The following is a 57,671-nucleotide window of genomic DNA, read 5'->3' on the forward strand; positions in this document are numbered from 1 at the left end:
TGTGAGAGTAAGTCATCGCCAGCTCATTATTCTAAAAAAGCCCCCCTGATCAATGATCAGGGGGGCTTTTTTTATGCTTACATAATATTTAAAAGGCTTAATCTACATGGCCCGTTTAACCTTACATTTTTTACTCACTATACTATTTTTTGCTTACAGCAACTTAAGTATAGCTGATGTACGACTGTTAGATTTTTCTGAACGGAGCAAGGTTGAGCTGAGTGGCACATGGCACTATTATCCTAAGCAATTGACTTTAGATGCATTCAAAGCTGCTGCTATTTCGGTTGAGTTACCCAACTCTTTTGAAACTATGCTTGGAGAAGTGAATCATCATGGTATTTTTCGCCAGAAGTTTCAAGTTCCAAATGCTGCTGTTGGTCAGCCCTTAGCTTTATTTATACCCTATCAATATGGGGCTTATCGTTTATATATTAACGATAAAATGATGCTTAAAGTTGGGCAGGTCGGTACGCAAGATCAGCATCGTACACAAATGGCACCTCGATTATTGATTTTTACTTTAGACAAATCTGAATTTGATATCCGATTAGATTTTTCAAGTTATCAGCATATTCGCGGTGGTCCTCAAAATGCTTTAGTGATGGGTTATGAAGAACCTATTCGACGTCACTTCTATCATCATATTATTCCTGCCACTTGGGTGAGTGGTATGTTGGTAATGATTTCACTCTTTATGGCACTCTTTGCGATTTATCGTTTAAAGTTACAACAACCTATTTTACCTTTATTGTTTTTGTCTCTGTTTATTTTATGTTTTAGTCTGCGTAGTTTCTTTGCTGTACCATTTGCTTATACCTTATTTACCTCCATTGAATGGCTTTGGGGTACGCGTATAGAATATTTGTTAACGGCACTCAGTTGTTTGTTTTTTATAAATTATATTCGTTATGCTCTACCACATTCATTGAGTTATGGCATTTATGCATTTTTAAGTTGTATGATCTGTGCAAATTTTTTGGTGATTTTGTCGCAGCCACCTTTAATCTTTCAAGATTTCTTTTTTAAAAGTTTTGCAGCTTCAGCTTTACTATTTTTTAACATGCTTTACGGCATCTATCATATTATAAAATATAAGATCGCATTTTCTAAAGCCAACACCTTGGCAATTACAATACTGTGTTTAACTTTTATTCATGATTATTTATTGGGTTTAAAACTGATTGATTCAATTGAAATCTCTTTTTATACCTCCTGCATTTATTTTGTTTTAGTGACGATATATTTGAGCCGCGATTATGCGCTGCAAAGTCAGCAAGCCATTTGTTATAACCAACAATTGCTTCTTTTAAATCAAAGCCTTGATCAGCAGGTAGTTGAGCGCACTTATACTGTTATTCAACTCAATGAGCAATTAAAGCAGCAATTAAAACTTGATGATTTAACAGGAGCTTACAATCGTTATGCTTTAGATGAAACGCTACAGCAATATTTTAAGTCATCACAGAATAACTCTTCAAGCCTTGCCTTTTTCATGCTCGATGTTGATTTTTTTAAGAATTATAATGATGCCTATGGTCATTTACATGGTGATCAAGTGTTAAAAGACCTTGTGGTATTGCTGCAACAGCAATTACCTGATGATGGATTTTTGGCACGTTATGGTGGGGAAGAATTTGCAATACTAGTGCCAAATTTATCTTTATCTGAAGCCCAAACCTTTGCTCATGGATGTTTAGTGGCTATACGTGAATTAAATATCCAGCATGTAAAGCGTTTGGATGCCAAAAGCTATGTAACGATAAGTACTGGTGGTGTAGTGATGGACAGTCAGCATGTTTATGCAGATGCCAAAGCCTTAATTCACTGTGCAGATTCACATTTGTATCAAGCCAAACAGCAGCGTGATTGTGCTATTGTGCGATAAATAAAACTCAATTGAGAGCAGTGTATGAACGAGTATACTTTTACCCCTGTACCTGAAGATGATGAAGAGCTGCATTTACCTGAATTAGTGTATTGGGCATCTTTAGGCAACCTAGAACAAGTAAGCAATGCTTTAAAAAACAGTGATGTAAATACCACCGATGAAGAGGGCTATAGCGCTTTGCATGCAGCAGCTGAAAATGATGCGCTAGACGTCGTCAAACTCTTGGTGGCTCAAGGGGCAGATGTTGCTTATAAAGCACCATACAGCGCTTTAGAATTGGCTGAGATGGCAGGTAATCACGAGGTTGTGGCCTATTTAAAAAGTCTTTAAAAAAAAGCCCCATTCAGATGATGGGGCTTTTTATTTTAAGCAAATACTTGGCTGACAGCGCCATATAAAATCCATAAGATTAAGACGGCAACAACAGGTTCTAAAAGTTTTGCCCATCCCGGGACTGCAGGTGCAACAACTTCAGCAACAGGGTGATGGTCGTGGTGATCGTTTTGTTGAACCATGTGATGAAACTCCTTTAATGTGGCGTCCAATGATAGCGGTTCTTGTTGCATTGGTTTAGAACCTTGCAGGCTTGTTAGTCTATTTGTTGACCAAACCCAATCATCGGCTTGACCAGATAAATGCTCAATTTGCCCTTTAAGCAATTCACGAAAGCCTTCAATGCCAAAATGCGCGGTATCTTCTAACTGTTTGAGTTCTTGCAGTTGTAGCTTAACAATTTCACTTAAGGTCGGTTCAAGTTCAGTTTTAGTTAAGCTAGATTGATTGTGTACCGAAGTCGTAAGACGTCTTGCAATTTCTTGAATATACAGTTGTTCTTGTGCTTGAATTTCATGGTAAAGCTTTTTTTCGTCTTCATTCCATAAGGTAATGAGTTTACCTAAACACAGCACATTTAACTCATGTAAATGCTGTTGGCGAGTGTGTACGTCATAATTGGCTAAAAGCTGAGGCTTTTGAATACTAATCTGCTCAGCAAAATATTGTACTAAATCAAAAGCCATCAGACTCTCCTTTATTTAATCCAAGATCCGTAGGCTTGGTTTTTTCTTAGGTTGCTCTTGTTGTGGTTCTGATTCTACTTGATCTTGTTCCGTTTGAATATCGCCATATTCACTTGGGTCAAAGAATAAACCCTGACCATTTTCACGCGCATAAATACCCAACAATGCAGCAAAAGGGACATAGATGTCGCGTGATACGCCACCAAAGCGTGCTGAGAAGCTAATCGCATCATTACTCATATGCAAAGCATGCACTGCGTGTGGCACGATATTAAGTACAATCTGCCCATCTTGAATGTGTTCGGTTGGCACTGAAGTATTGGCTGCTGTAGCATCTACCAAGAGATAAGGCGTGAGGTTGTTATCGCAAATCCATTCATAAATAGCACGCGCTAAGTACGGACGGGTAGGGGTTAAGTTGAGTTCTAAATCAGACATAATAAAGCTCAATAAGTTAAGTTAATAATTCTTTGTAGCGATTCTTTTCTTGCAAAGTTAAAGATTGCATAAAAGCGGGTCGGCTAAAAATACGTTGGCAATATAAATGAATTGGACGGCAATGTTGAGGTGGTAACTCAATTCCCATAGATTTTAAACGTAAAAAAATGGGTGCTAGCATACAATCTAAAATACTAAAGCTTTCCGACATAAAATAAGGAAAATGTTGGAACAAAGGCGTCAATGAAATGAGCGTATCACGTAATTTTTGTTGCGCTTTGATTTTAGCGTGTTGATCTAAACTGTCCGGATGGCACAGCATTACATCAGCAAGCTTGAGCCAATCTTGTTCAAAACGCCAAATGTATTGACGTTGTTCAGCACGCGGACCCGGTGCATCGGCATAGAGTTTAGTTTGACGATAACGATCATCTAGATATTCAGCAATAATCGTGGTATTAAATAATTTCAGTTCATTTTCAATCAACATAGGCAATTGATTATAAGGATTTAAGCTCGCGACATCTTCATCACTCGCGTCGAGCATAATTAAATGATATTTAATTTGTTTTTCTGCCAAAACATAACGAATCCAGTGGCAGCGGAAGTCATCACTATGGCTGTATAAGGTAATTCCCTGTATAGCTGGGTTTTCCAAGGACATAAACTACTAAGCTAAGATTGAAGAATTTAGGATACTAAAACCTGTGCCAAAAAGCACGTTACTCAGACTAAGCACAATAAAAAATACTCAAGGAGTCGTGGAATGTTCAATATTATCTTCTTTTTGTCGATCCTAATGATTGGCATGATTAACTATTATGTATTACGAGAATTTTGGTGTAATGATGCTTATCAATAGGCATAAAAAAAGCCTTGGAAAATTCCAAGGCTTTTTTTGTCCGATTCGGTAAACGAATTAACGTTTAGAGAATTGAGGACGTTTACGTGCTTTACGTAAACCAAGTTTCTTACGTTCAACTTCACGAGCATCACGAGTAACGAAACCAGCTTGACGAAGAGCAGGTTTTAAAGTCTCGTCAGAAGCGATTAATGCACGAGTAATACCGTGACGGATCGCGCCTGCTTGACCACCAATACCACCACCAGCAACAGTGATGTAAAGGTCGTATTTGTTTGTCGCTTCTAAAAGCTCAAGCGGTTGGTTAACAACCATACGAGCAGTCTCACGACCGAAGTATTGTTCTAAAGAACGGTTGTTAATTACGAGTTTACCAGTACCAGCTGATAGGAAAACACGTGCAGTTGCGGTCTTACGGCGACCTGTACCATAGTTAGTAGCCATGTGCTGTATCCCTTAGATGTCCAAAACTTGTGGCTGTTGAGCAGCGTGTGGATGCTCAGTACCAGCGTACACTTTCATTTTTTTGATCATTGCATAACCAAGAGGACCTTTTGGTAACATACCTTTAACAGCTTTTTCTAAAACTGTTTCAGGTTTGTGCGCGATTAACTTTTCAAAGTTAGTTTCGCGAATACCACCAGGGAAACCAGTATGGCGATAGTATTTCTTATCGTGAGCTTTTTTACCAGTCACAGTAATTTCTTCAGCATTGATAACAACGATGTAGTCGCCAGTGTCAACGTGAGGAGTATAAGAAGTTTTATGCTTACCGCGTAAACGACGAGCGATTTCAGTCGCAAGACGACCTAAAGTTTTGCCAGAAGCATCAACAACGTACCAGTCGTGTTGAACTTCAGCTGGCTTAGCGCTGAGAGTTTTCATTAAACCACTACCTATTATAGTTGGTTTGGACTATGGAATCTGTCCAAACTAAAGGAGACGCGATTCTATACGACTTTGTCTAGAACCACAATGAAAATTAAAATTTCAAGCGGAATATTCTATAGTTAAACTTGAAAAAGTGCAAATATTAATCAAAATAAATTGCGTTTTTTTCAGCAATTTTAAACAATTGGGCAAAATCAAATGCTTAAAAGCGCTCTATAATAACAATAAAATCAAGCAATGAGATTGAACATGCTGCCTTTATATGTCACCAGTGGTGAAGCTGCGGGGATTGGACCGGATATTTGTTTAAGTTTAGCCAATCGCGTGGATGAACGACCAATTGTGGTGTTAGCAGATCTAAATATGCTCAAAAGCCGTGCGCAAAGCCTAAATCTTGATGTGAAAATGATTGAGTATCAAGGGCAAACGCAATCTTGTGCAGCGGGTGAGCTTTATGTTGAACATATCGCAGTGGCTGAAGATGTGGTTTTAGGTCAATTAAATCCAAATAACTCAGCTTATGTATTAGAACAATTACGTCGATCAGCTCATTACGCCATGACGGGTCAAAGTGTGGGGGTTGCCACAGCACCGGTGCAAAAATCGGTGATTAATGAAGCCGGTATTGCTTTTAGTGGACATACCGAATATTACCAAGAATGTGCAGATGTAGCGCGTGTGGTGATGATGCTTGCCACCAAAACCTTACGTGTAGCCTTGGCTACAACGCATTTACCGCTCCGTGCTGTGCCTGATGCCATTACTCCTGAACGCCTGCATCAAGTCATTGATATTTTAATTGATGATTTAAAATCAAAATTTAAAATTGAGGCACCAAAAATTTTAGTCTGTGGCTTAAACCCACATGCAGGTGAAGATGGTTATTTGGGGATGGAAGAAATTCAAGTGATTAATCCGGTGCTTGAAAGCTATCGAGCGCAAGGCATCAACATGAGTTTGAGTTTGCCTGCCGATACTTTATTTACGCCTGAAAATTTAAAAGACGCCGACGCAGTTTTAGCGATGTATCACGATCAAGGCTTACCTGTGTTAAAATCACAAGGCTTTGGTGAAGCCATTAATATTACTCTCGGCTTACCTTTTATTCGAACTTCTGTTGATCATGGCACAGCACTCTCCCTTGCAGGCACGGGATTGGCAAAAAGTTCAAGTTTGCATGTTGCTGTTGATTTAGCCTTAGATCTTGCTCGTCACTAATTCACGTTGGAATTTTTCTATGTATCAAATTAATGCCTTAAACCCAAAAGATGAAGGGCATCACACGCGAAAGCGTTTTGGTCAAAACTTTTTACATGACCAACGTGTAATTGCCAAAATTGTGCGTTCGGTTAATCCGCGCACAGGTGAAAATATTGTTGAAATTGGCCCAGGTTTAGCAGCTTTAACTTCGCCTTTAATTGGTGAATGTGATGCTTTAACTGTGATTGAGCTCGATCGTGATTTAGCCGCAGGTTTACCCGGTCGTGTGCCTTATCCTGAGCGTTTAACCATTGTTGAAACCGATGCCTTAAAATACGACTTTACTCAATTGTTTGAAGAGGGTCGTCCGCTACGTGTGGTGGGTAATTTACCGTATAATATTTCAACGCCATTGCTGTTTCATCTCTTAGAATTTGGTGACAAAGTCAAAGACATGCACTTTATGTTGCAAAAAGAAGTGGTGGATCGCATTACCGCGTCGCCAAAGACCAAAGAATATGGTCGTTTGTCGGTGATGATTCAGTATTACTGTAAACCTACGTTTTTGTTTGAAGTACCACCAGGTTCATTTAACCCACCGCCAAAAGTGACCTCTGCGGTGTTTCGTTTAGAACCGTATGATGTAAAACCAATTGTGGCTAAAGATGAAAAAGCCTTGGCACGTTTGGTATCACATGTGTTTACCCAACGTCGTAAAACCCTGCGCAACAGCTTAAAGGGCATGTTGGCAGATGATGCATTTGAAAAAACAGGCATTGATCCAATGGCACGTCCTGAAACTTTAACATTGGCTCAATTTGTGGCACTTGCAGATCAAACGGTAGATGCATAAATGTCAGTAAAAAACGTTCGTTACAACTATGTCATAGGTGATGTGCAAGGTTGTTTTGAAGCACTTAAAGCCTTGCTTAAACATATTCAATTTGATGCAGATCAAGATTTTATTTGGTTTGCCGGTGATTTGGTGGCGCGTGGGGAAAACTCACTCGGTGCATTACGTTTTATTAAAAAATTGGTTGAGCAAGGTCATGCAGCAACTGTGCTGGGCAATCATGATTTAAATTTGTTGGCGGTGGCACGCGGGATTAAACCGAGTAAGCCCCATGATCAAATTGATGATGTGATTCACGCCTTAGAAAGTGATGATCTGATTGATTGGTTGCGTCGTCAGCCCTTATGTTTGTTTCCCAATGAACATACGGTGCTCACTCATGCGGGTATTCCGAGCAATTGGACTGTGGCACAAGCTGCAGCTTATGCCAAAGAAGTACAAAGTGTGATTGCGCATGATGATTTTGCTGTAATGGATGATTTTTTAACCGAGATGTATGGCAAAACCCCTGATCTTTGGTCGGAGGATTTGCAAGGCAATGCACGTTTACGTTGTATTACCAATTACTTAACCCGTATGCGTTTAGTTGATGAAATTGGGCGTTTAGAGTTTAGTTTTAAAGATGCATTAGATGAGCCCATGCCTGAAGGGTTTAAACCTTGGTTTGAGTTTGAATCTCAAGCGGCAAAGACCCATCAAGTGTTGTTTGGTCATTGGGCCGCCTTACAGGGCAAGACTGTGTCTAAGCAGATTCAAAATGTCGATGGCGGTTGCGTGTGGGGTAATCAACTATTGGCGTATCGCTTAGAAGATCAACAGATCTTTTCAGTCGATAATCCTTGTGCTTAAACATTTAATGAAAAAAGCCTGCATCATGCAGGCTTTTTTTAACGTAGCATTAAAATAAAACTGGGCAGCCAAATTGCTGTAAATACAGCATTGACCGCCATACCAAAAGCCGCGTAGCGTCCTGCAACAGGACCACGTTGCCATGCTTGCGCCGTGCCAATGGCATGTGCGGCTAGACCTAAAGCCAAACCTGTGGCACGTTCATCGTTAATATGACGTAAAATAATCGACGAAAATGCAGCGCCAATGGTGCCTGATAAAATCACAATTAAAATCACAACACTCACAGGTGACTGTAAAAGTTCAGCAATATTAATGGCAATCGGGGTGGTGACTGCACGGGTGGCAAAGGCAAGTACAGTGGGTTCTGCCATATGTAAGGCATAAGCCAAACCCATGGGTAAAGCCACTGCGCTGATACTGGCAAACACTAAAATCCCAAGCATGGCTTTGAGTGGTAAATCATCATAACGCATAGCAGCCAAGGGAATCGCAAGTGCCACCGTCACATAGCCCAACAAATGACTAAAAATGAGATTCATATCATGCTGATAACGCTCATAAGGAATACCAAACAGCAACAGCAAACCAATCACCAAAAACATACCAATAATTAATAAAGGCACTTGAGGTAGGCGCTTATTGATGGGTTTAGCGATTAAATAAGCAATTAAAGTGAGCATAAAACCGCTAAGAATACTGAACATTTGATTCTCCTAAAGCCACTTTTTGGCCATTTTGGCATACACCCAAAGCGGCAATAAGGTACTTACCGTCATCACCAATAAAAACAACGGAATTTCAGCGCCCATATGCACCAAGGCAATTAAAGATCCTGCACACAAAGGTAAAAAGGCAAAACCACTTTCACGCATCATTTTGCCGTTAGTGTCAATTAAACGCTGTGGTAAGCCTTTGGTTTTACGCCAAATGACCAAAATAATCAGTAAGCTGAGTAATCCGGTTAAGTTGCCTAATTCAGGATGTCCCCATTGGCTACATAACCATACGGCGACCTCACGAAAGCTGACAATCAGGGCAATGGTGCCCATCCATGCGGGCCAGTCGATCTTTTTGAATCCTTGCATTGTCGCTGTTGCCTAAGTTTTATTCTATATGCATGATCTTTTAACCGATTTAGGGCTTGATTTCAAACTCTTCTAGCGGTCTTTGGAATTGTTGTGCGCTTTGTCCTAAAATTTCGTCTAAGGGCAAATGCGCTTGTTTGATCAATTGCTCAAGTTTGGCGCCTGCCATGGCAACTTTAAGCTGTAAATTGCCTTCATCATCATATGCTTCACTGACAATCACATTGAGCGCATATAACTGATTACGCAATTTGCCATATGCCGGTTTTAGCACCAAATCAAACTGTTGCAGTTGTCCCATTAGGCATTCTTGAACCGCTTGTTGTAACAGGTTTAAACCTGCACCACTATGCGCTGAAACATACACACGCTCTGGCTCATGCGGTTTGGCATAGATGATCTTTGCATCTTCGCCACTTTGATCAATTTTGTTATAAACACGCAAAATTGGCGTATCTACCCCAATTTCTTTTAATACTTTTTCAACCGCTTCAATTTGCTCATGTAGATCGTGACTGCTGGAATCAATCACATGCAAAATTAGATTGGCTTCTAAGGTCTCTTCTAAGGTGGCTTTAAACGATTCAACTAAAGAGTGGGCTAAGTTACGCACAAAACCTACGGTGTCGGCCAAAACTAAAGTGCCAATGCCATCCCAATCAAGACGACGTAAAGTTGGATCAAGTGTTGCAAACAATTGGTCGGCAGCATAGACATGGCTATGGGCCAAGCGGTTAAATAAGGTCGATTTACCCGCATTGGTATAACCCACCAAAGATACAGTTGGAATAGCGGCTTTTTGGCGAGCAGCACGCCCTTGAATACGCGTTTGACGGACTTTATCTAGCTTGGCTTTGAGTTGGGTCATACGCACTTTAAGTAAACGACGGTCGGTTTCAAGTTGCGTTTCGCCCGGACCACGTAAGCCAATACCACCTTTTTGACCATCTAAACCTAAGCGACCACCTACTAAACGTGAGGATAAATGGGCAAGCTGCGCCAATTCAACTTGTAACTTGCCTTCAAAGGTACGCGCACGTTGCGCAAAAATATCTAAAATAAGTTCGGTGCGATCCACCACACGGCATTGCACCACGCGCTCTAAGTTACGCGCTTGAGCGGGGGTTAAGGCATGATCAAAAATCACCAACTCTGCTTCTAATTCTTGGACCAGTTCGGCAATTTCTTCAGCTTTACCTGAGCCAACAAACAATTTGGCATCTGGGCGTAAACGTTGTACCTCAACATGAGCCACCACATCGGCGCCTGCAGATTTAGCCAATAAGGCAAACTCATCATGGTCAAGATCATCTAACATTTGAACAGCAACGCTGACTAAAATAATACGTTCACTTTGTGCAGCTGCAAACTCTTCCACTCAATTCTTCTTTAAAGCATTAAAAGTTTATTTTAGGGGAAAGTGTCAAAGAAGAACAATCTATTCAGGGAGCAAAACCAGTTTTATGAGTTTGGCAAATAGTAAAATTGCACCCATGTACAAAATGGAGACGCCAAATAACATTTTAACTAAGGTACGGCGCTTCATAATAGAGATTCGACTCAATAGGCAGATGTTATATCCATCGTTTTTTTAATCTAATTAAACGATAAAAATTCAGTTTAGATATTTTTTAACCAAGATGAAAATGGGTTTTTTTAATCCTGATCTTCGGTTTTTATGATTGATGGGTATAGAATGCCAAATCAGCTGAACCAAAGTAGATGTTGTATGAAGACCAATCTTGTTGTACTCAAATCAAAAACCAAGCTTGAAAAACTATTTTTATATACAAAAAAAGTCAGCAGTGCTGTATTGGGTGTCAGTGAAGGTTTTTATTTGGTTTATCGACATGGTCTGTATAAGCAACCTAATAATCCACAAAATACCCGTTATGTGCAGCATTTTTGCCGTCAGTTATGCAAAGTTTTTAATATTGAAGTGCGTGTGCATGGTGAGATTCCACGTACACCTGCGCTTTGGGTCAGTAATCATGTGTCTTGGCTAGATATTGCGGTATTGGGTTCGGCTGCCCGAGTATTTTTTTTGGCAAAAGCTGAAATTGAACAATGGCCTTTATTGGGGAAACTCGCCAAAGGCGGTGGTACGTTGTTTATTAAACGTGGCTCGGGTGACTCATTGCGCATTCGTGAGCAAATCACCAATTTTTTAAAACAAGATATTCCGGTGTTATTTTTCCCTGAAGCCACCACGACAGATGGCACAAGTATTAAAAAAATACATGGGCGTTTATTGGGTGCTGCGATTGAAGCGCAAAAACCAGTGCAAATTTGCTTAATTTGTTATGTAAATCAGCAAGGTGAGTTAGATTTAGTCTCACCTTATGTAGGCGATTTGAGCTTTGCTGAGCATGTCAAACGTGTGCTTGAAATGCCCAAAGTCACCGCGCATTTAATGGCACTGCCAAGTATTGAAGTCACAGGGCATAGTGTTGAGAGCTTGACTCGCTTAGTCAGCGACACTATGCAGCAGGGCTTAAACGACTTGCAACGCCGTGTGTTACATTAAATCTTCAATGGGTAGCCAAGAAATCGCTTTTAAGCCAACCTTTTGCCACCAACTAATTTTAGGCTCTTTTTCCAAGGTCTGAACGCTGCCATCTTGGCGCTTTAGTTTCCAATGAATATGTTCATTGGCGTTCAGTACCAGTTTATAAGCATATTTAGACAGATTTTGATCCATGGTCTGATGCACAGCACGTGCTAAATCTGGGCTGTTGAGTATCACGCCAATTTCGGTATTATATTTCACAGAACGTGGATCAAAGTTAAAAGAACCCACAAACACTTGCTTTTCATCAATTGCCATCATTTTGGCATGTAAACTTGAGCGACTTAAACCTTTAAGACTGACCTTGGCTTTTTGGGAAATTTCATCGGTATTGGCATTGAGGTTTTTAAACTCAGGTGCTGATAAAAACTCATACAATTCCACCTTGTTTTTAAGCAATTCTTCACGATATTTGGCATAAAAGGCATGTACCAGTGCCACATCATTGGCTTTATACGAATTGGTCAGCACCCGTACTTTGACATCATTTTGTGCTAAATCACTCAGCAGTTGGGTACCTTCTGATTTAGGTACAAAATAAGCAGAAATAATGTCGACTTGTGTTTGAGGTTGTTCAAGTTGCTCAGCCAATTGAGCGTATAAATATTCGTGATCTTCGGCTAAATCTTTGACCTTATTGGGTGGGTCTTTGACCACGCTTGCCTCTACCCAATTCAGCTGAATATCATTTTCAAGCCACTGTTCAAAGGCACGACCACGTGCAGCCAAGTCTAAATAGTTTTGTACCGTAGCAAGTTGAAAGTGTTCTGCAACTTGTTGCTTTAAATTATGAAAATCTAAATCGTATTTGTTGCTGTCTACTAAGTTAAACACAGGATATGCATATTCATCGTTCCAATATTCATCAAAAGAATGCACAATTTGGTCTGATGCAGCACCGGCTAAAATGACATCGACATCAGAGAATTGGTAATTGTCGCTGACGTTGTAATATTGGTTGCTCATATTGCGTCCACCAATTAAAGACAATTGGTTATCTACAATAAAGCTTTTGTTATGCATGCGACGATTAATGCGTTTCAAATCTAAGACAATGTCTAAGGTACGCATGTAGCGAAAACGATAAGGATTAAATAATCGCACATCAATATTAGCATGCTGATCAAGGGCTAAATAAATGCCTTGCATTTTTTTGGAGTTATTGTCGTCAATGAGTAAGCGGACTTTGACACCACGGTCGGCTGCGCGAATAATACCATCTAAGGCAAGCGCGCCGACTTTGTCGTTATCCCAAATATAATATTGTAAATCTAAGGTTTTTTCTGCAGTATCAATTAAGTGTAGACGTGCGGCCAAAGCTTCTAAAGGGTCAGCCAACAAATGATAACCGGTAAGTTGCGGATACTTTTCACGTAAAGGCAACACAATCTTGGCCAAATGGGTTTGATCGGTGGGCGTGTTAAAAGCGTACTCAATAGGTTGCGGGGTATTTTTTGGCAACGTTGAACATGCACTAAGCCCAAGCATTGCACCACAAAGCACAAGACTTGCCACCTTAGGTGAGCTCACTGTAAAACGAGTAAAACCTGACATACACACATCAAAGCAAAAAAATAGCGTTTGAGTATAATGTCGAGCTATGAAAAGATAAATAAAATTTGTGGTGATCTAAATATGAATGTGTTGAATGTGTTTTATGGCGTTTTTGCTGTGTTGGCCGTGTGGGGAGTTGCCCAAGCATGGCTGAGCCAAACGCGTACCGAAACCATTCATCCTATTAAAGCGTTTATTCACTTATTGGCCTTTTATCTGTCTTATTTATTGTGGCCGTTGTGGCTATTTAGCCTTTATGCTGGTTTTAGCGGTATTTTTTCTCAGCATCAAGCCATCTTCGTGTTTTTGCTCTCAAGCCTGTTAATTTATGCACGCTTTATTGAACCGCATATGGTGTTGGTTAAAACCTTGCATTATCAGTTTAATCCCAAGCAGCCTTTTAAGCGCCCAGTACGTATTGCCTTGATTGCCGATTTGCACATTGGTTTATTTTCAGGTCATGAGCGACAACTGAAAATTATTGTTGATAAAATTAATCAGCAACAACCTGATTTTGTGGTGGTGGCAGGCGATTGGACGTACGAGCCTGAACATAAATTAGCAGATGAGCTGAAAATTTTACAAAACATTCAAGTGCCCATTTACTCGGTTACAGGCAATCACGACGAGCAATATCCCGGACCACCCATTCAAGATTTACTCAGTCATGCACTAAGTGTAAATAACGTACTTGATATTGAAGGTCAGATTGTTGAATTTGAAGAATTTAATTTAGTTGGGGTAGGCGATTTGTGGGCAGGTAAAGCCGATATGCGTAATTTGCCTGAATTGCCACAAGATAAGCCTTTTATTTTGTTGTCGCATAATCCAGATACGGTAGAAATGGTGCCCGAGCTGGCAACACGTCCTTTAATGCTCTCAGGGCATACGCATGGTGGACAAGTGCAATTGCCCTGGATTACAGATTACGTCATGAAAAAAGTATCTATCTTAGGGCACAAACGCGGTTTGTATCAGCATACGCATGCAGATGTATTTGTGACAGTTGGCACCGGAATGGTCGGGGTACCCTTTCGTTTTGGTGTGCCACCGACCATTGATATCATTGAAATTAGCTAACCAAAAATAAATCCTAAAATGATGACTAAGATCAAAATGGCAATGCCAATGTAAACACGGTTGGGCTTCTTTTTAATATGTGTCATCGCGGGTACCTCAAATGGGTTTAAGTTATTTTTAATCAGATTTTTGCAAGCTAAAAGCGCTTGAAACATCCTTTTGTATTGTTGGTGAAAATAGAGTCTTTGTTGTATTTTTATTATATAACAGATTTTAAGGTGTGATCGTTTTACTACGATCTGTTATGTATCAGGGCATAAAAAAGCCAGCATTGTTGCTGGCTTTTTTGCATCTTATACTTGGTTGTTAACATCATCGTGTTTGGTTTCACGAATCATTAAAAATGCCAATAAAGATAAAATGGAAGCTGCTGTGAGATAATAACCTACGGCTTGTAAACCGTACTCGGTTGCAAGCTTGGTTGCAATTAATGGCGCAAAAGATGCACCAAAAATACCCGCCATGTTAAAGGTAAGAGCCGAACCTGTATAACGCACTGAAGTTGGGAAGATTTCTGATAAAACTGTACCAATTGGACCATAGGTTAAACCCATAATCGCCAAGCCTGTACATAAGAACAAGAACACAATGAAAGTGCTGCCTGATTCAAGCATGTCGGCAAAGAAAATACCAAAAATCGCTGACACAATACACACGCCAACTGAAGTCGCTTTACGACCAAATTTTTCCGCTAAAATCGCCGATAGCGGAATAAATGCTGCAAAACACAAGGTTGCTACAAGCTGTAGTTGTAAGAACTCTTCACGTGAATAACCGAGTTCCTTGGTTCCCCATTGCAAGGCAAAGACTGTGGTTAAATAGAACACCACGAAAGTACAAATTGCCGCGATGGTGCCTAAAACTAACATTGGGGTATGCTTTTTAAAGACCTCAACAAAGGGTACATTCACTTCTTTTTGTTTGTTGAGTACTTTTTGGAAAGCAGGTGTTTCATGTAATTTTAAACGAATCCATAAACCTACAATCACCAATAAGGCACTTGAGATAAACGGAATACGCCAGCCCCAGCTCATAAAGGCTTCTTCAGTCATAAAAGCGCCTAAGGTTAAGAAGGAACCCGTGGCTAAAATAAAACCAATTGGAGCGCCAAGCTGTGGGAACATGCCGTACCAAGCACGTTTGCCCTCTGGTGCATTTTCGGTGGCCAATAACACAGCACCTGACCATTCACCACCTAAACCTAAACCTTGACCTAAACGGCAAAGGGCAAGTAATAAGGGCGCAGCAATACCAATTTGTGCATAGGTTGGTAATAAACCAATACACACAGTCGAAATACCCATGGTCAGCAAGGCTGCGACCAAAGTGGCTTTTCGTCCTATTCGGTCACCTAAATGACCAAATAAGGCCGCACCAATTGGGCGGGCAATAAAGGCAATTGCAAAGGTTGCCAATGACTGAATGGTCGCGGTCATTGGGTCTGTACTTGCTGGAAAAAACAAATATGGAAAAATAATCACTGCCGCAGTGGCATAAATATAAAAATCGAAAAACTCGATCGTTGTACCCACCAAACTTGCGGTTAATACACGAAATTTTGAATTAGGAGCGATTTCTTGTTGAGTCGTTGATGACGCCATGGGGGACCTTACACTTACTAAAAATAAATTAACTTAGTTTTAAAAGCGTAATCTTTTTAAAAAAGGCGTAATTTTTTAAAAAAACAACGGGGACCACTTCTAATCGTCTCGCTTAGGGTGCCTAAAATGACCGATGAAGTGGTTAAATCACGTACAGATAGATGGCAAGGAATTGTAATCCTGCCCCTAACAATACAAAAACATGCCAGATCGCATGGGTGTATCTTACCCGTTTTAAGGCATAAAACAATGCGCCTACAGTATAAGCTACACCTCCACCAATTAATAAAGTCAGGCATTCTGATGACAAATAACGTTGCATGTCATCCATCACTAACACGGCCAACCAACCCATCATTAAATAAGCAAATAACGATATCTTTTGAAAGCGATGAATAAAAATAAGCTTAAACGCTGTACCAATAAAGGCAATGACCCATAACGCCACAAGCAGCATTTTGGCTTTAGGGGTAGGTAAAGCAATGGCTAAAAAAGGGGTGTAAGTACCTGCAATTAAATAATAAATAGCGGTGTGGTCAAGCTTTTTATACCAAAAACGGCGCTCTTGAGTTTTGGCTAAATGATATAAGGTCGAAGCTGAAAATAATAAAACCATGCTCAAGCCATATACCAATAAAGCGCACCATGCAGCAATCGGTAAATACGCGCCTTTTATTAACATCAAAATACATGCAAGCAAGGCTAAAGCTGCACCTACGCCATGGGTCCAAACATTTAAATGTTCTTCTTTTGGGTCATAATTTTTAGTGAGATCGGCGTGCATGGCAGCCTCGATGAATAAAAGTACAATTGTATAATAATTCAATTTTGCTTTTCGCGTAAGACAACCTTAAAATTTAAGGGTCATTTTTTTAGGTTTTGCCCATGTCGTCTGTCCAACCCGAACAGCAGTTCATTCACGCTTGTCTGCAAGCCATTACACAACAGCAGCTTGAGCGTATTATTTTGAGTCAATATCAAGGTGCATCTGAAAACTTAGAAAAAATGACTTTGCGCTTGATTGAACTGCACAATGGCACGCATTTGAGTTGCTTGTATCGTTACAAAACTCAAGATGTCACCAAGAACTATACGCTTGATCAAGCCGAGCAGCTGTTAAATGATTTGGTGAACGATGTAAAGCAAGCCAATTTATTTACCCACGCGGGCGAAACGCAGCTGAAGAAAAATAAGAAAAAAGCCATTTTAACCCAAAGTAAAGCCAAACCCGTGCTCAAAGCCCAAGCACAAGGCCATGACCGTACTAAACACCGTTTTGTAGATCAAGACAGTGTGTTTTTGCAGCATTTGGGCATTACCGATGCCAAAGAACAAGTCATTCCAAGCATGGCGCGTAAATGGAAACAAATTAATAAATTTGTAGAAATTTTTGCAGGGGCACTTGAACATATTGATACCACGCAAGCCTTACATGTGGTGGATTTTGGCGCAGGCAAGGGCTATTTAACCACCGCTTTATATGACTATACAGCCAAGCATTTTCAAACACCTGTGGTCACGGGGGTGGAGCTGAATCCAAAAATGGTCGAGTTTTGCCAAAATGTGGCGACTCAATCTGGTTTTAGCCAACTGGGCTTTTTCCAAGGTGATGTACGTACCTACGCGCCTGAAAAACTTGATGTCATGATTGCTTTGCATGCTTGTGATGTTGCTACTGACTTTGCCATTCACAGCGGTATTCGTTTAGGTGCCAAAGTGATTATGTGCGCGCCGTGTTGCCATAAAGAATTACGTCCGCAATTGCAAAGTCCTCAAGTTTTACAACCGATGTTGCAATTTGGCATTCATGCTGGTCAACAAGCCGAAATGCTCACCGATACCATTCGTGCTTTATTGCTCAAAGCCTATGGTTATGAAACTAAAGTGTTTGAATTTGTAGCACTGGAACACACCAGCAAAAACAAGATGATTTTAGCCACCAAGCGTCAAGATTTTGACCAGCCTGATCAAGAGGTTTTGGCACAAATTAAAGCGCTTAAAACCATGTATGGTATTCACAAACATTCCCTAGAATTGCTGCTCAATGATCAATGGGATCAGCAAGATCTTGGGCAAAAATGCTAAGGTAAATTTTATGAAGATTGTTGTCGGTACATGGCAAGAGTTAGCAGCTGCTGCCAAAGGTATTCGTGAGCAGGTGTTTATTCAAGAGCAAAACATTGCCGAAATTGATGAATGGGATGATCTAGATGCCATAGCGGTTCATTTCGTGGTGTATCAACAACAGCAGGCGCTTGCCACAGCACGTTTACTTGCCAATGACAGTATTGGGCGTGTTGCAGTGCTGAAAGCTGCGCGTGGGCAGGGTTTAGGTGAGGCATTAATGTGTTTTGTTATAGACTATGCACAACAGCAAGGTCGGCCATCTGTACATTTATCTGCACAAGTGCATGCTGTGGCTTTTTATCAGCGTTTAGGGTTTGAAGTTAAAGGCGAGCCGTATCTAGATTGCAATATTCCACATATACACATGCAATTGGTTTTTTAAACAAAAAAGGCAAACCAGAAGGTTTGCCTTTTAAATGCTTGAATTAATGCTCGTGACTGCCATCACTTGGGTGCATGTTGGCATGTTCTTCAGCGCTCATGCCATGTGCTTCAGCAGTGTCTGTATGCGCATGTTCAGTAGGCTGTTCGCTGTCTGATTTCATGGTTGGCGCATTTTTAAAGGCATGCTGCTGTTGGGCCTGTTGTTTGTGTTGTTGACTTGGCATGTAGTCAGGGTCATTTTCCATGGCTAAATAGAAAATGCCTAAAAATATGATACTTAAAATAAAGGCAACAATGAGAGCTTTCCAGCCCCAAAAGGTTTTTTCTGGAGGAGTTTCATGCATAGCGGCACTACCCAACAAGGAGAAGAAAACAAGATGTATGTTACTTTATAACATAAAATTTGGCAAAAAGTGCAAAAAAACCCAAGCCTAGGCTTGGGTTGGCGTGATCTAGATCAATCAATGATAACCATGTAATTGACGATACAAGCCTGGTGTTACCCCTGTCCACTTTTTAAAGGCACGGTGAAAGGTGCTGGTTTCACTAAAGCCCACTTGTTGTGCTACATCTTCTAAGGTCAGTTTTGGATTGAGCAACAAATGAATAGCCGCATCACGACGCAAGGCATCTTTTACCCCTTGGTAGCTTTTACCTTCAGCAGCCAAACGACGACGTAGCGTTTGTGGTGAGAGATATAACATAGATGCTACATCGTTGAGGGTTGGCATTTCTTCACCAATTTGGCTCTTTAACACATCACGAATACGTGAAGTTAAAGAATGGGTGTTTTTAAACTTCACCAGTAAATCAGCAGGAGCCGTTTTTAAGAAATCTTCTAAACTGTCGCCATCTTGACGAATGGGTAAGTCCAAATAGTCCGCAGCAAAGGTAATCTCAGTACGCGTAGCATCAAATTTCATGACCGGTGCAAAGAACAAAGCATCGTATTCATCGGCATGCTGTGGACGTGGATAATTAAAATGCACACGTTCTAGCGGTAAGCGTCGGTCGATGAGCCATGCTGCTAAACCGTGCCAAATCATCAGCATACTTTCAGTGATGTAATGATCGGGGTCGGCATCTTTTGGCACCAATGGCACTAAACGCGCTTCGTGTTTATCACGCTCTAAGCTTACACACCATTCATCACCAAACAGTTTGTAAAATTGGCTAGAAAGCTCAAGTGCATCACCTAAGGTTTTGGCATGTACCACCAATTGACACATAATGGCAAAGCTGCCTAAACGACGCACGTCTTGGCTAAAACCGACATGTTCATCTTGGGTGACCATCCACAGCATTTTTACAAAACGCGTATATTGCTCGGGTGAAATACGGGCTTTAGGCTGACGTAATAATTCAGCCTCAATTCCCACATGCGATAATAAGGTGTCCACGTCCATCCCAAGACGTTTGACCCCTGTAAGTGCTGCATTGACAAAGTGGATACTGATGGTATCGCGACTCATGTTAAATTCTTCAGTCTCTCTTGTATTCACTTACCGTTGACCTAATGATGCTTAATCTCAATAGTCTACATGGTAAATTGCCGAAATGATCAAGGTAAATGGCTGAACATGACATTGTGTTGCGTGCTTTTTTTGCCTATGATGCATAAAAATAACTCAAAATAAGAGCAAAACAACATTATGTCGACCTTATTGCATCAACTTAAAGTGCTTGATTTTTCGACCCTGTTACCCGGGCCTTTTGCCAGTTTATATTTAGCCGATTTAGGCGCCCAAGTGGTGCATATAGAATCACCAACACGAACCGATTTAATGCGGGTATTACCGCCTTTTGCTGATGGTCAAGCCACGGCACATCGTTATTTAAACCGCAATAAACAATCCATCAGTTTAGATTTAAAAGATCCGGCCAATATTGCCATGATCAAAGCACGTATTTGCGAATACGATATTGTGATTGAGCAATTTCGCCCTGGGGTGATGCAGCGTTTGGGCTTAGATTATGCTACTTTGAGCCAAATTAACCCCCAATTAATTTATTGTTCTATTACCGGTTATGGGCAAACAGGCGCTTACCAAGATAAAGCCGGACATGACATTAATTATGTATCGCTGTCTGGAATTATGGGACATTCAGGACGTAAAAATCATCTACCTCCGGCCTTAGGCATTCAAATGGCTGATGTGGCAGGTGGTTCTTTTCATGCGGTGATGGGCATTTTAGCTGCCGTGATTGAGCGTTATAGCAGTGGTTTGGGTCAACATATTGATATTTCTATGACCGATTGCGTGGTGAGTTTAAATACCATGAATGCTGCCAGTGTATTGGCAGGAAATACCAAAGTTGAACCTGAAACAGGTGCATTAAATGGGGGTTCATTTTATGATTATTATCAAACCAAAGATCAGCGTTACTTGGCGATTGGTGGCATTGAAGATAAATTTATCCGTGGTTTAGCCCAAATTTTAGACTTACCCGATTTAACCGAAGGCAACAAAAGCTTTGATCAACTCGATGCAGCTGTTGTAAAACCCTTGATTCAAGAAAAAATTGTGCAAAAAACCTTAGCCGAATGGCAAGCTATTTTTACTGAGCATGATGTATGTGTTGAAGCAGTGCTGAGTTTAGATGAAGCATTATATTCAGATTTAGCCCGCGAGCGAGGATGGGTGGTGAATGTACCTTTAGTGCAAGACGCCAAGCAAACCCAAGCACAATTGGGTTGTCCAATTCAATTTTCACGCTCTAAAAAGCGTTATGATTTTGTAGGTCAAGCTTTAAATGCAGGGCAGTGGCCAGATCATCTTGATTAAAGCCTTTAATTGCTTATTCTTTTTTGTGCTAAGTGTATTCTTAAAATGTAAATAATATGAAAAAGTAGGATAAATGGCCACAATTGCCTGTTATCAGTGAATATGATGCAGGCTTATCAATAAAACCGCTATGAAATATGTAAAAAACGCATTTTCTTGATAGATCAAAAATCGTTATTCTGTACGCCGTTATAATAGAAACTACTAGCTGTACGCCATGTATTTATATACTGATTTTGATCAGCAACTGATTAATGAACGTGTTGCACAGTTCCGTGACCAAACGGAACGTTATTTAGCCGGAAAACTCACCGAAGACGAATATCGTCCACTTCGTTTACAAAATGGTTTGTATGTACAACGTTATGCGCCCATGTTGCGTGTGGCTGTACCTTACGGCTTAATGAATGCTCAGCAATTACGTAAAATTGCGCAACTTGCCACCGAATACGACCGTGGTTATGCACACGTTTCAACGCGTCAAAACTTCCAGTTCAACTGGCCTGCGCTAGAAAATGTACCAGATATGTTGCAAGAATTGGCAGCTGTGCAAATGCATGCCATTCAAACTTCAGGTAACTGTATTCGTAATACCACCACCGACCAATATGCAGGTGTTGTGGCAGGCGAAATTGCTGACCCACGTCCAACCTGTGAATTGATTCGTCAATGGTCAACGTTCCATCCTGAATTTGCTTTCTTACCACGTAAATTTAAGATTGCCGTATCTGCTTTGGAAGAAATTGACCGCGCGGCAACTTCGTTCCATGATGTGGGTGTATATATTGTTAAAAACCAACAAGGCGAAATCGGCTACAAAATTAAAGTCGGTGGCGGTTTAGGTCGTACCCCAATTATGGGAAGCTTCATTCGTGACTTCTTGCCACGTGAAGATTTAATTGCTTATTTAGAAGCAATTTTACGTGTCTATAACTTACATGGTCGCCGTGATAACAAGTACAAAGCACGTATTAAAATTTTAGTGAAGGCACTCACGCCTGAAGTATTTGCACAAAAAGTAGAAGCTGAATTTGCACATACCATTAAAACCTTAAAAGTGGATGCAGAAACTTTGGCAAAAATGGATGAGAACTTCACGCCATTTGCTTACCAAGATTATCAAGATCAAGATTTCACTGAACTCTTTGCTCAGCATCCAAAATTCAAACATTGGTTTAACATCAACACCCACGCCCATAAAGTCAAAGGCTATCGTATTGTGACGATTTCTTTGAAACGTACAGGCGTAGCACCGGGTGATGTGACTTCTGAAGAGATGAACCTGATTGCTGATCTTGCCGATCAATATACTTTTGGTGAGTTACGTACCACACATGAGCAAAACATTGCCCTTGTCGATGTACCGCAAAAAGATTTATTTGCCCTGTGGCAAGCACTGGATCAAGCCAATCTTGCCCGTGCACATATTGGTTTCTTAACCGATATTATCTGTTGCCCAGGTGGTGATTTCTGTTCATTGGCAAATGCAAAATCAATTCCAATTTCAGAAGCGATTTCACGCCGTTTTGATGACTTAGACACCATTTACAACCTAGGTAAATTAGATTTGAATATCTCAGGCTGTATGAATGCCTGTGGTCACCATCACGTGGGTAACATTGGTATTTTAGGCGTAGATAAAAAAGGCGCTGAGTTCTATCAAATTACTTTAGGTGGTAATGCTGACCATGATGCTTCAATTGGTGACATCTTAGGACCATCATTTGCAGCCGATGTTGTACCTGATATTGTTGAAGAAATCTTAAATACCTATCTTGATTTACGTGAAGAAGGCGAAGATTTTGTCGATACTTATCGCCGTGTAGGCATCAAACCATTTAAGGAGCGTGCATATGCTTAACACCGCACTACCAGTGCTCGCAAAAGATGGCACTGTTGCAGACAATACTTATCAATTGATCGGTGAAGATGCTGTATTACCACAAGGTGATGTGGTTTTAACGGTTGAGCAGCTTGATCAAATTGCCCATGTTTTAGGTAAAAAAGCCCTGTACTTAACGGTAGATGCATCACCTGAAGAACATCAATTTCCTCTTGATCAATTAGATGCGATCTTTATTGAATTTGCAGGTTTTAACGATGGTCGTGGTTATTCATTTGCAGCATTGTTGCGTCGCCAAGGTTTTGAAGGCGAACTGCGTGCGACAGGTGATGTCTTTAAAGACGTTTTAAATTATATGAAACGTTCAGGCTTTGACACTTTTGTAGTTAAAGAGGGTAAAGACATTGCAGAAGCGGCCAAAGGTTTAGGCGATTTTACCCAACCTTACCAAGCGTCAACAGCTGTGCCAAAACCAAATTATCAAACCGGTGCTTAATCGAAGCACACATCAAAGCCGCGCTCGCGCGGCTTTTTTTATAAGGAATGTATGATGCAGTGGTTGAGCAAAATCAATCCGGGTGTCTATTGGCTGTTATTGGCAATTTTAGCGGATGTGTTGTCAACTTTTTACTCAGCCAAAGCCAATGGCTTGGTGCATAAGTCCGATCAAGCCATCGCTTTGGTGTTGTATTTAGGCTCTTTTGCCTGTGCTGCCATTGCACTTAAATATATGCAAGCAGGGATTTTATATGTTCTGTGGTCGGGGATTGGGGTCATTGCAACCGCTTTATTGGCCAAGGCATATTTAGGGCAACATATAGATGTGGCAGGGTGGCTAGGCATTGGCTTAATTAGCCTAGGTTTGGTGGTTATTACCCAATTTTCTAATATTGAGGTTTAAGAGCATTTTTGGGTCTGATCAATACGGCTATGTCCCATATGGCTGACCACAATACTATAGCTAAACTGTGCATCTTGAGCGCAATAACTAAAGGTACCATTTGAACCAAGGGGCAAGCCGGTACGTGGTAAAAAACTTAAATTATCATGGTTTAGACTACCCCAAGACAATTGCCCGTACTTTAGATTGAGTGCTTCACCCAATACTAAAGTTTCATCATTGTCTCTTTGCCGATTTTTATTGATGTCCACAAACACAATAAAGCCTTGTGTCCAACGTTCATTGCCACATAGTTTGCCATCGTCACTATTACACAGCACCACATGATTGGCTTGAGTCATGGCATGTTGACGTGCCAATTGTAAGGCGCGTTGGATTTTCAATTGTGAGCCCTCGACCTCTTTTTGAATGAGGTCGCGTTTGAAGCTTGGAATAGCCACAGCAGCTAAAATTGCAATCACAACAATGGTCACTAAGCATTCTACTAAGGTAAAGCCACGATAGAGGTTAAGCATGCGCTAACTCCTTATGTTTAGATGGGCTTTAAACGTCTTGGCATAAGATTAGAGCTGATTTGAGATGTAATAAGATGACTTATGCATTTTAAAGCTGTTAGACTCCATTCAAGCCAAAAATAAGCTATTCATAAAGACCTGTTCATCGAAAAATTACCGAATTACAACGGAATTTGTAAGTAATTTTGTCAATAATTTTCTTGATTAAAATTATCAAGCACTTGGAAAATAAAAGAAGTGTTTGTATGATGGCGTGTGAATAGCTTAAAAATAACACTGGGGTAATAAAAGCCTATCCCAGGGGTGAATATGCCCAAGCTTGAACAACAATTTATATCTCTGGAGGAGAAATCCATGAAAATGAGTCGTATTGCTTTAGCAATGCTTGTTGCTGCACCGTTTGCAGCAGCTAATGCTGGTGTAACTGTAACTCCACTATTAGTTGGTTACACGTTCCAAGATACACAACACAACAACGGTAAAGATAACCTAGGTCCAGGTCCTGCAGAACTTCAAGACGATTTATTCGTTGGTGCTGCGCTTGGTGTGGAATTAACGCCATGGTTAGGTTTCGAAGCTGAATATTCACAAGTAAAAGGCGACATCGATGTTGCTGACGTTAAAGATGGTGAATACAAGCAACAACAACTTGCGGGTAACTTCTACGTAACTTCTGATTTAATCACGAAGAACTACGACAGCAAAATCAAGCCATACGTACTTTTAGGTGCTGGTCACTATAAATACGAAGGCGAAGGCGACTACGCTGATTTGGATGATGAAGGTACTTTAGGTAATGCAGGTGTTGGTGCTTTCTGGCGCTTAAACGATGCTTTATCTCTTCGTACAGAAGCTCGTGGTACATACAACTTTGACGAACAATTCTGGAACTACACAGCTTTAGCTGGTCTTAACGTAGTTCTTGGCGGTCACTTAAAGCCTGCTGTTGCAGCGCCTGTAGTGGTTGAGCCAATTGCACCAGTTGTTCCAGTTGAACCAGCTCCACAAGTGCTTGTTGAAGACTTGAACATGGAACTTCGTGTGTTCTTTGATACTAACAAATCAAACATCAAAGACCAATACAAACCAGAAATTGCAAAAGTTGCTGAAAAGTTAGTGGAATACCCTAACGCAACTGCGCGTATTGAAGGTCACACAGACAGCACTGGTCCTCGTGCATTAAACGATCGCTTATCTTTAGCGCGTGCTGACTCTGTTAAATCTGCACTTGTAAATGAATACAACGTAAACCCTACTCGTTTAGCGACTCAAGGTTTTGCGTGGGATCAACCAATTGCTGACAACAACACTAAAGAAGGCCGTGCTATGAACCGTCGCGTATTCGCTACGATTTCTGGCAGCCGTACTGTTGAAGTACAGCCACAAGCAGCTGCTCAATAATTCGTTATTGAACTGATGTGAAAAAAGCGACTCTTTGGAGTCGCTTTTTTTATAAGAAAAATTACAATAGCTTTATTCTTTTTAAGATTTAAAACATTATGAGCGTAGAGATTCCACAAGATTTAGCTGAACTACCTGCCAATGGTGGTCTGTATGCAATTTGGATGTTGTTCCATCATTATGGTATTGACCTAGAAATCCAAGACTTAGTGCATTTATGTCGCCATAATGCCGAGGAAGGCACTTACGGGATTGCTTTGGCCGTTGCCTTAAAGCATTTGGGTTTAGATGTTGAATTTAGTACCCAACATGACCCAGATCCACAGCCGACCGAACAATTTTTTTATGCCAAAGCTCAAGAACTTGGCATTGTGGTGCGTGATGAAATGAATTATGCACAGATTAAACAGGCCGTAGATCAAGGGCGCTTTGTGATTGTGTATTACGACACTTTGGACGGCGTTGGTAATCACTCTTTGGTGTATTCAATTGATGATGAAGAGATTTGTTTCTTTGATAGTTTTGAGCCAATGTCTAAAGATGTCTTTATTCAGCAGCGCCAACAAGAGGGAATTTGCCAGCAAGTGATTGTGATTGATGATCGCAATTTTGTAATGCGTTATAGTTAATTAAAAAGCAGTCCGAAGACTGCTTTTTTTTATTTGTCTTGCTCGATTTTCATCGGCGTGACATCCATCTCTTGATACGAGATCAGTTTAGTTTTGTATTTCCATTTATATCCTAACCAAATGGCCAAGAATAAGAAAATACCGATGTAGGTCGACAATACCGCCAACCATTCACCGTTTAATACGGCTTGGTAGTTTTGACCAAGCACTACAATGGCACACAAAATAAAGGCAAACCACGGGGCAAAAGGGAAGAATTTGGCACGATATGCTAAATCTTCCAACTGATGACCTTGCATGACATAGCCTTTACGGAAGCGGTAATGCGAAATGGCAATACCTAGCCATACAATAAAACCACACATACCAGACATATTTAACAGCCAGTTAAATACTTCTTCTTCGCCAATAAAGGTGGTTAAAAAGCACAGTGCTGCAATGGCAGTCGTGGCATATAAGGCATTCATGGGTACGCCACGTGCATCGAGCTTACCAAAGGCTTTGGGTGCACTACCTTTACGTGCCATATCAAATAGCATACGCGTTGATGAATACATGCCTGAGTTACCTGCCGATAAAATTGCAGTTAAAATCACTGCATTCATAAGCGATGCGGCAAAGGCAAAACCTGCTTGTTCGTACAACAAGGTAAACGGTGATAAAGCCACGTTATCCGTTGCAGCAGCTTGTAATAAACGTGGGTCATCATAGGCAATTAACGTTCCGATGATAAAAATACACACGATATAGAACAATAAAATGCGCCAAAAAATTTGTTTAATGGCAACAGGAATGGTTTTTTGTGGGTCTTTTGATTCACCCGCTGCAACGCCGACCATTTCTGTGCCTTGGAACGAGAAACCGGCAATCATTGCCACACCAATTAAGGCGCTCAAACCACCCACAAATGGTGCTTCACCTGTGGTCCAATTGGCAAATACCGCCATATCAGGGGTGAGCATGATCTTAACAATCATGACAATCCCAATGATAATAAAGGCGATAATTGCCAAAACTTTAATCAAAGAGAAGAAAAACTCAGATTCACCAAAGCCTTTAACGGTTAAAGCATTAATACCAAACACCACGGCCAAGAAGATCGCACTCCAATAAAAGCCGGGGATGTCAGGAAACCAAAACTTCATAATGAATTGTACTGCGACCAATTCAAAAGCCACGGTAATGGCCCAGTTGTACCAGTAGTTCCAACCTAAGGCAAAACCAAAGCCACCTTCCACATATTTGGTGCCGTAAGTAAAAAACGCGCCAGAGGTTGGGTTATGCGTGGCCAATTCACCTAAACTGGTCATTAAGAAATAAATCATGACGCCAATTAAAGCATAGGCCAACAAAGCACCACCGGGGCCGGCATTGGCAATGGTTGCACCAGAGGCTAAAAATAAACCTGTACCAATGGAGCCACCAATCGCAATCATATTTAGATGGCGAGCACCCAACTTACGTTGTAATTGAGGTTGTTGTGTTTCGCTCATACTTTATTCCTTAAGATTTTTCTGCGTACTAGCAAATAAGACCTTAAAGCCTTGCTCATCAGTTTTGATATGACATTGTTTAAAGTGTTGCTCAATCAACATCGGATAATTTAAGAAGCGGTTGGCCACAATCCACAATTCACCGCCTGATTTAAGGTGACGGCGTGCGGTTTTACACAGGTTTTCACTGGCGTTATAGTCAGTTTGAATGCCTTGATGAAACGGTGGATTACTGACAATGGCATGTAAAAACAACGGTGCATCTTCAATACCACGTACCGCTTTAATTTCAAGCTGTTCTGGTTCAAGCTGATTTTGCTCAAACGTCATTTGCGTTGAAGCCAGTGCAAAGGCATCTACATCCATCGCAAAAATACGATTAGATGGATTGAGTTTGGCTAAGTAAGCACTGATTACACCTGCACCACAACCAAAGTCAGCAATTTTGCCTGAAGTTACCTGTTGTAGATGCGGTAATAATACTGCAGTACCCACATCAAGATGATTTTGGCTAAATACGCCCGGTAAAGCACAAATCTCAAGCTCACCTTTAGGCGTAGCCACACGGTAAGTCTGTGCCCAATCGCGTAAGGCTTTGGCAGGCACATTTTTATCTAAGCTGGTTTGCCACAATTGACAATGACGTGCGCTATCGAGTTTTAGGGTTTTGCCATACGGCTGTAATTGTTTTGCTGCACGTTCAATGCCGGCTTTTTTCTCACCCACCAATAAAATGGAACTGCCAATCTTTAAATGGCTGGCAAGGGTATATAAAATATAATTAAGGAGTTCTTTGGCTTTTGGCACAAAAATTACTGCTTGGTCAAACTCGCCTTGAGGGAAGTCTGTACCAAAGTGAACCTTGGCTTGTTTGGCTTCAAAAGACTGAAAGTCGTTAAAATTCCATGTCCATACGCACGGATCGACATTGTCTTCTAAGTGTTGGAACAAGTCGTCTGTCGGGGCGTTGATAAACAAGACACGACCTGAAAGGTACTCATATTGGCGAATGAGGACTTCACTTTGTGGAACCATTGGATCTCTCCATAATAAAAGCACCGTGCCAAAGCAACAGTGCTTTTAGGATATGAAATTATTTCTTCGTTTCAGGAAGAACAATATTTAAAATTAAAGCGGCAATACCACCGGTGGCCACACCTGAACTAAAGATGTTGCGGAACAATTCAGGTAAGTGCGCCAAAATATCAGGTACTTGTGCAACACCTAAGCCCAAGCCCAGTGAAATTGCAATAATCAATAAAGCACGACGATCAAGATTTACAGTCGATAAAATGTTAATCCCTGATGCAGCCACTGCACCAAACATCACCATCACTGCGCCGCCTAATACCGCTTGTGGTACCGCTTGAATCACGCCTGCCACTGCAGGAAGTAAACCTAAAATAACCAAAAGTGCTGCAATCCAAATGCCAACATAGCGACTTGCAACGCCTGTAAGCTGAATGACACCATTATTCTGGGCAAATACCGAACTTGGGAAGGTGTTAAATACACCAGCAAGCAATGAATTGGCACCATTGACCAATACACCACCTTTAATACGCTGCATCCACTTTGGACCATCTACAGGCTGATTAGATAGCTTAGACGTTGCGGTAATGTCACCAATGGCTTCTAAAGACGTCACAAGGTAGATAAATGCCATTGGAATAAACAGGCTCCAAGAGAAGCTTAAACCAAAGTGCATCGGCGTTGGAATTTGGACCAATGGTGCATCTTTTACGCCAGAGAAATCTAAATAACCCATAAAACCGGCAAGGATATAACCTGCAACTAAAGCAATTAAAATCGCTGAGCTCTTAATCCACACCACTTTAATGCGGTTGAGTAAAATAATCAGAGCCAATACAGTACACGACATGATGAGGTTGTCGGCGTTGGCAAAAGTGCCATCTTTCATGGCAGCATAACCACCGCCCATACTGGTTAAACCCACTTTAATTAAGGTCAAACCAATGAGTAACACCACAATACCTGTGACCAAGGGGGTGATGAGTCGTTTAATCCAAGGCAGGATTTGTGAAACCCCCATTTCAATGAATGAGCCTGCAATCACTACCCCAAAAATGGCAGCCATGACCGATTCAACGGGTGTGCCGGCTGCAACCATTGCAGAGCCCACACCAATAATAGGCCCAATAAAGTTAAAGCTTGTGCCTTGTACAATTAAAAGACCGGCACCAAAAGGACCGACCTTTTTTGATTGTAAAAAGGTTGCAATGCCTGAGATCACCAATGACATGGATAAAATCATATTGGTATCTTCTTTTGAGACACCAAGGGCAAGACAGATCAATAAACCTGGGGTGACAATCGGAACAATAATGGCGAGCAAATGTTGAAAAGCTGCAAAAAAAGCAATCAGCGGTTTAGGTCGGTCTTCTAGACCATAGACCAAATCTAACTCGTGTTTTTGCTCGGGAGAGTGATGTAGATCAGACATAAGTCAAAACAAATTTTGGCAAAAGTGGCGCTATTCTAATCTGTTTACATTGCTTTACAAAATCAAAAGCCAAGCAATCGGCAAAAAAATGTTACCGTGGATGAACTGCCCCTATAAAAGTTTTCAATTTTTCTGTATAATCTGACCTCAAATTAAACACGCATTGAATATACATGTCAGATATTAAAACTCTCCGTAACATCGCCATTATTGCGCACGTCGATCATGGTAAAACCACTCTTGTAGACAAACTTTTACAACAATCAGGTGCTCTCGGTGATCGCGCGGGTGAGATTGAGCGTGTAATGGATTCTGGCGCAATTGAAAGCGAACGTGGTATTACCATTCTTGCAAAAAACACTGCAATCAAATGGACAGACGCACGTACCAACACTGAATACCGTATCAACATCGTGGATACCCCAGGACACGCCGACTTCGGTGGTGAAGTTGAACGTGTATTATCTATGGTTGACTGCGTACTTCTTCTTGTAGATTCACAAGAAGGTCCAATGCCACAAACTCGTTTCGTAACGCAAAAAGCGTTCGCACGTGGTTTAAAGCCAATCGTAATTATCAACAAAGTTGATAAGCCAAATGCGCGTCCAGATTGGGTCATTGACCAAGTATTTGACTTGTTTGATAACTTAGGCGGTACTGACGAACAATTAGATTTCCCTGTGGTTTATGCATCGGGTCTTCGTGGTGTAGCGGGTCCTTCTCCAGAAGAATTAGCTGAAGATATGACACCGTTGTTCCAAAAAATCGTAGACGTTGTAGAGCCACCGGCTGTAGACGTAGATGGTCCGTTCCAAATGCAAGTGTCTTCACTTGACTATAACAGCTTCGTAGGTGTTATTGGTGTGGGTCGTATTCAACGTGGTTCAGTAAAATTGAACACACCTGTAACTGTGATTGATAAGGAAGGCAAAACACGTAACGGCCGTATCTTAAAAATCATGGGTTACCACGGTTTAGAGCGCGTTGACGTTGAAACTGCATCTGCTGGTGACATCGTATGTGTAACAGGTATTGAAGAACTTCATATTTCTGACACGATTTGTGACCCTAAAAATGTTGAAGCATTACCACCGCTTTCTGTAGACGAACCTACAGTAACGATGACATTCCAAGTAAACAACTCACCGTTTGCTGGTAAAGAAGGTAAATTTGTTACTTCACGTAACATTCGTGAACGTCTAGATCGCGAATTGATTCATAACGTAGCATTACGTGTTGAAGATACCGATAGTCCTGACCGTTTCAAAGTATCTGGTCGTGGTGAGCTTCATCTTTCTGTTCTGATTGAAAACATGCGTCGTGAAGGTTTCGAAATGGGCGTATCTCGTCCACAAGTAATCTTAAAAGAAATCGACGGTGTTAAACAAGAACCGTATGAAAACGTAACATTTGACGTTGAAGAACAGCACCAAGGTTCTGTAATGGAACAAATGGGTCACCGTAAAGGCGAAATGACCAATATGGAAGTTGACGGTAAAGGCCGTATCCGTATTGAAGCAACTGTACCTTCACGTGGCTTAATTGGCTTCCGTTCTGAATTCATGACGATGACTTCTGGTACTGGTATCATGACGTCTAGCTTCTCGCATTACGGTCCTATGAAGCAAGGTACTGTTGCGAAACGTCAAAACGGTGTGTTGATTTCTATGGTTCAGGGTACGTGCTTGGGCTATGCATTGTTCACATTACAAGACCGTGGTCGTCTATTCGCTAAACCTCAGTTAGAGGTTTACGAAGGTATGATTATTGGTATTAACTCTCGTTCTGACGATATGACAGTTAACCCAACTAAAGCAAAACAGTTAACCAACGTACGTGCATCAGGTACAGACGAAGCGTTAACACTTGTTCCTGCAATTGAATATACGCTTGAACAAGCGCTTGAATTCATTGAAGATGACGAATTAGTTGAAGTAACACCTAAATCAATTCGTATTCGTAAGCGTCATTTGACTGAAAACGAACGTAAACGTAACCGTTCTGGTAAATAAGTCGCGCTTCTAGCCGAAGTAAAAAACCGCTAACGCATGTTGGCGGTTTTTTTTGTATAAGATTTTCTAACAACGCTTGGCAAGATAAACAAATAGCGTAGATTATTGAGCAGTCATAGCTGAATAACGATAAAAGTTTGGAGTTTTTTTATGAGTATTATTCAAGAGTTTCGCGAGTTTGCTGTGAAAGGCAATGTCATGGATTTAGCCGTAGGTGTCATCATTGGTGGCGCATTTGGTAAAATTATTGATTCTATGGTCAAAGATATTATTATGCCGGTAGTATCTTGGATTTCAGGCGGTAATGTTGATTACTCAAATTGGTTTGTGGTCTTAGGTGATAATCCAAACAACATTACAACTCTAGCCGCAGCCCAAGAAGCGGGTTTAAACGTATTTGCATATGGTAATTTCTTAACTGTACTGATTAACTTCTTACTCTTAGCATGGGTGGTTTTCTTGTTGGTTAAATTTATGAATAAATTGCGCCGTACAAAAGAAGAAGAGGCACCAGCACCTGCAGCAACCCCTGAAGATATTGAATTGCTACGCGAAATTCGTGATGAATTAAAACGTAAAGGCTAATTTAAAAAACGGCGCATCAAGCGCCGTTTTTTTAATAGGAATATTAAAAATCCATACGAAATTTAATTTCAAGTAAATGAAAACCAAATTGGCTTTTGATTGGACCATGTAAAACGCGTTCTGCTGCGCTAAATACTAATTTATCAATCACAGGCACCAATTGGCCTTTTTTTACTTCACCTAATTCGCCACCCCGTTTAGCCGAATTACAGGTCGAAAATTGCTTGGCCACTTTAGCAAAATCAGTACCAGCCAAAATTTTCTTTTTTAATTGCTCTGCTTGTTCTTTATCTTTCACCAAAATATGCCGAACGATGGCTGTTTTCATGCTAATTTCCTCTGCATTTTTAATGGCTGACACGCTGGACAAAATACCGAAGCACGTTGTCCTAGCTTTATATTTTCAAGAGTGGTTTCGCAATTCACACACATCTCTCCGGCACGACCATAGGCCAATAAAGTTTGTTGAAAATAACCATTTTCACCCATGGCATTGCTATAGTCACGCAAAGTCGAACCGCCTAAATCAATGGCTTGTTTTAAGATCCGCTTAATTTCAACCACTAATTTTTCGATCTGTTGTGTATTTAAATGCTTTGCAGGCTCAGCAGGATGAATGCCTAAATTAAATAAACTCTCTGTGGCATAAATATTACCTACACCCACCACCACATGGTTATCCATGATTGCAACTTTAATGCCAACATTTTTATTTTTGAGTTTTTGGCTTAGATAAGCTGCGTCAAAAGCATCACTTAAAGGTTCAGAACCAAGCGGAGCTAATAGTTTTGTTTGCGCATAGTCATCTAACCATAAAATACAGCCAAAACGGCGTGGGTCATGATAGCGCAACTCACACTCTTCAAAACGTATCACAAAGTGATCATGTTTTTTAAGCGGCTCATCAGGCTGACAGATTCTAAAACTCCCCGACATGCCTAAATGCCAAAGCATGGTGATATGTTCAAACTCAGCCAAAATATATTTAGAACGGCGTTTTAAGCTGACTAAGCGCTGACCTTTGAGCACTGCAACATTGTCTGGAATTGGCCAACGTAAACTGCTTTGATAAACGCTAACATCTAAAACACGTTGATCAAGCAAAGGCGCAAGACTGACTTTGGTGGTTTCCACTTCAGGTAATTCAGGCATAACAATCCAATTTTTTTGAATATTATTCAATATGGGGCAAACGCGTTAAAAAACAAGTTTAAGCTGCTAAAACACCAATTTCTAGGCGGTTGATTTTATTGTTCTCAGTAACAAAGTAAACCGTAAAACATAAGTTGGGTGAAGTTTAGATTGTAGATTTAAGTCTAAGGCGCTATGTTAAACAGCAAAATAGATATAACAAAAATGGAGAATGCACATGCCTGAGCTTTTTAATGCAATTGAGTTTGGCACATTGCAGCTTGAGAATAAAATCGTGATTGCACCCATGTGTCAATACTCAGCCAACAATGGTGAAGTCAGCGATTGGCATGAACAACAGTGGGCGAGTTATGCACTATCTGGCGCGGGTTTATGTATTGTAGAAGCAACAGCAGTACAGGCTGTAGGTCGAATTAGTTATGCAGATTTAGGGCTTTGGAATGACATTCAACGCGCTAAAATCAAAGCTTTATTAGAAAAAATCAAACGGCTTTCTCCTATGCCATTTGCTGTGCAACTAGCACATGCAGGTCGTAAAGCTTCCAGTTGTAAACCGTGGCAAGGTGGCACTCAGTTAGCATCCGATCACGAGCAAGGCTGGCAAACTGTGGGTGCAAGTGCCATTGCTTTTCAAGCCGATCATCAACCACCCAAAGCCTTGAGCTTAGATGAAATCCAAGCTTTGATCCAAGATTTTGCTGAAGCGGCACGTCGTGCGGTTGATGCAGGCTTTGAGCTGATTGAGGTTCATGCTGCACATGGTTATCTGTTACATCAGTTTTTATCGCCGCTGTCTAACCAACGTCAAGATGAATATGGTGGCAGCTTAGAAAATCGTATTCGATTAACTTTAGAAGTTTTTCAAGCCATTAAAGCGGTGGTACCTGAGAATTATCCGATAGGAGTGCGTATCTCAGCAACAGATTGGATGGGGGAGCAAGGCTGGGATATAGAGCAATCCATTGGTTTAGCCAAAGCCTTGCAACAATTGGGTGCAGTATATATTCATGTTTCGAGTGGCGGTTTACATCCTGAGCAAGCCATTGAAATTGGACCTAATTATCAAGTGGGTTTTGCGCATAAGATCAAACAGCACATCAATCTTCCTGTGATTGCCGTGGGCTTAATCACACAACCGCAGCAAGCTGAGGATATTTTAACCCAGCAATATGCTGATGCCATTGGCTTAGCGCGTGCCATACTTTATAACCCGCGTTGGCCATGGCATGCAGCAGCACAACTTGGTGCTCACATTGCCATAGCACCGCAGTATTTGCGTTGTCAGCCACATGGTTTAAAAGACTTATTTAAACCATTTAAATCAAACACTGAAGATTTTGATTAATATAAAAAAAGCGCTGATTTAAGCGCTTTTTTTATGCTTTTATGAGCTTTTTTTACTGTTGCTAGCTTGCGCTTGTTTAGCAAGTGCTTGATTGATAATTTCAAGCGCAGGTTTAGCTTGTGCTACTTTGGCTTGATCTAGTGCAGTAAAAATGATTTTGGCTTTATTTAAATCTTCTTTAATTAAAGAACCGGTGGCATATAAATTACCCAATAATAATAAAGAAGCCACATGACCTTTTTGACCTAAAGCATGCAACTCAGTCAGACCTTGTTGGATTTGAGTGGAATTTCGCAGACGGAAGCCATCATTGATTTTAAAGGTGGCTTGACTATAGGCTGCGGCAACGTGACCTTGTTGGACTAAAGGTGCAAGTTTGGCTAAGGCTTGTTGATTACTTTGAGTATTACGTTTGGCAAACAGCTGTTCAGCAATTTCAACTTTCGCATCTACCGACCCTAAACGATCAGCAGCCTCTAAATAGCTTTGCGCTTTTTTAGGATTAGCTTTTAAACCTAAACGTCCTTTTTCATAGCTTTGGGCTAAGACAAAATTGGCAAGGCTTGAACCTTGTTTGGCTGCTTTTTCATAATATCGCAGCGCTTTTTTGTTATTTTGCGCGGTACCTTGACCGATTTCAGTGAGATAACCTAGATTATACAGGGCATCAGGGTGATTATTTTTAGCGACTTTTTCTAATGCTTTAAACGCACCTGTGTGATCATTGCTTTGTACCAGTGTTTTAACTTCAGTAAAAGGATCAACCGCATTGGCAAAAGCGAAAGTGGTTGTTAATGTGAGGGCAGTCGCCAAAAATAATTTTTTCATTATGAATACCTTAATTGTATAAAGTGTAGCGCTTATCTTAAAAGTTATATTCAAAAAGTAAAAGCATAATCCATAATCGTATTGAAACCTTTGAATAATGTGTGCCGCTTACATGGTGCGCTAAATGCAAAGATAAGGCATAGCCTCTCATAGGTCGAGATAGTGATAAACACTCGTCCAAAAATTTCTCGCAAGCACGTCCTATATATATGTAGTGAAGCCGGTAAAGCCGTAAAACTTAATCATTTAAAAAATCGCAATATTCGCTTATGGCAATTGGTATGAATAAATGCAAGATGATGTCTATATTAAGCAAAAATGGGCTAAAATCATCGCTTATGTAATCTTCAGGATATTGCAATGTTTATTAAAGGTATTAAACGTAACTATGACAAAATTAATGCCGATGACAGTATTGCAGATACAGATAAAATTGATGCCTTACTTTTAGCTTTAGGTAAAGACTATTTGGTAAGTTCAGATGACCGCGTCTATGTTTTTCAAAATGGCGATCTTAGCGTAAAGTTTGATGCCAAACATGCGCGTGCTTTTCATTTTAAAGACTACGTCGTTAAAGACATGAATAAGCTTTTTCACGGCTTTTAATCAAAAAAAACCTCCAAATTTGGAGGTTTTTTTTGATGTTAAGCTTGAGGTCGTGCCACGTCGCCATTTAAGTATTCGGGTAAATCGAGTACTTCTAAGCCCAACTCTACTAAGGCTTGTGGTTTAGCCACCACCAGCGCCAGATAACCTTGCTCAGTGCCAATCGCGTTGACCACGTCTACATCGTTATGTAGCTTGCTGGCAGTTTCAGGTGCAGCACCTTGACCTTGTACCAAATGTAGCCAGTGCTTAGGTTTGGCTTTAAACCACAAACGTGCCACAATTTCTTGACCCAAATAGCAGCCTTTGTCGTAATGTACGCCTTCACGTTGATGTAAGCGTAACTCTTGCGGTTGAAATTCATTTAAGCTGCTTGCATTTAGCCATGCTTGACCGGCTTCAATCGCAGCACGTTGCCATGCAGTAACATTTGTTTCACTTTCAGCAAAATTGGTGCAATCGTCCATAAGCGTTGGATAAACCTTGCCTAATACCTCCAACTTCATTTTAGAAAAGGCACCAAATTTTTGAATATGCTTGGCAAGTTCATCTGCTTGGTCTGTTGTGGTCACAATCACAAAGCGCTCAGGATTGAGCTTGGTGAGCCATAAACCAAACTGTAAACGTCCCTTTAGGTTACAAATTCCAGTATAGCGCGTGGTGTTTTCTTCTAGGCGTTCTACATGTAAGGTGACTTGACCTTGTAGGAATTTTTGTGCATCTACACCTGCTAAACTCAGTGCAATAAATGCTGGTGCTGTGCTCATAATGGCCTCAAATTTGACAATTTTTTCGATGTATTGATTGTGCATCAACTTGATCAGACAGTCAAAATTGCAGCGCATAAATTTAATGTCAGCCTGCTATCAAAGCAATGCTTGACAGCTACACATGCAGTTGCTAACGTGCCGAGCTTTCTTAATTTACGGCTTCTGTCATGGCTTTAAACGATCACTTTATCTATCAACCGCCGCAAACGCCATTGGTTATTTTGTACCAAGATGAAGATTTAGTCATCATTGAAAAGCCAGCAGGATTATTGTCGGTGCCGGGGCGGTTACCTGAACATCACGACAGTGCTTACTTACGTGTTTTGGCACTTTATCCGCAAGCCAAGATTACGCATCGTTTAGATATGGCCACCTCAGGGATTTTAATGTTTGCCAAACACCGTGATGCAGAAGTGGCGGTAAGTAAAATGTTTCAAGCACGTACCGTCGTCAAGCATTACACGGCTTTAGTGCAAGGGCAGTTGCACGGCACAGGTCAAGTAGATGTGCCATTAATTACCGATTGGGAAAATCGCCCACGTCAAATGGTGCATGATGAATTGGGTAAAAAAGCCCTTACTTATTATCAAGCACTTGAATATGACCAAAGCCAAGACATTACCCGAGTCAAGCTAACGCCTATTACCGGGCGCTCGCACCAACTGCGTGTGCATATGTTACATATTGGGCATCCGATTACAGGTGATAAACTCTATCATCCGTGTGCTGCACAAAGTCCATTAAAGCGCATGGCTTTACATGCCTCTTATTTAGCTTTTACTCAACCGCTGAGCAAAAAAGATGTCGTGATTGAAGCACTCGCACCATTTTAAATCTTAGACTCAAGTGCTACAAAAATTCTCACATTGTGCCTTAAAATCAGCTAAGCTGATGCATGTGTATAATTTTAATAAGCACAGCATAAGGATAAAAAATGTATCGCGATTATCAAAAATTTCCAGATGATGACAATGGCAATATTTTATGGCAAATGTATCAAGACGGTGATGATTTAAAAGAATTACACGATATCGAATTTTCACTGACCTTTAGTCATCTTGAGCAAGCTGAACATGCAGCTTTACATCTATTACGCGAACAACAAAAAATTAATCTCATCTTTGATCAACATCTGCAACCGCATGAATGGCGTTTAACTGTGTTTGTGGAGCTACAACCTGAATATCAAGCCATTGTGGATATGGAAGAATGGCTGCAAAAACTCGCCGAGCAATTTCAAGGTGAATATGATGGTTGGGGCTGTATGGCTTATGTGTTTGATGATCAGATTGATGGGACTTCTTAAAGTGATTGTTGAGGCAGCTTAACAGGCAAAATACGCCCAATAAAGCGCATGATCTATGTTATTATGCGCTTTATATGTTAATGATATGTTAATTTTGAGGTTGCGATGTCACTTCCAAACTGTCCTAAATGCCAATCGGCATATACTTATGAAGATGGCGAACTATTGGTGTGTCCAGAATGTGCACATGAATGGCAAGAGGGCGAAGAGCAAGCAGAAGCCCAAAGCGTAATTAAAGATGCCAATGGCAATGTATTGCAAGATGGTGACAGCGTCACAGTGATTAAAGACCTAAAAATTAAAGGCTCATCTTCTGTAGTCAAGGTGGGGACTAAGGTTAAAACTATTCGTTTGGTGCCAGATGCCAGCGACGGGCATGACATTGACTGCAAAATTGAAGGTATTGGGCAAATCAAGCTTAAATCGGAGTTTGTTAAAAAAGCCTAAATTGACTTAAAAAAATGGAGCATAACGCTCCATTTTTTTGTATTGATTGAGCAAAAAAATAACGACATCACCTCAAATAAGGCTGAGCCTTTAAGCTTTTGTATAGCTATCATATAAAATAAAGCTGATTTTACTGAATATTGACAAGTTATTTATTAGCTTAACTTTATGTGTTTAACATCTAAGTGTAAATAAACACTTAGATTTAAAAACAATTAAAGAAGTGGGTTTAATTTATTAAATAGCTATATAATTCACATGATTAATATAATAAATTTTGATTTATATTTATTTTGTATATTTTGATTGTTTTGTTATATATATTGTTGTTGATAAAATATAATCAACTCTTTCCTTAAAATGTGATTGATACTCAAAGATTAATAAATAATGTTAACTATTTATATTATTTTTTTATTTATGTGATGTATTTTACATAAGTAAATTACTGAAACATAACAAAAAAACTGATTATATGCTGTGCAACCTTTATATTTACTTGAATAATAAGCAACGACTATAGGTGATGGTATCTATGTTACTCAATTGTATCATTTATATGTTGCTATGCTAAAAACCCTGTTTAAGTGTTTTAAATGATGTATAAAATATAATCAATTTGAAAGATTGATCTTATGTTTTTCTCTCCTAAACATCATTTTTAGCTCTAAGAAAAGATCTCATTTTCAATGTTAACCTTAGACAAAATAAGTGTGGATTTTGATTTATGCCGAACTTGTTTCCATTCAGCAATTGGAGAAGCATTCATGTATGTTCAGTTTGTGGGTGACATACATACCGCGCAGGAAATTCTGTTTAAAATGAAGCAATGGGATAATGCTGTAGCGAAAATGGATATTCAAACTTTAACGGATTTGTGTCAGCAAGATGTGAGCGTCTTTGACGTTAACTCACAACTTGAGGGTGCGGCTGCTTATAAGGAGCTATGGGAGCAATATAGCCCTTATTTTGCTGATGATGTATGTGTGTATCGTCAAGATGTAAAAATTTACGCCGAAAGTGATTTGGCTTTTGTGCATTGTTATTCTAAAGTCGATCGGGCCAAGGAAAATAGCTTAAACCTACCGTGGTGTCGAACCACCTTATGTTTTAAGAAGACCCATGGAAAATGGAAAATGGTGCATCAGCATATTTCCATGCCACGCTCAATTGTGTAAACAAAACACCGCCCTTTGGCGGTGTTTTTTTATGTCTATGAATTGCAAATCTTTACTTGTCATTTATGCCATAAAAATGTAAATCCATAGGAGATAAAAAAAGCAAGATTGATGACTAATGCATAATGAAAATTTAAGCTCCGATAAGGGCAGTGCTACGGCACGAAGTTTAAGAACTATGGCGGGTTTTGTGGTTGCTGCCATTATTATTTTGGCGCTTTATGTGGGACAGGAAATTTTTATCCCTTTGGCATTGTCTATTTTATTGGCATTTTTACTTGAACCACTCGTATCACGGTTAAAGCGTTGGGGCTTACCTCAGGTGCCATCCATTGCTTTAGTGGTGTTAATGACCTTAGTTTTGTTGGGTGGAGCGGCAACCTACTTTGGTTTTCAGTTGAGTAAACTCAGTCAAGAGTTGCCTAAATATCAAGATACCATTGAGCAAAAGCTCACCTCAGTGCAAAGCTATACCAGTGGTCCAAGTGTGTGGGATGGGGCAGTGAGCACTTTAAATACCATTCAAAGCTCAATTGCCACTGCCAATAGTAGTGAAGACAAAACAGATCCAAATGTTCAACAAGTCAAGGTGGTAGGTGAAGAAGCCTCTGCCATGGATGAAGCCATGCAATGGGCTGGGCGCATTTTTGGACCGCTTGCCACCGCCGGTATTGTATTTTTATTTGTGGTGCTAATTTTACTCAGTCGTAAAGATTTACATGACCGTTTATTGCGCTTACTGGGTGGCAACTTAAATGTAGGGACCGATGCTTTAGATGAAGCTGCGACACGCATTGGTACTTATCTACGTATGCAATTGTTGGTCAATGTAACCTACGGTATTCCTATGGCAATTGGGCTGTGGGTGATTGGGGTGCCTGCGGCATTAATGTGGGGATTGGTGGCTGTGGTCATGCGCTTTATTCCTTATGCAGGTCCGATGATCTCAGCGATTTTCCCAATTACTTTAGCCTTTGCGGTAGACCCAAGTTGGAATATGGTGCTATGGACCTTGGGGCTTATTTTAGTGCTTGAATTAATTAGCAATAATATTGTTGAACCATGGCTGTATGGCGAAAGTACTGGACTTTCAACTTTGTCTATTATTTTAGCCGCCACCTTTTGGACCTCGTTGTGGGGACCTGTAGGCTTGATTTTATCGACACCTTTAACGGCGTGTTTATTGGTGTTGTCTTATTATGTGCCTGCATTGGGTTTCTTAAAAATCTTAATTGGCAGTGAACCCGTACTCACCCCACAACAGCGCTTTTATCAGCGTTTGGTGGCCGATGATGTCGATGATGCCATGGATGTGGCCGAAGATTATATTGCTGAGGGTTTGCCTAAAAAAGCCACGCCTGAGGTGGTGGTACGTCATGTCAATGATTTTTATGACAATGTAGCCATTCCTGCGATTCGCTTGTTTTCAAATAGTCACAACACCATTGCCAGTGCTGAGCATCGTTTGCGATTACAGCAAGGCTTAAAGTTTTTTAACCATGCCTTTCAACAAAAATATCCAGCGCCGGTCAATGATTCAGATATCAAAGTGATGTGTATCGGTGCACGTTGGGAAGTGGATATTTTATCCTCGGCCATGTTGGCACATGCTTTACGTTTGCGTCATGTAGCAGCACAAAGTCATGCCGAGGCATTTATTCAGTCGCAATTGGACATGATTGCTGAGATTCCAAGCGATATTAAAATTTTGTGTATTTCAATTTTTCATCAACAACCCTTGGCACAAATTCGCCTGTTGCAGCATCAAATTGGGCAGCAACGACCGGATTTAGCCTTGGTCTTTGCCACATGGGCCAATGATGAAGACGAGATGCGTTTAGAAGCAAAAAATCGTTTTGATGTCGAAGTGGTCAGTAGCGTCAACGAATTATTGCTTAGTATTGATGTATTGCTGATGCAACAAGGCGAAAATCCTGCGCGCCAACTGCTTAATGACAATGAAGCGGAGCGTTTAGAGGCATTGCATGATTTACAGTTGTTGCAGCCTGATAATTTACCGATTTATGAGCAATATATTGATGAAGCACGCCAAGCATTTGATGTGAAGTATGCGCAAATTTCATTGGTCGATGAAGAGTGGGTCAATACCCCAGCCAGTCCTTTATATGCCCAAAATGAGCATCCAATGGACGTTAAAGTGCCGCGTAAGCAATGTGTGTGTAGTCATTTGGTTTATCAAAATGAAGAACTGATCATTGAAGATATTGCCCGTGATCCACGTTTTGCACGCAATAAACGCTTAAGTCAGGAAAAGATTCGTTTTTATGCCGGCGTGCCGCTGCGTAATAAACAAGGCTTGGTCATGGGCAGTTTATGTATCTTGGATAAAAAAGTGCGTAGTTTAAATGACGATGATGTGGTGTTATTAAAAGCCCTTGCTGATGACTTAATGACCACCTTAAGTTCAAGTCGTGATAAACAAGCCAAACTTGAAGAAATTGAAGCCTTGCAACAAGCACAAGTGGTGCATGAAGCACCCTAAGGAGATGCTGATGTCAAAATATTGGATCGGTTTACTTATTGTCAGTAGTGGTTCTTTACATGCATTGAGCTTTGAACATCAAGATTGGGAAATGGCGTGTGATAATACCCATACCTGTCGTATGGCAGGTTACCAAGCCCATGATGAGGCCCCCGTATCTGTATTACTGACCTATCCGGCAGGGCGTACTGCAAAAATCAGTGGCAAAGTGCATCTGCTAGATGCACCTGTTCAGGCGACGTTATGGATCAATGCAAAAGATTATGGCGTGCTTAATTTTAAGCAAGATCAAGCCGATTTAACGCAAGTTCAAATTCAAGCACTGCTTGCTCACGCACGTCAAAATATGCGTATTGAGTTGCGCCAAGGCAATCAAATATGGCGTATCTCAGACCGTGGTTTAAGCGCCGTGTTGCTTACAAGTGACGAATATCAACGGCGTGTAGGTACAGCATCGGCTTTGTTGGCAAAAGGCAAACAACCCTTAAGCCAAGTCCGAGTTATGCAAAAAATGCCAATTTACCGTATTCGCAATTATGTGCCAGCTCAAGCACAGCATGTTGCTTTGAGGGAAGCTCAAGCGCAAAAAATCGTATCAGGTTTAAAGAAATCCACCTCAAAGCAAGATTGTCCGTTGCTTTGGAACAAGCAAGATAGTGAAAAACTGACGATTTATCCGCTTAACGCGCAACAAGTGTTGGTGGAAGTTCCGTGTTGGCAAGCGGCATATAATGCAGGTGTAGGCATGTGGCTGATGAATCAGCAGTTGAGTGAAGTGCAACAATGGGTCACGTATTCAGGTACAAGCTTTAGTGAAGGGCAAGTATTTGCTCAGCATAAAGGCCGTGGTTTAGGCGACTGTTATCGCGTTGAAGAATGGGCATTTACCGGACAGCGTTTTCAAGCAACTTACAAAGCACAGCAGTTACAATGTAAAGGCTTTGCAGGTGGTGCATGGCAGCTGTCCACTTGGGTTGCTCAAGTCACATCATAAAAAAAGCCGCTCTATGGAGCGGCTGATGTTAAAGATGCTGTTGTAATTTTTGGGTAATGTCATCTAAAGCTTTAATGCGTTTGACTTCATCCCAAAGGAGTTTCGCTTCTGGGTAGTGTTTACTCATCATGCCAAGCCATTGTTTATAACGACCCACCATGTTCATTTCTTTTTTATAGCCGCCATTTAAAAAACGAATTTGCAAACCGACTAAGTCTTGCCAAGACAACAATGGGGTGTCGCTATTTTGACGAATGCATTGGGTTAAATCAGGTGTGGTCACTGCACCACGTCCAATCATTAAATCTTGACAACCTGATTCAAGTAAACACTGCTTAGCGTCTTGATTGCTCCAAATTTCGCCATTGGCAATCACATTAATTTTGAGTGCTTCGCGAATGGGTTGTAACAAATCCCAAAAGGCAGGTGGGGTATAACCATCGGCTTTGGTGCGTGCATGTACCGTCACCCAAGCTGCGCCTGCATCTTCAATGGCATGCGCATTTTCTAAAGTAAAATTACGATCTAAATACCCTAAGCGCATTTTAGCCGACACTGGAATATGAGAGGGTACTGCATCACGTACTGCTTTGACCAGTTGATGCACCACTTCGGGTTCATCGAGTAATACAGAGCCACCACGGTGACGATTGACGGTTTTGGCAGGACAACCAAAATTCATATCAATTGCAGGTGCGCCTAATTCGGCAGCACGCGCTGCATTGGCGGCAAGCATGTCAGGATCATTGCCTAAAAATTGCACATGCACAGGGGTGCCTGCCGCGGTTTTGCCCCCATTTAACAATTCAGGGCAATAGGCATGATAAATGTGATCTGGCAATACAGAGTTGGTAACACGAATAAACTCAGTGACACACCAGTCAAAGCGACCTACGGATGTCAGTACATCACGCATAATGGGATCGGTTAAGCCTTCCATGGGTGCAAGCACAAGTTTCAAAGCGTATTACCTTAAAATAAAAAAACGTGTTATACGCAAAATGCTGCACGCTGTCTAGTCAGCCAACAACACCGCTAGGCTGTGTTTATAAAATGTAGTCAATCATCAGTTGACCAATGAAAAAACCAATAACGGAATATAGAGTAATAATAAAAAACGTGAACCACGCTTTGTTTTTCTTTTTGAGAGCTTTCAACATTTTAAATTCCAAGTTTAAAATTGATGATTCATTTTAGCGCAATTTTTAACAAAATATAATCAATAAACACACAATGTTGGTGCTGCATATATGTACGTGGTAAAAATTTTAAGAATTTAAAATCATTTCTAACACAAATTTAGAACCAATAAAGCCAAGGGCGAGTAAAGCAAAACCAATTAAAGTAAAGCGAATGGCTTTTTGTCCACGCCAGCCAAAAGCATAATGACCCACTAACAACACTGCATATACCCACCACGACATTAAACTAAACACGGTTTTATGTGCTAAATGCTGGGCAAAGAAGTTATCAATGGTAAAAAAGCCAAAGCCTAATGCAATGGTTAATATGACGAAACCAGTCATCAGCAAATCAAATAACAATGATTCCATGGTTTGTAATGAAGGCAGTAAATTCACCCAAACGCGCTTTTTATTTTTCTTTTTTAATTCACGATTTTGAAACCACAGCAGCACGGCATGAATCGCAGCCATAAACAGCACAGTATAAGCAGACAACGATAAGATAATATGCAGGTCTAAACCCAAAGAAGATGCGGTAATGCTCAGCTTGGGTTGACTCAAGGTAAAGCCTAAAATTAAGCCTGTGGCAGCAACCGGAATTGCAATTAAGATTAAGCCCAACACAGGACGATAGGTACTAAATAATACACTCAGTAACAACATGAGTCCTGAGGTAAAAGACACCACATTAAACACATCATAATGAATCCCCATTGGGGTCAACATGTCATGGTACAACACCGAAGCATGCAGCATTAAGCCCAATACTACACTCAGGCTCACCAACCAACGATTAGGTTCCGATTTTTCCATGAAATGCGCAACCACATAGCAAAATGACGTGGTGTAAGCAAGCAAAGCCAGAATCGTATAAACCAAGGGGAGGCTAATCATGTCAAACCTTTTTCAGGATGATGAATATTCATGGATGTAAATTCTACGCGAACTACAGTATCCTATAACATTCTATGCATAAATTTTCTATTTTAAGAAAGATTTTTCTGCAACAACCATTTTAAGCGGATTTTGCAATGTTTGATACCTTAACAGAACGACTCACGCAGAGTTTAAGAAATGTTACTGGCTCAGGGCAGCTAACCGAAGACAATATTAAAGATACGCTACGTGAAGTGCGTATGGCACTTCTTGAAGCCGATGTGGCGTTACCTGTAACTCGTGAGTTTATCGCGAAAGTTAAGGAAGAAGCATTGGGTCAAGAAGTGATGACACAGTTGTCACCGGGCCAAGCCTTCGTCAAGATCGTGTATGACGAATTGACCAAAATGATGGGTGCTGCCAACGAAACTTTGGACTTACAAGCAAAACCGCCGGTGGTGATTTTACTTGCAGGTTTACAAGGTGCGGGTAAAACCACCACAGCGGCAAAACTGGCACGCTTTTTACAAGAACGCCAAAAGAAAAAAGTGGCGATGGTGTCTGCCGACGTTTACCGTCCGGCGGCAATCAAACAGCTGCAAACGGTTGCAGGTGAGGTTGGTGCGATTTTCTTAGAATCCAATGCCGACGAAAATCCAATTACCATTGCCAATCGTGCTATCGAGCAAGCTAAAATTCAGTTTGCTGATGTGTTAATTGTCGATACTGCAGGTCGTTTGCATATTGACGAAGACATGATGGGTGAGATTAAAGACCTCCACGCTGCCATTAGCCCAACCGAAACCTTGTTTGTGGTTGATGCCATGACGGGTCAAGATGCGGCAAATACAGCCAAAGCCTTTAATGATGCTTTGCCACTTACCGGTGTTATCTTAACCAAAACCGATGGTGATGCACGCGGTGGTGCGGCATTGTCTGTACGTGCTATTACGGGTAAGCCAATTAAATTCTTAGGTATGGGTGAAAAACTCGATGCCTTAGAGCCATTCCATCCTGAGCGTGTGGCACAACGTATCTTAGGTATGGGTGACGTTTTATCTTTAGTCGAGGAAGTAGAGCGTAAGATCGACAAAGAAAAAGCCGAAAAAATGGCGCAAAAACTGCAAAAAGGCGGCAGCTTCAACTTTGAAGATATGCTGATGCAGTTTGAGCAAATGAATAAAATGGGCGGCATGATGGGCTTCTTAGATAAGTTGCCGGGCATGAGCAATTCAGGCATTCAAGATGCAATTGCGCAAGCCAATCCTGAAAAGCAAGTGAAAAAAATGCAAGCCATTATTCAGTCGATGACGGCCAAAGAGCGTCGTAATCCTGATTTAATGAACCCAAGCCGTAAAAAACGTATTGCAGCAGGCTGTGGTATGGAAGTGGTGGAAGTTAATAAACTCATCAAGCAGCATGCGCAAATGGCAAAAATGATGAAGAAATTTGCCAATCCAACAGGCATGGCAAAAATGATGAAGTCACTCAGCGGTTTACAAAAGCAGTTTGGCGGCGGTGGCGGTATGGGTCCACTGTTTGGCAGTAAAGATCCAAAATAATCTTGCTACAAAAAAGGCGCCTAGTGCGCCTTTTTTTATATGTAAAGCCTTAAACCTGATTATCAGGATGTTGGCTAAAAAAGTATTGTAAGCCTTTGAGCAGTAAATCTGGTTCAACACGCGGTTGATATTGTTTTAAATAATCAGCAAATAAAACTGCATCGCCTCCGGTAAGGACCAACTCACGTGGTGATGTGGCGAGTACTTTTTCAATACTGCTGACCAAACCTAATAAAATTCCATGATGCACTGCATCAATAGTATTGCGTCCGGGTTCTAAATTATCAAAAGCGGCATCGGGAATTTTAATACCTTTGGTATTTTGAATTAAAGCATCACGTTGCAAATATAGATTTGGCAAGATATAGCCGCCTAAATGCTGTAAACCATTGGCCAAATCAATAGTGAGTGCAGTGCCGCAGCTAATCACACAATAATTTTTGCTGGGGTCTTGCGCCACAGCCAGCACTTGCAACCAACGGTCAATGCCTAATTGATGCGGCTGATCGTAACCGCAGCTTAAACCGGCATATTGGGCATGCACTTGCGCACAAATCACTGGCACTTTTAAGCGTTGTAACAATTGACGAATATGTTGATTAGAGGCTAAATCAAGCACAGACGATACACCAACACTTTGGATGTTAAGCTTTTTAAAATGCTGCATTAAGCCCAATAACAAATCAGCTGGCGATTGCAAATGCATCTCTGCACCATGTTCAACAATTTCATGGTCTTGGGTAATCCAATATTTAAGCCGCGTGTTGCCAATATCAAGCCATAACTTTTTCATGACGTACCTTCGGCTAAACGTAAACGACCTTGGTAAAATGCTTGACTGCCTTGCTCGGTGTCAATGATCACTGCGCCATCATTGGCAATTCCCAAAAACTGTCCTGTGCTGATACCACCAATATGCTCAAATGCCACCTGTTGATCTTTAAAGGCAGCATGTTGTTCAAATCGTGCCGCTAAATTACTCGATTGATGATCAAACCATTGACCCGCATTTTGAATGGCGACATACACTTCGGCAATTAAATCAATCCGTGATGGATTGACCAAGCCTAAATCCACAAGAGAGGTTGTGGCTTGGTCTTGAACTTGATCTGCCACCGATTCAATATTGATGCCCACCCCAACAATCACTTGAGTGGGAGAAATCGGTTCAATTAAAATTCCGCCCCATTTGCCTTGTAAGCTATACAAATCATTGGGCCATTTAATTTGCAGATCTAAATCTTTGAGGCTGGGGATATGTAGAATATTTAACGCGATTTCTAAGCTTAAACGTCCATCAATCACCGTATTTAAGTTTAACAACGCACTTAAATAAATATTGCCCACAGGCGAGACCCATGCCCTTTGGCGCTGACCACGACCGGCACTTTGTTGATGACTACACACCAAAACATGCTGTACACCAGTTTTGGCAATTTCACGTACATCATCATTGGTAGATTGGGTCATGGGTTTGACCAAAAGGACTTCAGGCAAGTGCTGTCGTTGTTCTAGACATTGTTGCAGTTGACGCGTTTCTAAATCCATTTAATTTTAAATCGAGTAAAAAATTCTTATGGAGTTAAGCATAAATGACGCGTAAAGCGCAATTAGTGCCATCACAACTGCGGCATTGATGTAATGCTGTAAACTTGCATTTAAAAATAAAAATACAGTGAAATTTTGGCTGAAATTGGTAGAAAAATTACAGTGCATGTGGTGGGGCTTGTTGGTTAAGATAGCAGCAAATTATTTAAATATTTGTGCCAAGAACAACAATAGGATCACTATGCCACAACATGAGGGCAGCAGTTTAGCCCAACAGATTGCTGAGTACATTGCCAAAAAAATTATTCAAGGTGAATGGGTTGAGGGTGAGCGTATTCAAGAACTGCGCATTGCACAAGAACTCAACGTCAGTCGTGGTTCAGTCCGTGAAGCATTGATTTTATTACAACACACCGACTTAATTGAGATTTTCCCAAGACGTGGTGCTGTAGTGGTCGAAATGTCCAGTATGCAAGTGTCGGCTTTATTTGAAACGTTAAGTTTGTTATTGGGGCAAATAGTGGCATATATCAGTGAAGATCTCACACCACTACAAAAGCACTGTGTGCTGCCGCTTGAGGCGCAATTAAATCACTTTTGCCTGACGCAGGATATTGAACATTTTTATGATGCCATTTTTTTATGTTTACAAGATTGCCTTGAAAGCGCGCGTTATCGTTATTTAGCACGCTTTTATCAAGATCTTTTGCCCAATTTACGCCGTTGCTACTTTTTAACGTTAAACATGACCAAGCATGAACTGTTACAATCCGAGGCGCAGTTTAAATTAGTGATTGCTGCAATTTTAAGCCAAAAACCGCAACAAGCCACTTTATTTATGCACGATTTTTGTCGACACTTGCAGCAGCTTGTGTTGCAGTCGCTGACACGAATGAAACAAATTGAATTGGCGTGGGCAAAACGTTCACGGCGCTAAGCAGGACACTATGCGTTTAAGCAGTTTAAAACTTTCCGGCTTTAAATCTTTTGCCGACAGCAGCACCTTAAATTTTAAAGCCAACCGTACTGCGGTGGTGGGACCAAACGGTTGTGGTAAATCTAATGTGATTGACGCTATCCGTTGGGTCATGGGTGAGTCGAGTGCGCGTCAGTTACGTGGCGGTACCATGCAAGATGTAATTTTTACCGGTACGGCTAAACGTAAACCTGTAGGGGTTGCTAGTGTAGAGCTACGTTTTGACAACACCTATGGCAAATTAGGCGGCATGTATAATGCCTATGCTGAACTGTCGGTGCGTCGTCAGGTCAATCGAGAAGGTAAATCTGAATATTTTTTAAATGGCACTAAATGTCGCCGCCGTGATATTACCGATATCTTTTTAGGTACAGGTTTGGGGCCACGCTCCTACGCTATTATTGAGCAAGGCATGATTAACCGCTTGGTCGATGCCAAACCTGATGAAATGCGGGTCTATATTGAAGAAGCCGCAGGGGTATCACGTTATCAAGCGCGTCGGCGTGAAACTTTAACGCACTTAGAACACACCACACAAAACTTAGCTCGTTTAGAAGATATACGCCTTGAACTTGCAGCACAATTAAAAACCTTAAAACGCCAAGCCGATGCAGCTTTACAGTATCAACAGCTTGATGCGCATATCCGAACTTTAAAAATTGAAGTGTTGTCCTGTCAATATGGGCAAAGCTTGTGCTTACAACAACAATATAACGCTGATCTACAGACTTTAACTGCGCAATTTAAGCTGATACGTGCTGAACTAAGCACCTTAGAACAGGACTTAAGCACAAGTAGTACACGTTTTCAGGGTTTAATGCAGCAATCTATGCCACTGCAACAACAGTGGCAAAGCGCTGAGCATCAACTTGCAGCGCTTAAAAGTCAGTTACAGCATAAACAGCAATTGCTTAGTCAAAATCAACAGCAATTGACTCAACTAGACGCACAAAAACAGCAATACCAACAGCGTTTACAATTGCTTGATGTGCAACTTGATACTTTAAGCACTCAGCAAGATCAAGCACAGGCTGAATATGGCCAATATGCAGACAAAGCACTTGCAGCACAGCAACAGTGCCGCGACTTAAAAGCACAGCAGCAACAGATTGAGCAGCAGTTTCAGGTTGTTAAAACTCAAGTGGATATACAGCAACAGCAACAATTGCAGTTATACCACCAAGTCGAGCAGCTCAAAAAAAACATTCAACGTCAGCAACAGCAAAGTGAAATGCTCAATGCACAGTTACATGCTTTAAGCCGCCACGAGCAGCAACATGATGTGTTGGCATTGGCGCGACAGAAAACCGAACTTGAGACAAGCTTAAAACAATGTGCAGAGCACATCACCGCTTGCCAAAGTGAGATTGCCACTTTAGAAAACACCGAGCGTGATTTACAACAACAACTACAAAGTGGGCAAAATCAAATTCAGTTGCTACAACGTGAGCAACAACAACTACAACAATCTTTGCCAAAGGCTACAAGCCATACAGCACAACAGCCAACGCTGATAGACCTATTACAATTTACCGATGCAGCTAAACCGTATGCCGCGCTGTTAGAAAAATTCTTAAATCATTGGTTAGCCAGTCAGGTGAACTCTGCCCAAACGCCTTTTGCTCCCAATATTGCACGGCAAATTAAAGTATCAGATGTTACAGCTATGAATGTTGCAGGTTTAGCGCCACTGAGCACATGGATTATTGAACCACAACATTCATTATTGAATAGTGTTGCGCTGGCCGACAATCTTGAGCAAGCCTTGACGTTACAAAATCAATTAAGCTTAGGGCAAAGCATTTTAAGCTTAGATGGTTATCATGTGGGGCAAGACTGGTTGATTGCATTTGATTATCAAACCAACTCAGCCACAGGCTTAACTCAACGCTTACGTTGTGCTGAAATTGAAGAAGAACTCAAGCAATTCGCTCAAGAGATTGCAGCATTAAAACCCCGTCGTGCTGAAAACCTGAATCAACTGTTTGAAGCCAAAGGCAATTTAAAACAGCAACAGGCTAATTTTGAACAGATGCAGCAGCAGTATCATCAATTAACCTTAACGGAAGTGAAGCAGCAAACCGCACAACACGCTTTTGCACTACAGCAACAACAATTAAGCCAACAATTGAGCGGCATTACAGCGCAAATACAAGAAGATCAGCAGCAATATGATGCGCTTAATCTGCAACTACAAAGCATTCACGCTGAGTTAACGCATCAGCAACCACAATATAAAACCTTGCAGTTTCAGCTTGAGACTGGCCTTGAGGCATTCGAGCAAGCAGAAAAAGTTGCACTTTATGCCGAGCAAGATATAAGCAGCGCCACACGCCGTGTCAATGAGTTGGAGCAACAAATTGAATTGCTTAACAAAGACTTATCCTTTTTAACCACGCAAGGCAGCCAGATTAGCGCTCAAATCCAACAAACCAATGCTTTGATTGAACCTTTGTGCAGTGAAATTCCGGCTTTAAATGCAGAGCTGACGACCCAGCAAATCATCGTGAATGAGCTCAAACAGCAATGGCAAGCATGGCAGCAACAACTCAACACCTTACAAGCCGAGCAGCAGCATTTGACCGAGCAACGTCAAGCTTTGCAACAACAGGATGAACAACTGCGTCAACAACTTGAACAAAAGCGTTTAAGTTGGCAAGCGGCAAAAAGTGATGCGGCCCATTATCTCACGCTACTTGATGCCATAGATGCGAAGCCCAAAGAGGTCAGTATTGATCTGCAAGCCAAACAACATGCTTTAGAACAGGCACAACAACGCTTTGCTAAACTCGGTGCTGTGAATTTTGCCGCCTCAGCAGAATATAGCCAAGTGTTAGCCCGTTATGATGAGCTACAACATCAAATGCAGGACTTAGACAATACCGTGGCGCAATTACAATCTGCCATGAAAAGTATTGATCAAGAAACCCGTACCTTGTTTATGCAGACCTTTGATCAGGTCAATCATGAGCTTGCTCAATTGTTTCCAAAAGTCTTTAATGGTGGCGAAGCGCATTTAAGTCTTGAATCAGATTGGCAGTCTGGGGTAAAACTCATGGCACGCCCGCCGGGTAAGCGCAACAGTTCCTTGGCTTTGCTCTCAGGCGGAGAGAAAGCCTTAACTGCATTGGCGTTGGTGTTTGCTATTTTTCGCCTTAATCCGGCACCATTTTGTGTGCTCGATGAAGTCGATGCACCACTTGATGATGCCAATGTGGGACGCTTTTGTCATCTAGTCAAAGAGCTGTCCGAACAGGTACAATTTATTTATATTACCCATAATAAGCTTGCAATGACGATGGCAACAGATTTATTAGGTGTCACTATGCCAGAACCTGGTGCATCCAAATTAGTCACTGTCAACTTAGAACAGGCAGAAAAATATTTAGTCGCGGAGTCATAGATGGAAATCACCACAATCGTTGGTATTGTTGTCGCCATTATTATTATTGGTGTTGGTTTAAAAATGGTGCTCAGAAAAGGCAATCATGCCGTGCCATCGTTAGACTCTGAATTGCATATTCACACAGACAGTCAGCAACCTGTTATTCCTCGTCATGTACGAGATCAATTGCAAGAGCCAAGCGCACCTGTAGTTCAAGATGCAGAACCTACGGCTACGGTTGCGAGCACACCTGAAGTTGTAGCGACCCCAGTGGTGGATGAGCTGAAAACCGAAGTGCCTGAGGCGGCTTTGGAAAAAGTAGTTGCGACACCTGTAGAAGACGAGGCCAAAGACAAAGAAAAGCCTGCAGAATTTAGCTTAAATAACAGTATTGAAAAAGCTGAAATTGCAGAATTTGCCGATGAAAGCAGCATTTTAGATGCACATTTACACGAGCAACAGTTAGTGGATGAAGAAAGTGCACTCGCGACTGCAGAAGACTTTGTTGCCTTAAATGTTTATCCTGAACGTCGTATTTTAACCGGCGAGAAAACTTTAAAAGTATTGCTTAAATACGGTTTACGTTATGGTGAGATGGCATGTTTTCATCGTTATAACGAAGATGGCAGCAAGCTTTTATTCTCGGTATTGCAAGTGACCGATGAAGGTGCTTCAGGCTTTGATTTAGAGGCGCTGTCAACTGAAGAAGTTAAAGGCTTGGCCTTTTTCCTAGCCTTGCCACATAACGATGTGCAAAATGCCTTTGATACCATGGTCAGCATTTCAGGCTTAATTGCGCGTGAAATTGAAGGGACTGTATACGATCAAAACAACCAAGAATTTACCCCACAGTTGCGTGAAAACTGGCGCCATCAAGCCATTGATTATCGTTCGGTACAGAACAGCTAAAACACAATTGCAAGCACGCACGACGGTTTTTATAATGGTCGTAATGAAAGATGTTTTAGGGCGGGCAACCGCCCTTTTTTATGGTGACTCCCAATGACACAACAGGCGACAATCGTGGCGCAAATGCGACAATTGATCCAAATCTTAGCTCAGCATAACCATGCATATTATGTGATGGATCAGCCAAGCATTAGTGATAGCGAATATGATCAATTGTTCCATCAACTCAAAGCCTTAGAAGATAATTATCCCGAGCTGATTCAAGCCGATACGCCTACATCAAAAGTGGGTGGGCAAGCCTTGGCTAAGTTTGACTCGATTCGCCATGTGGTTCCCATGCTGTCATTGGGTAATGTGTTTAATTATGATGAATTATTGGCATTTGCACGTCGTATTGAAGAGCGCTTGCCGCAGCAAAGCATTGAATATGACGTAGAGTTAAAATTTGATGGTTTAGCCATTTCATTGTGGTATGAAAATGGCGTATTAACCCGTGGTGTGACGCGTGGCGACGGTGAAACGGGCGAAGACATTAGCCAAAACGTCAAAACCATTCGTAACTTGCCTAAAGTCTTAACCTTGCAAGCGGGTACTGTGCCAGATTTGCTTGAAGTGCGTGGTGAAGTGCTTATGCCCAAGGCAGGTTTTGAAAAGCTCAATGCCGACAATCAAGCCCGTGGGGACAAAACCTTTGCCAATCCGCGTAATGCAGCAGCCGGTAGCTTACGTCAACTTGATCCTAACGTGGCAGCAGCACGCCCATTAGCATTTTATGCTTACGGGATTGCACAATGCGAGCCACATCATGGTTTGAGCAGCATGTCAGCTAGCCTTGAGTGGTTAAATAAACTTGGCTTTGCTGTAGGTGAACGACATTTTGTTTGTCATTCAATTGAAGCAGTGCAAGCTGCGTATGAACAAATTAATCAAGAGCGCCCGCAGCTTGATGTCGAAATTGACGGCATGGTCATTAAGGTCAATGATCTGAAACAACAGCAAACATTAGGTTTTTTAAGCCGTGAACCGCGCTGGGCAACCGCTTATAAATTTCCAGCTGTGGCAGCCCTCACCACGGTTGAAAACATTGATTGGCAAGTTGGGCGTACAGGCGCGCTGACCCCTGTAGCGCGTTTAAATCCGGTGGCTGTGGGTGGAGTGACTGTTTCTAACGTGACCTTACATAATATTGGTGAAATTCAGCGTTTAGATGTACGTGTAGGCGATACCGTCAGTGTCTATCGTAGTGGCGATGTGATTCCAAAGGTTGAAAAAGTATGGCCTGATTTTCGCCCTGTAGACACAGTAGAAGTTCATTTACCTAAATTTTGTCCTGTATGTTCATCACCTGTGGTGATGCCTGAGGGTGAAGCATTGGCACGTTGCTCTGGTGGCTTGTATTGTGCCGCGCAACGTATTGAAGCTATTCGTCATTTTGTCTCACGTAAGGCTTTAGACATTGAAGGTTTAGGCGATCGTTGGGTAGAATCTTTACTACATCTTGATTTGCTCAAAGATGTGGCCGATATTTATCATTTACATGAGCATCGTGAAACCTTATTAACTATTGAAAAAATGGGCGAAAAATCAGTCCAAAATCTGATGGATTCAATTGAAAAAAGTAAGAAAACCACGCTTGCAGCTTTTATTTATGCTTTGGGGATTCGTGGTGTGGGTGAAACCACAGCCCGTATGTTGGCCAATAACTTTCAAAGCTTAAAGGCTTTAAAAGCTGCTGATTTAGAGGCGTTAAAGAAAACCCCAGATGTGGGGGATATTACCGCAGAATGGATTTTAGACTTCTTTCAAGCACCACATAATTTAGAGGTGGTACAGCGCTTAATTGATGCAGGAGTTCATTGGGATGCACCGATTGCACCAACGCGTCAGCCTTTCAATGGTGAAAGTTGGGTGGTCACAGGCACACTGTCCTCTATGGGGCGTGATGAAGCAACACAACTGCTTCAAGCTTTAGGCGCACGTGTCAGTGGTAGCGTATCAAGTAAAACCAAATGCGTGGTGGCGGGTGAAAAAGCTGGTTCCAAGCTCGATAAAGCTGAAAAACTAGGCATTTTAGTCTTAAATGAAGCGCAATTTATTGCACTGATGCAAGAGCATGGTCAAATCGAAGGCTGATCATCACTTCCATGAAAAAGACACCTAAGCTGATGAGGCTTTTGGTGTCTTTTTTATGGTGCTTTTAAAATAATAAGATTTGGTGAGCAAGATGAGAAGAAGATCAATAAAAGGATAAGTACAGGGTCAGCATCGTGAATTAAATTCGCGTACAATATCAATTCATTTGCAGGTATAGCTCCTGCCTGATTGATTCTATTCTCCCGTTGATGATTGGCATACACATGGCGCAAGCAAAGAAAACTTTTCCGCAACAAAAAACGCAACTACATGCACGAAATCTGCATCGCAGTCGTTACGATTTTCCTCAGTTAATTAAGAGTTGTCCGGAACTTGCACCTTTTGTCCGCCCCAATCAATATCAAGATCTTTCAGTCGATTTTTCTGATCCACATGCTGTGAAAATGCTCAATAAAGCTTTGCTTAAACATTTTTATGGCATTCAGTACTGGGATATTCCGCAAGATTATCTCTGCCCACCAATTCCGGGTCGAGCGGACTACATTCATTATTTAGCTGATTTATTGAGTCTTAATAATGATGCTCAGATTCCAACAGGACACAAGGTTCAAGTATTAGATATTGGCGTTGGCGCAAACTGTATTTATCCGATTATTGGGCGTCAAAGTTATGGTTGGAAATTTGTGGGCTCAGACATTCATGCAGCATCGGTGAAAAGTGCGCAATTTATTGTGCAAGCTAATCCAAATTTGAGTAAAGCAATTCAAATTCGCTTACAGAAAACACCAAGCAATATTTTTCAAGGTGTGATTAAACCTTCAGACCGTTTTGATCTAACCTTATGTAACCCGCCATTTCACGCCTCGCAAGCTGAAGCCAATGCTACGGCCACGCAAAAATTAACAAAACTTGGCAAAGCACTTGATAAAACCAAGGTGGTGTTAAACTTTGGAGGGCAAAAGAACGAGTTATG

The 57,671-nt window shown here is 41.2% G+C and carries 57 protein-coding genes (1 of these 57 running past the window's edge); 31 read left to right on the forward strand and 26 right to left on the reverse strand.

All coding sequences use genetic code 11. The features are described from left to right. The first annotated feature begins 106 nt into the window (after positions 1 to 106). A complete protein-coding gene (locus Q0017_RS03970; RefSeq protein WP_298142993.1) occupies positions 107 to 1,888 on the forward strand; it encodes a GGDEF domain-containing protein in 1,782 nt (593 codons plus the stop codon). A gap of 24 nt (positions 1,889 to 1,912) precedes the next feature. After that, a complete protein-coding gene (locus Q0017_RS03975; RefSeq protein ID WP_298142996.1) occupies positions 1,913 to 2,221 on the forward strand; it encodes an ankyrin repeat domain-containing protein in 309 nt (102 codons plus the stop codon). A gap of 35 nt (positions 2,222 to 2,256) precedes the next feature. Here the strand turns inward: Q0017_RS03975 and Q0017_RS03980 are convergent, their stop codons facing one another. The 5 genes from Q0017_RS03980 to rplM form a co-directional block, all read right to left on the reverse strand. Then, positions 2,257 to 2,910 carry a hypothetical protein gene (locus tag Q0017_RS03980; RefSeq protein WP_298142999.1) on the reverse strand — a complete coding sequence of 218 codons (654 nt, stop codon included), beginning with the start codon at positions 2,908 to 2,910 and terminating at the stop codon, positions 2,257 to 2,259. 15 nt (positions 2,911 to 2,925) lie between these two features. Further along, entirely contained in the window at positions 2,926 to 3,348 is a 423-nt protein-coding gene (locus Q0017_RS03985) for a ClpXP protease specificity-enhancing factor (protein WP_298143002.1), read from the reverse strand. Between the two features lie 16 nt (positions 3,349 to 3,364). Continuing rightward, positions 3,365 to 4,012: a glutathione S-transferase N-terminal domain-containing protein gene (locus Q0017_RS03990; protein WP_298143005.1), complete on the reverse strand. Its 648-nt coding sequence runs from the start codon at positions 4,010 to 4,012 to the stop codon at positions 3,365 to 3,367. Between the two features lie 255 nt (positions 4,013 to 4,267). After that, positions 4,268 to 4,654, reverse strand: coding sequence for a 30S ribosomal protein S9 (gene rpsI / locus Q0017_RS03995; RefSeq protein WP_067731057.1), 387 nt, complete (start codon positions 4,652 to 4,654; stop codon positions 4,268 to 4,270). 12 nt (positions 4,655 to 4,666) lie between these two features. Beyond that, positions 4,667 to 5,095: a 50S ribosomal protein L13 gene (gene rplM / locus Q0017_RS04000; protein ID WP_153372433.1), complete on the reverse strand. Its 429-nt coding sequence runs from the start codon at positions 5,093 to 5,095 to the stop codon at positions 4,667 to 4,669. Between the two features lie 255 nt (positions 5,096 to 5,350). Here rplM and pdxA point away from each other — a divergent pair, with 255 nt between their 5' ends. Genes pdxA through Q0017_RS04015 form a run of 3 tightly spaced genes read left to right on the forward strand, consistent with a single transcriptional unit; the run spans position 5,351 to position 8,003 of the window. Further along, positions 5,351 to 6,319: a 4-hydroxythreonine-4-phosphate dehydrogenase PdxA gene (pdxA, locus tag Q0017_RS04005; RefSeq protein WP_298143009.1), complete on the forward strand. Its 969-nt coding sequence runs from the start codon at positions 5,351 to 5,353 to the stop codon at positions 6,317 to 6,319. 19 nt (positions 6,320 to 6,338) lie between these two features. After that, positions 6,339 to 7,154, forward strand: a complete 816-nt coding sequence (rsmA, locus tag Q0017_RS04010) for a 16S rRNA (adenine(1518)-N(6)/adenine(1519)-N(6))-dimethyltransferase RsmA (protein WP_298143012.1) — start codon at positions 6,339 to 6,341, stop codon at positions 7,152 to 7,154. Beyond that, positions 7,155 to 8,003 carry a symmetrical bis(5'-nucleosyl)-tetraphosphatase gene (locus tag Q0017_RS04015; protein WP_298143015.1) on the forward strand — a complete coding sequence of 283 codons (849 nt, stop codon included), beginning with the start codon at positions 7,155 to 7,157 and terminating at the stop codon, positions 8,001 to 8,003. 38 nt (positions 8,004 to 8,041) lie between these two features. Here the strand turns inward: Q0017_RS04015 and Q0017_RS04020 are convergent, their stop codons facing one another. From Q0017_RS04020 to hflX, 3 genes are read right to left on the reverse strand one after another with little or no spacing between them, the layout of a single operon-like run. Then, a complete protein-coding gene (locus tag Q0017_RS04020; RefSeq protein WP_298143018.1) occupies positions 8,042 to 8,710 on the reverse strand; it encodes an LrgB family protein in 669 nt (222 codons plus the stop codon). Positions 8,711 to 8,719: 9 nt separating this feature from the next. Then, positions 8,720 to 9,091, reverse strand: coding sequence for a hypothetical protein (locus Q0017_RS04025; protein WP_298143021.1), 372 nt, complete (start codon positions 9,089 to 9,091; stop codon positions 8,720 to 8,722). 49 nt (positions 9,092 to 9,140) lie between these two features. Further along, a complete protein-coding gene (gene hflX, locus Q0017_RS04030) occupies positions 9,141 to 10,469 on the reverse strand; it encodes a ribosome rescue GTPase HflX (RefSeq protein WP_298143023.1) in 1,329 nt (442 codons plus the stop codon). A 351-nt stretch (positions 10,470 to 10,820) separates the two neighbouring features. On the opposite strand from hflX, the gene Q0017_RS04035 reads away from it, so the two are divergent. Next, entirely contained in the window at positions 10,821 to 11,618 is a 798-nt protein-coding gene (locus Q0017_RS04035; RefSeq protein WP_298143025.1) for a 1-acyl-sn-glycerol-3-phosphate acyltransferase, read from the forward strand. On the opposite strand, the gene Q0017_RS04040 is transcribed toward Q0017_RS04035, so the two are convergent. Continuing rightward, positions 11,610 to 13,148, reverse strand: coding sequence for a phospholipase D family protein (locus tag Q0017_RS04040; protein ID WP_298143147.1), 1,539 nt, complete (start codon positions 13,146 to 13,148; stop codon positions 11,610 to 11,612). The genes Q0017_RS04035 and Q0017_RS04040 overlap by 9 nt on opposite strands. A 147-nt stretch (positions 13,149 to 13,295) precedes the next feature. On the opposite strand from Q0017_RS04040, the gene Q0017_RS04045 reads away from it, so the two are divergent. Further along, positions 13,296 to 14,294 (forward strand): metallophosphoesterase, encoded by a 999-nt coding sequence (locus Q0017_RS04045; RefSeq protein WP_298143028.1) that lies wholly within the window; start codon positions 13,296 to 13,298, stop codon positions 14,292 to 14,294. 293 nt (positions 14,295 to 14,587) lie between these two features. Here Q0017_RS04045 and Q0017_RS04050 read toward each other — a convergent pair whose 3' ends face one another. Together Q0017_RS04050 and Q0017_RS04055 are read right to left on the reverse strand one after the other, a co-directional pair. After that, positions 14,588 to 15,895 carry an MFS transporter gene (locus Q0017_RS04050; protein ID WP_298143031.1) on the reverse strand — a complete coding sequence of 436 codons (1,308 nt, stop codon included), beginning with the start codon at positions 15,893 to 15,895 and terminating at the stop codon, positions 14,588 to 14,590. A gap of 142 nt (positions 15,896 to 16,037) precedes the next feature. Next, positions 16,038 to 16,679, reverse strand: coding sequence for a hemolysin III family protein (locus Q0017_RS04055; protein ID WP_298143035.1), 642 nt, complete (start codon positions 16,677 to 16,679; stop codon positions 16,038 to 16,040). 101 nt (positions 16,680 to 16,780) lie between these two features. Between Q0017_RS04055 and Q0017_RS04060 the strand changes: the two genes are divergently transcribed. Both Q0017_RS04060 and Q0017_RS04065 read left to right on the forward strand, forming a co-directional pair. Further along, complete coding sequence (locus Q0017_RS04060; RefSeq protein WP_298143038.1) at positions 16,781 to 17,980, forward strand: SAM-dependent methyltransferase; 1,200 nt, start codon at positions 16,781 to 16,783, stop codon at positions 17,978 to 17,980. A 10-nt stretch (positions 17,981 to 17,990) separates the two neighbouring features. Then, a complete protein-coding gene (locus Q0017_RS04065; RefSeq protein ID WP_298143041.1) occupies positions 17,991 to 18,404 on the forward strand; it encodes a GNAT family N-acetyltransferase in 414 nt (137 codons plus the stop codon). Between the two features lie 43 nt (positions 18,405 to 18,447). Here Q0017_RS04065 and Q0017_RS04070 read toward each other — a convergent pair whose 3' ends face one another. Both Q0017_RS04070 and Q0017_RS04075 read right to left on the reverse strand, forming a co-directional pair. Further along, positions 18,448 to 18,750, reverse strand: a complete 303-nt coding sequence (locus Q0017_RS04070) for a hypothetical protein (protein WP_298143045.1) — start codon at positions 18,748 to 18,750, stop codon at positions 18,448 to 18,450. 117 nt (positions 18,751 to 18,867) lie between these two features. Next, positions 18,868 to 19,878 carry an AraC family transcriptional regulator gene (locus tag Q0017_RS04075; protein WP_298143048.1) on the reverse strand — a complete coding sequence of 337 codons (1,011 nt, stop codon included), beginning with the start codon at positions 19,876 to 19,878 and terminating at the stop codon, positions 18,868 to 18,870. 180 nt (positions 19,879 to 20,058) lie between these two features. On the opposite strand from Q0017_RS04075, the gene Q0017_RS04080 reads away from it, so the two are divergent. The 4 genes from Q0017_RS04080 (at position 20,059) to Q0017_RS04095 (ending at position 23,936) form a co-directional block, all read left to right on the forward strand. Further along, entirely contained in the window at positions 20,059 to 21,192 is a 1,134-nt protein-coding gene (locus tag Q0017_RS04080; RefSeq protein WP_298143051.1) for a CaiB/BaiF CoA-transferase family protein, read from the forward strand. Positions 21,193 to 21,409: 217 nt separating this feature from the next. Then, positions 21,410 to 23,053 (forward strand): nitrite/sulfite reductase, encoded by a 1,644-nt coding sequence (locus Q0017_RS04085; protein ID WP_298143054.1) that lies wholly within the window; start codon positions 21,410 to 21,412, stop codon positions 23,051 to 23,053. Next, a complete protein-coding gene (locus Q0017_RS04090) occupies positions 23,046 to 23,531 on the forward strand; it encodes a DUF934 domain-containing protein (RefSeq protein ID WP_298143056.1) in 486 nt (161 codons plus the stop codon). The genes Q0017_RS04085 and Q0017_RS04090 overlap by 8 nt, the downstream gene beginning before the upstream one ends. 51 nt (positions 23,532 to 23,582) lie before the next feature. Next, positions 23,583 to 23,936 carry a multidrug efflux SMR transporter gene (locus Q0017_RS04095; protein WP_298143059.1) on the forward strand — a complete coding sequence of 118 codons (354 nt, stop codon included), beginning with the start codon at positions 23,583 to 23,585 and terminating at the stop codon, positions 23,934 to 23,936. On the opposite strand, the gene Q0017_RS04100 is transcribed toward Q0017_RS04095, so the two are convergent. Then, positions 23,933 to 24,451 carry a GspH/FimT family pseudopilin gene (locus Q0017_RS04100; RefSeq protein WP_298143062.1) on the reverse strand — a complete coding sequence of 173 codons (519 nt, stop codon included), beginning with the start codon at positions 24,449 to 24,451 and terminating at the stop codon, positions 23,933 to 23,935. The two genes, Q0017_RS04095 and Q0017_RS04100, sit on opposite strands and share 4 nt — an antisense overlap. Positions 24,452 to 24,805: 354 nt before the next feature. Between Q0017_RS04100 and omp38 the strand changes: the two genes are divergently transcribed. Next, on the forward strand, positions 24,806 to 25,852 hold the full coding sequence (omp38, locus tag Q0017_RS04105; RefSeq protein ID WP_298143064.1) for an outer membrane protein Omp38: 1,047 nt from the start codon (positions 24,806 to 24,808) through the stop codon (positions 25,850 to 25,852). A gap of 98 nt (positions 25,853 to 25,950) precedes the next feature. Next, complete coding sequence (locus Q0017_RS04110; protein WP_298143067.1) at positions 25,951 to 26,481, forward strand: peptidase C39; 531 nt, start codon at positions 25,951 to 25,953, stop codon at positions 26,479 to 26,481. A 29-nt stretch (positions 26,482 to 26,510) separates the two neighbouring features. Here Q0017_RS04110 and Q0017_RS04115 read toward each other — a convergent pair whose 3' ends face one another. From Q0017_RS04115 to Q0017_RS04125, 3 genes are read right to left on the reverse strand one after another with little or no spacing between them, the layout of a single operon-like run. Continuing rightward, complete coding sequence (locus Q0017_RS04115; RefSeq protein ID WP_298143070.1) at positions 26,511 to 27,974, reverse strand: amino acid permease; 1,464 nt, start codon at positions 27,972 to 27,974, stop codon at positions 26,511 to 26,513. Between the two features lie 3 nt (positions 27,975 to 27,977). Further along, positions 27,978 to 29,009: a methyltransferase gene (locus Q0017_RS04120; RefSeq protein ID WP_298143073.1), complete on the reverse strand. Its 1,032-nt coding sequence runs from the start codon at positions 29,007 to 29,009 to the stop codon at positions 27,978 to 27,980. Between the two features lie 58 nt (positions 29,010 to 29,067). Next, positions 29,068 to 30,438: a uracil-xanthine permease family protein gene (locus Q0017_RS04125; protein WP_298143075.1), complete on the reverse strand. Its 1,371-nt coding sequence runs from the start codon at positions 30,436 to 30,438 to the stop codon at positions 29,068 to 29,070. A 173-nt stretch (positions 30,439 to 30,611) separates the two neighbouring features. Here Q0017_RS04125 and typA point away from each other — a divergent pair, with 173 nt between their 5' ends. Next, on the forward strand, positions 30,612 to 32,450 hold the full coding sequence (gene typA, locus Q0017_RS04130; protein WP_298143080.1) for a translational GTPase TypA: 1,839 nt from the start codon (positions 30,612 to 30,614) through the stop codon (positions 32,448 to 32,450). Positions 32,451 to 32,600: 150 nt separating this feature from the next. Beyond that, positions 32,601 to 33,035 carry a large conductance mechanosensitive channel protein MscL gene (mscL, locus tag Q0017_RS04135; protein ID WP_298143083.1) on the forward strand — a complete coding sequence of 145 codons (435 nt, stop codon included), beginning with the start codon at positions 32,601 to 32,603 and terminating at the stop codon, positions 33,033 to 33,035. A gap of 43 nt (positions 33,036 to 33,078) precedes the next feature. Here mscL and Q0017_RS04140 read toward each other — a convergent pair whose 3' ends face one another. Both Q0017_RS04140 and mutM read right to left on the reverse strand, forming a co-directional pair. Further along, the gene (locus Q0017_RS04140) at positions 33,079 to 33,363 is read right to left on the reverse strand and encodes a peptidylprolyl isomerase (RefSeq protein ID WP_298143087.1); all 285 of its coding nucleotides are present in this window, start codon (positions 33,361 to 33,363) and stop codon (positions 33,079 to 33,081) included. Further along, positions 33,360 to 34,187: a bifunctional DNA-formamidopyrimidine glycosylase/DNA-(apurinic or apyrimidinic site) lyase gene (gene mutM, locus Q0017_RS04145; RefSeq protein WP_298143091.1), complete on the reverse strand. Its 828-nt coding sequence runs from the start codon at positions 34,185 to 34,187 to the stop codon at positions 33,360 to 33,362. The genes Q0017_RS04140 and mutM overlap by 4 nt, the downstream gene beginning before the upstream one ends. Before the next feature lie 217 nt (positions 34,188 to 34,404). Between mutM and Q0017_RS04150 the strand changes: the two genes are divergently transcribed. After that, positions 34,405 to 35,532, forward strand: a complete 1,128-nt coding sequence (locus Q0017_RS04150; protein ID WP_298143094.1) for an NADH:flavin oxidoreductase/NADH oxidase — start codon at positions 34,405 to 34,407, stop codon at positions 35,530 to 35,532. 39 nt (positions 35,533 to 35,571) lie between these two features. On the opposite strand, the gene Q0017_RS04155 is transcribed toward Q0017_RS04150, so the two are convergent. Further along, a complete protein-coding gene (locus Q0017_RS04155; protein WP_298143097.1) occupies positions 35,572 to 36,360 on the reverse strand; it encodes a tetratricopeptide repeat protein in 789 nt (262 codons plus the stop codon). A gap of 360 nt (positions 36,361 to 36,720) precedes the next feature. On the opposite strand from Q0017_RS04155, the gene Q0017_RS04160 reads away from it, so the two are divergent. Next, entirely contained in the window at positions 36,721 to 36,966 is a 246-nt protein-coding gene (locus Q0017_RS04160) for a hypothetical protein (protein WP_298143100.1), read from the forward strand. 38 nt (positions 36,967 to 37,004) lie between these two features. Here Q0017_RS04160 and Q0017_RS04165 read toward each other — a convergent pair whose 3' ends face one another. Continuing rightward, a complete protein-coding gene (locus tag Q0017_RS04165) occupies positions 37,005 to 37,733 on the reverse strand; it encodes a folate-binding Fe/S cluster repair protein (RefSeq protein WP_298143103.1) in 729 nt (242 codons plus the stop codon). Between the two features lie 170 nt (positions 37,734 to 37,903). Between Q0017_RS04165 and Q0017_RS04170 the strand changes: the two genes are divergently transcribed. The 6 genes from Q0017_RS04170 (at position 37,904) to Q0017_RS04195 (ending at position 44,164) form a co-directional block, all read left to right on the forward strand. After that, complete coding sequence (locus Q0017_RS04170) at positions 37,904 to 38,569, forward strand: RluA family pseudouridine synthase (protein ID WP_298143106.1); 666 nt, start codon at positions 37,904 to 37,906, stop codon at positions 38,567 to 38,569. Between the two features lie 101 nt (positions 38,570 to 38,670). Then, positions 38,671 to 39,042 carry a ribonuclease E inhibitor RraB gene (locus Q0017_RS04175; RefSeq protein ID WP_298143109.1) on the forward strand — a complete coding sequence of 124 codons (372 nt, stop codon included), beginning with the start codon at positions 38,671 to 38,673 and terminating at the stop codon, positions 39,040 to 39,042. A gap of 105 nt (positions 39,043 to 39,147) precedes the next feature. Further along, positions 39,148 to 39,489 carry a zinc ribbon domain-containing protein YjdM gene (locus Q0017_RS04180; protein ID WP_298143111.1) on the forward strand — a complete coding sequence of 114 codons (342 nt, stop codon included), beginning with the start codon at positions 39,148 to 39,150 and terminating at the stop codon, positions 39,487 to 39,489. A 767-nt stretch (positions 39,490 to 40,256) separates the two neighbouring features. Continuing rightward, positions 40,257 to 40,667: a nuclear transport factor 2 family protein gene (locus Q0017_RS04185; RefSeq protein WP_298143115.1), complete on the forward strand. Its 411-nt coding sequence runs from the start codon at positions 40,257 to 40,259 to the stop codon at positions 40,665 to 40,667. A gap of 118 nt (positions 40,668 to 40,785) precedes the next feature. Then, complete coding sequence (locus tag Q0017_RS04190; RefSeq protein ID WP_298143117.1) at positions 40,786 to 43,170, forward strand: AI-2E family transporter; 2,385 nt, start codon at positions 40,786 to 40,788, stop codon at positions 43,168 to 43,170. Between the two features lie 10 nt (positions 43,171 to 43,180). Further along, positions 43,181 to 44,164 carry a DUF1176 domain-containing protein gene (locus Q0017_RS04195; RefSeq protein ID WP_298143120.1) on the forward strand — a complete coding sequence of 328 codons (984 nt, stop codon included), beginning with the start codon at positions 43,181 to 43,183 and terminating at the stop codon, positions 44,162 to 44,164. A gap of 28 nt (positions 44,165 to 44,192) precedes the next feature. Here Q0017_RS04195 and Q0017_RS04200 read toward each other — a convergent pair whose 3' ends face one another. The 3 genes from Q0017_RS04200 to Q0017_RS04210 all read right to left on the reverse strand — a co-directional run bounded on the left by Q0017_RS04200 (position 44,193) and on the right by Q0017_RS04210 (position 46,242). Next, positions 44,193 to 45,125 (reverse strand): tRNA-dihydrouridine synthase, encoded by a 933-nt coding sequence (locus Q0017_RS04200; protein ID WP_298143122.1) that lies wholly within the window; start codon positions 45,123 to 45,125, stop codon positions 44,193 to 44,195. A gap of 85 nt (positions 45,126 to 45,210) precedes the next feature. Then, positions 45,211 to 45,321, reverse strand: a complete 111-nt coding sequence (locus Q0017_RS04205; protein WP_298143149.1) for a hypothetical protein — start codon at positions 45,319 to 45,321, stop codon at positions 45,211 to 45,213. Between the two features lie 111 nt (positions 45,322 to 45,432). Next, positions 45,433 to 46,242 (reverse strand): inner membrane protein YpjD, encoded by an 810-nt coding sequence (locus tag Q0017_RS04210; RefSeq protein ID WP_298143124.1) that lies wholly within the window; start codon positions 46,240 to 46,242, stop codon positions 45,433 to 45,435. A 137-nt stretch (positions 46,243 to 46,379) separates the two neighbouring features. Between Q0017_RS04210 and ffh the strand changes: the two genes are divergently transcribed. Beyond that, entirely contained in the window at positions 46,380 to 47,786 is a 1,407-nt protein-coding gene (gene ffh / locus Q0017_RS04215; RefSeq protein WP_298143126.1) for a signal recognition particle protein, read from the forward strand. Between the two features lie 49 nt (positions 47,787 to 47,835). On the opposite strand, the gene Q0017_RS04220 is transcribed toward ffh, so the two are convergent. Beyond that, a complete protein-coding gene (locus tag Q0017_RS04220) occupies positions 47,836 to 48,579 on the reverse strand; it encodes a type III pantothenate kinase (protein WP_298143128.1) in 744 nt (247 codons plus the stop codon). Continuing rightward, positions 48,576 to 49,334 (reverse strand): biotin--[acetyl-CoA-carboxylase] ligase, encoded by a 759-nt coding sequence (locus Q0017_RS04225; protein WP_298143131.1) that lies wholly within the window; start codon positions 49,332 to 49,334, stop codon positions 48,576 to 48,578. Before Q0017_RS04225 ends, Q0017_RS04220 begins: the two co-directional genes overlap by 4 nt. 241 nt (positions 49,335 to 49,575) lie before the next feature. Between Q0017_RS04225 and Q0017_RS04230 the strand changes: the two genes are divergently transcribed. The 5 genes from Q0017_RS04230 to rlmF all read left to right on the forward strand — a co-directional run. Continuing rightward, positions 49,576 to 50,271 carry a GntR family transcriptional regulator gene (locus Q0017_RS04230; protein ID WP_298143133.1) on the forward strand — a complete coding sequence of 232 codons (696 nt, stop codon included), beginning with the start codon at positions 49,576 to 49,578 and terminating at the stop codon, positions 50,269 to 50,271. A gap of 10 nt (positions 50,272 to 50,281) precedes the next feature. Beyond that, positions 50,282 to 53,713, forward strand: coding sequence for a chromosome segregation protein SMC (gene smc / locus Q0017_RS04235; protein WP_298143136.1), 3,432 nt, complete (start codon positions 50,282 to 50,284; stop codon positions 53,711 to 53,713). Next, positions 53,714 to 54,604: a cell division protein ZipA C-terminal FtsZ-binding domain-containing protein gene (locus Q0017_RS04240; protein ID WP_298143139.1), complete on the forward strand. Its 891-nt coding sequence runs from the start codon at positions 53,714 to 53,716 to the stop codon at positions 54,602 to 54,604. A gap of 93 nt (positions 54,605 to 54,697) precedes the next feature. Further along, on the forward strand, positions 54,698 to 56,737 hold the full coding sequence (gene ligA, locus Q0017_RS04245) for an NAD-dependent DNA ligase LigA (protein ID WP_298143142.1): 2,040 nt from the start codon (positions 54,698 to 54,700) through the stop codon (positions 56,735 to 56,737). Between the two features lie 224 nt (positions 56,738 to 56,961). Next, positions 56,962 to 57,671, forward strand: partial view of a 23S rRNA (adenine(1618)-N(6))-methyltransferase RlmF gene (gene rlmF / locus Q0017_RS04250; RefSeq protein WP_298143145.1) — the 5' portion only. 265 nt of this gene lie beyond the right edge of the window; 710 of the gene's 975 nt are visible here — the first part of the coding sequence; its start codon is at positions 56,962 to 56,964; its stop codon lies off the right edge, out of view.

The organism is uncultured Acinetobacter sp. (assembly GCF_947624825.1).
Lineage (GTDB): Bacteria > Pseudomonadota > Gammaproteobacteria > Pseudomonadales > Moraxellaceae > Acinetobacter.

Coding starts and splice junctions, on each gene's coding strand:
- Q0017_RS03990 (WP_298143005.1), bottom strand. CDS start 4,012: ATGTCCTTGGAAAACCCAGCTATACAGGGAATTACCTTATACAGCCAT.
- Q0017_RS04075 (WP_298143048.1), bottom strand. CDS start 19,878: ATGAGTCGCGATACCATCAGTATCCACTTTGTCAATGCAGCACTTACA.
- Q0017_RS04175 (WP_298143109.1), top strand. CDS start 38,671: ATGTATCGCGATTATCAAAAATTTCCAGATGATGACAATGGCAATATT.
- Q0017_RS04120 (WP_298143073.1), bottom strand. CDS start 29,009: ATGGTTCCACAAAGTGAAGTCCTCATTCGCCAATATGAGTACCTTTCA.
- Q0017_RS04025 (WP_298143021.1), bottom strand. CDS start 9,091: ATGCAAGGATTCAAAAAGATCGACTGGCCCGCATGGATGGGCACCATT.
- Q0017_RS04115 (WP_298143070.1), bottom strand. CDS start 27,974: ATGAGCGAAACACAACAACCTCAATTACAACGTAAGTTGGGTGCTCGC.
- Q0017_RS04110 (WP_298143067.1), top strand. CDS start 25,951: ATGAGCGTAGAGATTCCACAAGATTTAGCTGAACTACCTGCCAATGGT.
- Q0017_RS04060 (WP_298143038.1), top strand. CDS start 16,781: ATGTCGTCTGTCCAACCCGAACAGCAGTTCATTCACGCTTGTCTGCAA.
- mutM (WP_298143091.1), bottom strand. CDS start 34,187: ATGCCTGAATTACCTGAAGTGGAAACCACCAAAGTCAGTCTTGCGCCT.
- Q0017_RS03985 (WP_298143002.1), bottom strand. CDS start 3,348: ATGTCTGATTTAGAACTCAACTTAACCCCTACCCGTCCGTACTTAGCG.
- Q0017_RS04165 (WP_298143103.1), bottom strand. CDS start 37,733: ATGAGCACAGCACCAGCATTTATTGCACTGAGTTTAGCAGGTGTAGAT.
- pdxA (WP_298143009.1), top strand. CDS start 5,351: ATGCTGCCTTTATATGTCACCAGTGGTGAAGCTGCGGGGATTGGACCG.
- omp38 (WP_298143064.1), top strand. CDS start 24,806: ATGAAAATGAGTCGTATTGCTTTAGCAATGCTTGTTGCTGCACCGTTT.
- Q0017_RS04085 (WP_298143054.1), top strand. CDS start 21,410: ATGTATTTATATACTGATTTTGATCAGCAACTGATTAATGAACGTGTT.
- rpsI (WP_067731057.1), bottom strand. CDS start 4,654: ATGGCTACTAACTATGGTACAGGTCGCCGTAAGACCGCAACTGCACGT.
- Q0017_RS04185 (WP_298143115.1), top strand. CDS start 40,257: ATGTATGTTCAGTTTGTGGGTGACATACATACCGCGCAGGAAATTCTG.
- ligA (WP_298143142.1), top strand. CDS start 54,698: ATGACACAACAGGCGACAATCGTGGCGCAAATGCGACAATTGATCCAA.
- Q0017_RS04100 (WP_298143062.1), bottom strand. CDS start 24,451: ATGCTTAACCTCTATCGTGGCTTTACCTTAGTAGAATGCTTAGTGACC.
- Q0017_RS04210 (WP_298143124.1), bottom strand. CDS start 46,242: ATGATTAGCCTCCCCTTGGTTTATACGATTCTGGCTTTGCTTGCTTAC.
- Q0017_RS04170 (WP_298143106.1), top strand. CDS start 37,904: ATGGCTTTAAACGATCACTTTATCTATCAACCGCCGCAAACGCCATTG.
- Q0017_RS04190 (WP_298143117.1), top strand. CDS start 40,786: ATGCATAATGAAAATTTAAGCTCCGATAAGGGCAGTGCTACGGCACGA.
- ffh (WP_298143126.1), top strand. CDS start 46,380: ATGTTTGATACCTTAACAGAACGACTCACGCAGAGTTTAAGAAATGTT.
- Q0017_RS04095 (WP_298143059.1), top strand. CDS start 23,583: ATGATGCAGTGGTTGAGCAAAATCAATCCGGGTGTCTATTGGCTGTTA.
- rplM (WP_153372433.1), bottom strand. CDS start 5,095: ATGAAAACTCTCAGCGCTAAGCCAGCTGAAGTTCAACACGACTGGTAC.
- Q0017_RS04125 (WP_298143075.1), bottom strand. CDS start 30,438: ATGTCTGATCTACATCACTCTCCCGAGCAAAAACACGAGTTAGATTTG.
- Q0017_RS04140 (WP_298143087.1), bottom strand. CDS start 33,363: ATGAAAACAGCCATCGTTCGGCATATTTTGGTGAAAGATAAAGAACAA.
- rsmA (WP_298143012.1), top strand. CDS start 6,339: ATGTATCAAATTAATGCCTTAAACCCAAAAGATGAAGGGCATCACACG.
- Q0017_RS04160 (WP_298143100.1), top strand. CDS start 36,721: ATGTTTATTAAAGGTATTAAACGTAACTATGACAAAATTAATGCCGAT.
- Q0017_RS04230 (WP_298143133.1), top strand. CDS start 49,576: ATGCCACAACATGAGGGCAGCAGTTTAGCCCAACAGATTGCTGAGTAC.
- Q0017_RS03970 (WP_298142993.1), top strand. CDS start 107: ATGGCCCGTTTAACCTTACATTTTTTACTCACTATACTATTTTTTGCT.
- Q0017_RS04055 (WP_298143035.1), bottom strand. CDS start 16,679: ATGCACGCCGATCTCACTAAAAATTATGACCCAAAAGAAGAACATTTA.
- Q0017_RS04020 (WP_298143018.1), bottom strand. CDS start 8,710: ATGTTCAGTATTCTTAGCGGTTTTATGCTCACTTTAATTGCTTATTTA.
- Q0017_RS04045 (WP_298143028.1), top strand. CDS start 13,296: ATGAATGTGTTGAATGTGTTTTATGGCGTTTTTGCTGTGTTGGCCGTG.
- Q0017_RS04035 (WP_298143025.1), top strand. CDS start 10,821: ATGAAGACCAATCTTGTTGTACTCAAATCAAAAACCAAGCTTGAAAAA.
- Q0017_RS03980 (WP_298142999.1), bottom strand. CDS start 2,910: ATGGCTTTTGATTTAGTACAATATTTTGCTGAGCAGATTAGTATTCAA.
- Q0017_RS04065 (WP_298143041.1), top strand. CDS start 17,991: ATGAAGATTGTTGTCGGTACATGGCAAGAGTTAGCAGCTGCTGCCAAA.
- Q0017_RS04090 (WP_298143056.1), top strand. CDS start 23,046: ATGCTTAACACCGCACTACCAGTGCTCGCAAAAGATGGCACTGTTGCA.
- Q0017_RS04080 (WP_298143051.1), top strand. CDS start 20,059: ATGTCGACCTTATTGCATCAACTTAAAGTGCTTGATTTTTCGACCCTG.
- Q0017_RS04220 (WP_298143128.1), bottom strand. CDS start 48,579: ATGAAAAAGTTATGGCTTGATATTGGCAACACGCGGCTTAAATATTGG.
- Q0017_RS04195 (WP_298143120.1), top strand. CDS start 43,181: ATGTCAAAATATTGGATCGGTTTACTTATTGTCAGTAGTGGTTCTTTA.
- Q0017_RS04040 (WP_298143147.1), bottom strand. CDS start 13,148: ATGCTTGGGCTTAGTGCATGTTCAACGTTGCCAAAAAATACCCCGCAA.
- Q0017_RS03975 (WP_298142996.1), top strand. CDS start 1,913: ATGAACGAGTATACTTTTACCCCTGTACCTGAAGATGATGAAGAGCTG.
- Q0017_RS04015 (WP_298143015.1), top strand. CDS start 7,155: ATGTCAGTAAAAAACGTTCGTTACAACTATGTCATAGGTGATGTGCAA.
- Q0017_RS04240 (WP_298143139.1), top strand. CDS start 53,714: ATGGAAATCACCACAATCGTTGGTATTGTTGTCGCCATTATTATTATT.
- Q0017_RS04050 (WP_298143031.1), bottom strand. CDS start 15,895: ATGGCGTCATCAACGACTCAACAAGAAATCGCTCCTAATTCAAAATTT.
- Q0017_RS04150 (WP_298143094.1), top strand. CDS start 34,405: ATGCCTGAGCTTTTTAATGCAATTGAGTTTGGCACATTGCAGCTTGAG.
- mscL (WP_298143083.1), top strand. CDS start 32,601: ATGAGTATTATTCAAGAGTTTCGCGAGTTTGCTGTGAAAGGCAATGTC.
- Q0017_RS04070 (WP_298143045.1), bottom strand. CDS start 18,750: ATGCATGAAACTCCTCCAGAAAAAACCTTTTGGGGCTGGAAAGCTCTC.
- Q0017_RS04155 (WP_298143097.1), bottom strand. CDS start 36,360: ATGAAAAAATTATTTTTGGCGACTGCCCTCACATTAACAACCACTTTC.
- typA (WP_298143080.1), top strand. CDS start 30,612: ATGTCAGATATTAAAACTCTCCGTAACATCGCCATTATTGCGCACGTC.
- Q0017_RS04180 (WP_298143111.1), top strand. CDS start 39,148: ATGTCACTTCCAAACTGTCCTAAATGCCAATCGGCATATACTTATGAA.
- Q0017_RS04225 (WP_298143131.1), bottom strand. CDS start 49,334: ATGGATTTAGAAACGCGTCAACTGCAACAATGTCTAGAACAACGACAG.
- smc (WP_298143136.1), top strand. CDS start 50,282: ATGCGTTTAAGCAGTTTAAAACTTTCCGGCTTTAAATCTTTTGCCGAC.